This window comes from Citrobacter sp. FDAARGOS_156 (assembly GCF_001559235.2).
In the GTDB taxonomy this organism is placed as follows: Bacteria; Pseudomonadota; Gammaproteobacteria; order Enterobacterales; family Enterobacteriaceae; genus Citrobacter; species Citrobacter youngae.
Genome location: NZ_CP014030.2, coordinates 173,015 through 230,685 on the forward strand (window position 1 = coordinate 173,015; position 57,671 = coordinate 230,685).

At 51.7% G+C, this 57,671-nt stretch carries 50 protein-coding genes, 1 tRNA gene and 3 pseudogenes (2 of these 54 running past the window's edge); 26 read left to right on the top strand and 28 right to left on the bottom strand.

The window, feature by feature from the left end:
- The 5 genes and pseudogenes from AL515_RS00865 to AL515_RS00885 form a co-directional block, all read left to right on the top strand.
- A protein-coding gene (locus AL515_RS00865; protein ID WP_061066848.1) for a TOPRIM and DUF927 domain-containing protein crosses the window boundary here: on the top strand, positions 1-1,431 show its 3' portion. It extends 1,383 nt beyond the left edge of the window; only the last 1,431 of its 2,814 coding nucleotides appear in the window; the start codon falls outside the window, past its left edge; the stop codon is at positions 1,429-1,431.
- A gap of 339 nt (positions 1,432-1,770) precedes the next feature.
- On the top strand, positions 1,771-2,070 hold the full coding sequence (locus AL515_RS00870) for a PerC family transcriptional regulator (protein ID WP_104445827.1): 300 nt from the start codon (positions 1,771-1,773) through the stop codon (positions 2,068-2,070).
- A 156-nt stretch (positions 2,071-2,226) separates the two neighbouring features.
- Positions 2,227-2,292, top strand: a pseudogene (locus AL515_RS23975) (HGGxSTG domain-containing protein); the annotation flags it as partial.
- 440 nt (positions 2,293-2,732) lie between these two features.
- Positions 2,733-2,915 (top strand): hypothetical protein, encoded by a 183-nt coding sequence (locus tag AL515_RS00880; protein ID WP_061066849.1) that lies wholly within the window; start codon positions 2,733-2,735, stop codon positions 2,913-2,915.
- Positions 2,912-4,699 (top strand): lytic transglycosylase domain-containing protein, encoded by a 1,788-nt coding sequence (locus AL515_RS00885; protein WP_061066850.1) that lies wholly within the window; start codon positions 2,912-2,914, stop codon positions 4,697-4,699. The genes AL515_RS00880 and AL515_RS00885 overlap by 4 nt, the downstream gene beginning before the upstream one ends.
- Positions 4,700-4,756: 57 nt before the next feature.
- Here the strand turns inward: AL515_RS00885 and AL515_RS00890 are convergent, their stop codons facing one another.
- Positions 4,757-5,218: a hypothetical protein gene (locus tag AL515_RS00890; RefSeq protein WP_061066851.1), complete on the bottom strand. Its 462-nt coding sequence runs from the start codon at positions 5,216-5,218 to the stop codon at positions 4,757-4,759.
- 809 nt (positions 5,219-6,027) lie between these two features.
- Between AL515_RS00890 and AL515_RS00900 the strand changes: the two genes are divergently transcribed.
- The 3 genes from AL515_RS00900 (at position 6,028) to AL515_RS23725 (ending at position 8,077) form a co-directional block, all read left to right on the top strand.
- Positions 6,028-6,279, top strand: a complete 252-nt coding sequence (locus tag AL515_RS00900; protein ID WP_061066853.1) for an excisionase family protein — start codon at positions 6,028-6,030, stop codon at positions 6,277-6,279.
- Positions 6,280-6,618: 339 nt separating this feature from the next.
- Positions 6,619-7,740 carry a tyrosine-type recombinase/integrase gene (locus AL515_RS00905; protein ID WP_061068782.1) on the top strand — a complete coding sequence of 374 codons (1,122 nt, stop codon included), beginning with the start codon at positions 6,619-6,621 and terminating at the stop codon, positions 7,738-7,740.
- Positions 7,741-7,891: 151 nt separating this feature from the next.
- Positions 7,892-8,077 (top strand): hypothetical protein, encoded by a 186-nt coding sequence (locus AL515_RS23725; RefSeq protein ID WP_061066854.1) that lies wholly within the window; start codon positions 7,892-7,894, stop codon positions 8,075-8,077.
- Between the two features lie 209 nt (positions 8,078-8,286).
- On the opposite strand, the pseudogene AL515_RS23730 reads toward AL515_RS23725, so the two are convergent.
- Positions 8,287-8,595, bottom strand: a pseudogene (locus AL515_RS23730) (hypothetical protein); the annotation flags it as partial.
- A gap of 230 nt (positions 8,596-8,825) precedes the next feature.
- Between AL515_RS23730 and AL515_RS00925 the strand changes: the two are divergent.
- Both AL515_RS00925 and AL515_RS00930 read left to right on the top strand, forming a co-directional pair.
- Positions 8,826-10,814 (top strand): RNA-binding domain-containing protein, encoded by a 1,989-nt coding sequence (locus AL515_RS00925; RefSeq protein ID WP_061066855.1) that lies wholly within the window; start codon positions 8,826-8,828, stop codon positions 10,812-10,814.
- Positions 10,815-11,235: 421 nt separating this feature from the next.
- Positions 11,236-11,853: a trimeric intracellular cation channel family protein gene (locus AL515_RS00930; RefSeq protein WP_003024049.1), complete on the top strand. Its 618-nt coding sequence runs from the start codon at positions 11,236-11,238 to the stop codon at positions 11,851-11,853.
- Here the strand turns inward: AL515_RS00930 and ligB are convergent.
- Positions 11,850-13,529 carry an NAD-dependent DNA ligase LigB gene (gene ligB, locus AL515_RS00935; RefSeq protein WP_061066856.1) on the bottom strand — a complete coding sequence of 560 codons (1,680 nt, stop codon included), beginning with the start codon at positions 13,527-13,529 and terminating at the stop codon, positions 11,850-11,852. The genes AL515_RS00930 and ligB overlap by 4 nt on opposite strands.
- 261 nt (positions 13,530-13,790) lie before the next feature.
- Between ligB and gmk the strand changes: the two genes are divergently transcribed.
- Genes gmk through recG form a run of 5 tightly spaced genes read left to right on the top strand, consistent with a single transcriptional unit; the run spans position 13,791 to position 19,658 of the window.
- Entirely contained in the window at positions 13,791-14,414 is a 624-nt protein-coding gene (gene gmk / locus AL515_RS00940; protein WP_019078035.1) for a guanylate kinase, read from the top strand.
- 54 nt (positions 14,415-14,468) lie between these two features.
- Positions 14,469-14,744 carry a DNA-directed RNA polymerase subunit omega gene (rpoZ, locus tag AL515_RS00945; protein ID WP_000135058.1) on the top strand — a complete coding sequence of 92 codons (276 nt, stop codon included), beginning with the start codon at positions 14,469-14,471 and terminating at the stop codon, positions 14,742-14,744.
- A gap of 18 nt (positions 14,745-14,762) precedes the next feature.
- On the top strand, positions 14,763-16,877 hold the full coding sequence (gene spoT / locus AL515_RS00950) for a bifunctional GTP diphosphokinase/guanosine-3',5'-bis pyrophosphate 3'-pyrophosphohydrolase (protein WP_003024038.1): 2,115 nt from the start codon (positions 14,763-14,765) through the stop codon (positions 16,875-16,877).
- A 4-nt stretch (positions 16,878-16,881) separates the two neighbouring features.
- On the top strand, positions 16,882-17,571 hold the full coding sequence (trmH, locus tag AL515_RS00955; RefSeq protein ID WP_061066857.1) for a tRNA (guanosine(18)-2'-O)-methyltransferase TrmH: 690 nt from the start codon (positions 16,882-16,884) through the stop codon (positions 17,569-17,571).
- Between the two features lie 5 nt (positions 17,572-17,576).
- Positions 17,577-19,658 carry an ATP-dependent DNA helicase RecG gene (gene recG, locus AL515_RS00960; RefSeq protein ID WP_061066858.1) on the top strand — a complete coding sequence of 694 codons (2,082 nt, stop codon included), beginning with the start codon at positions 17,577-17,579 and terminating at the stop codon, positions 19,656-19,658.
- A gap of 42 nt (positions 19,659-19,700) precedes the next feature.
- Here recG and gltS read toward each other — a convergent pair whose 3' ends face one another.
- Positions 19,701-20,906, bottom strand: a complete 1,206-nt coding sequence (gene gltS / locus AL515_RS00965) for a sodium/glutamate symporter (RefSeq protein WP_003024029.1) — start codon at positions 20,904-20,906, stop codon at positions 19,701-19,703.
- Positions 20,907-21,131: 225 nt separating this feature from the next.
- Here gltS and xanP point away from each other — a divergent pair, with 225 nt between their 5' ends.
- Complete coding sequence (gene xanP / locus AL515_RS00970; RefSeq protein WP_061066859.1) at positions 21,132-22,523, top strand: xanthine/proton symporter XanP; 1,392 nt, start codon at positions 21,132-21,134, stop codon at positions 22,521-22,523.
- Between the two features lie 121 nt (positions 22,524-22,644).
- Positions 22,645-24,354 (top strand): AsmA family protein, encoded by a 1,710-nt coding sequence (locus tag AL515_RS00975; RefSeq protein ID WP_061066860.1) that lies wholly within the window; start codon positions 22,645-22,647, stop codon positions 24,352-24,354.
- A 42-nt stretch (positions 24,355-24,396) separates the two neighbouring features.
- Here the strand turns inward: AL515_RS00975 and AL515_RS00980 are convergent, their stop codons facing one another.
- The 9 genes from AL515_RS00980 to AL515_RS01020 form a co-directional block, all read right to left on the bottom strand.
- Positions 24,397-25,074: a D-lyxose/D-mannose family sugar isomerase gene (locus tag AL515_RS00980; RefSeq protein ID WP_061066861.1), complete on the bottom strand. Its 678-nt coding sequence runs from the start codon at positions 25,072-25,074 to the stop codon at positions 24,397-24,399.
- Positions 25,075-25,123: 49 nt separating this feature from the next.
- Positions 25,124-25,984, bottom strand: a complete 861-nt coding sequence (locus tag AL515_RS00985) for a ketose-bisphosphate aldolase (RefSeq protein WP_003827236.1) — start codon at positions 25,982-25,984, stop codon at positions 25,124-25,126.
- A gap of 80 nt (positions 25,985-26,064) precedes the next feature.
- Positions 26,065-26,916 carry a class II fructose-bisphosphate aldolase gene (locus AL515_RS00990; protein ID WP_061066862.1) on the bottom strand — a complete coding sequence of 284 codons (852 nt, stop codon included), beginning with the start codon at positions 26,914-26,916 and terminating at the stop codon, positions 26,065-26,067.
- A gap of 11 nt (positions 26,917-26,927) precedes the next feature.
- Entirely contained in the window at positions 26,928-28,019 is a 1,092-nt protein-coding gene (locus tag AL515_RS00995) for a PTS fructose transporter subunit IIC (RefSeq protein WP_003837581.1), read from the bottom strand.
- 26 nt (positions 28,020-28,045) lie between these two features.
- A complete protein-coding gene (locus AL515_RS01000; RefSeq protein WP_003844521.1) occupies positions 28,046-28,366 on the bottom strand; it encodes a PTS fructose transporter subunit IIB in 321 nt (106 codons plus the stop codon).
- 19 nt (positions 28,367-28,385) lie between these two features.
- Positions 28,386-28,856 (bottom strand): PTS sugar transporter subunit IIA, encoded by a 471-nt coding sequence (locus AL515_RS01005; protein ID WP_003024008.1) that lies wholly within the window; start codon positions 28,854-28,856, stop codon positions 28,386-28,388.
- Positions 28,857-28,882: 26 nt separating this feature from the next.
- Positions 28,883-30,436 carry a BglG family transcription antiterminator gene (locus tag AL515_RS01010; protein ID WP_061066863.1) on the bottom strand — a complete coding sequence of 518 codons (1,554 nt, stop codon included), beginning with the start codon at positions 30,434-30,436 and terminating at the stop codon, positions 28,883-28,885.
- A 446-nt stretch (positions 30,437-30,882) separates the two neighbouring features.
- Complete coding sequence (yicI, locus tag AL515_RS01015; RefSeq protein WP_061066864.1) at positions 30,883-33,201, bottom strand: alpha-xylosidase; 2,319 nt, start codon at positions 33,199-33,201, stop codon at positions 30,883-30,885.
- 10 nt (positions 33,202-33,211) lie between these two features.
- Positions 33,212-34,594, bottom strand: coding sequence for a glycoside-pentoside-hexuronide family transporter (locus AL515_RS01020; RefSeq protein WP_061066865.1), 1,383 nt, complete (start codon positions 34,592-34,594; stop codon positions 33,212-33,214).
- Positions 34,595-34,884: 290 nt separating this feature from the next.
- On the opposite strand from AL515_RS01020, the gene AL515_RS01025 reads away from it, so the two are divergent.
- Positions 34,885-34,979: transfer RNA gene (locus tag AL515_RS01025), tRNA-Sec, on the top strand.
- A gap of 363 nt (positions 34,980-35,342) precedes the next feature.
- Here AL515_RS01025 and AL515_RS23590 read toward each other — a convergent pair.
- Positions 35,343-35,513: a hypothetical protein gene (locus AL515_RS23590; protein ID WP_164725120.1), complete on the bottom strand. Its 171-nt coding sequence runs from the start codon at positions 35,511-35,513 to the stop codon at positions 35,343-35,345.
- A 179-nt stretch (positions 35,514-35,692) separates the two neighbouring features.
- Between AL515_RS23590 and AL515_RS01030 the strand changes: the two genes are divergently transcribed.
- Positions 35,693-36,550 (top strand): WYL domain-containing protein, encoded by an 858-nt coding sequence (locus tag AL515_RS01030; RefSeq protein ID WP_225807930.1) that lies wholly within the window; start codon positions 35,693-35,695, stop codon positions 36,548-36,550.
- A 12-nt stretch (positions 36,551-36,562) separates the two neighbouring features.
- Here the strand turns inward: AL515_RS01030 and AL515_RS01035 are convergent, their stop codons facing one another.
- Entirely contained in the window at positions 36,563-36,754 is a 192-nt protein-coding gene (locus AL515_RS01035; protein WP_061066867.1) for a toxin-antitoxin system HicB family antitoxin, read from the bottom strand.
- Positions 36,755-36,880: 126 nt separating this feature from the next.
- Between AL515_RS01035 and AL515_RS01040 the strand changes: the two genes are divergently transcribed.
- On the top strand, positions 36,881-37,171 hold the full coding sequence (locus tag AL515_RS01040; RefSeq protein ID WP_048213738.1) for a SymE family type I addiction module toxin: 291 nt from the start codon (positions 36,881-36,883) through the stop codon (positions 37,169-37,171).
- A gap of 137 nt (positions 37,172-37,308) precedes the next feature.
- Here AL515_RS01040 and misL read toward each other — a convergent pair whose 3' ends face one another.
- Both misL and AL515_RS01050 read right to left on the bottom strand, forming a co-directional pair.
- Positions 37,309-40,125 carry an intestinal colonization autotransporter adhesin MisL gene (misL, locus tag AL515_RS01045; RefSeq protein ID WP_061066868.1) on the bottom strand — a complete coding sequence of 939 codons (2,817 nt, stop codon included), beginning with the start codon at positions 40,123-40,125 and terminating at the stop codon, positions 37,309-37,311.
- Positions 40,126-40,199: 74 nt separating this feature from the next.
- Positions 40,200-40,817, bottom strand: coding sequence for a transcriptional regulator (locus AL515_RS01050; protein WP_048213740.1), 618 nt, complete (start codon positions 40,815-40,817; stop codon positions 40,200-40,202).
- Between the two features lie 573 nt (positions 40,818-41,390).
- Here AL515_RS01050 and AL515_RS01055 point away from each other — a divergent pair.
- The 3 genes from AL515_RS01055 to AL515_RS01065 all read left to right on the top strand — a co-directional run bounded on the left by AL515_RS01055 (position 41,391) and on the right by AL515_RS01065 (position 44,464).
- Positions 41,391-42,164 carry a winged helix-turn-helix domain-containing protein gene (locus AL515_RS01055; RefSeq protein ID WP_061068783.1) on the top strand — a complete coding sequence of 258 codons (774 nt, stop codon included), beginning with the start codon at positions 41,391-41,393 and terminating at the stop codon, positions 42,162-42,164.
- Positions 42,161-42,625 carry a hypothetical protein gene (locus AL515_RS01060; protein ID WP_061066869.1) on the top strand — a complete coding sequence of 155 codons (465 nt, stop codon included), beginning with the start codon at positions 42,161-42,163 and terminating at the stop codon, positions 42,623-42,625. Before AL515_RS01055 ends, AL515_RS01060 begins: the two co-directional genes overlap by 4 nt.
- A gap of 342 nt (positions 42,626-42,967) precedes the next feature.
- Positions 42,968-44,464, top strand: a complete 1,497-nt coding sequence (locus tag AL515_RS01065; protein WP_061066870.1) for a C69 family dipeptidase — start codon at positions 42,968-42,970, stop codon at positions 44,462-44,464.
- A gap of 36 nt (positions 44,465-44,500) precedes the next feature.
- On the opposite strand, the gene AL515_RS01070 is transcribed toward AL515_RS01065, so the two are convergent.
- Positions 44,501-45,403 carry a LysR family transcriptional regulator gene (locus AL515_RS01070; RefSeq protein ID WP_061066871.1) on the bottom strand — a complete coding sequence of 301 codons (903 nt, stop codon included), beginning with the start codon at positions 45,401-45,403 and terminating at the stop codon, positions 44,501-44,503.
- 110 nt (positions 45,404-45,513) lie between these two features.
- Between AL515_RS01070 and AL515_RS01075 the strand changes: the two are divergent.
- The 3 genes and pseudogenes from AL515_RS01075 (at position 45,514) to AL515_RS01085 (ending at position 47,842) form a co-directional block, all read left to right on the top strand.
- Positions 45,514-46,514, top strand: a pseudogene (locus AL515_RS01075) (zinc-binding alcohol dehydrogenase family protein).
- Position 46,515: 1 nt separating this feature from the next.
- Complete coding sequence (locus tag AL515_RS01080) at positions 46,516-46,821, top strand: putative quinol monooxygenase (protein ID WP_061066872.1); 306 nt, start codon at positions 46,516-46,518, stop codon at positions 46,819-46,821.
- 118 nt (positions 46,822-46,939) lie between these two features.
- The gene (locus tag AL515_RS01085) at positions 46,940-47,842 is read left to right on the top strand and encodes a carboxylate/amino acid/amine transporter (protein WP_061066873.1); all 903 of its coding nucleotides are present in this window, start codon (positions 46,940-46,942) and stop codon (positions 47,840-47,842) included.
- 28 nt (positions 47,843-47,870) lie between these two features.
- Here AL515_RS01085 and nlpA read toward each other — a convergent pair whose 3' ends face one another.
- The 10 genes from nlpA to AL515_RS01135 form a co-directional block, all read right to left on the bottom strand.
- Positions 47,871-48,689: a lipoprotein NlpA gene (nlpA, locus tag AL515_RS01090; protein ID WP_061066874.1), complete on the bottom strand. Its 819-nt coding sequence runs from the start codon at positions 48,687-48,689 to the stop codon at positions 47,871-47,873.
- Between the two features lie 123 nt (positions 48,690-48,812).
- Entirely contained in the window at positions 48,813-49,727 is a 915-nt protein-coding gene (locus AL515_RS01095) for an Rpn family recombination-promoting nuclease/putative transposase (protein ID WP_061066875.1), read from the bottom strand.
- Positions 49,728-49,937: 210 nt separating this feature from the next.
- On the bottom strand, positions 49,938-50,681 hold the full coding sequence (dagF, locus tag AL515_RS01100) for a 2-dehydro-3-deoxy-phosphogluconate aldolase (protein ID WP_061066876.1): 744 nt from the start codon (positions 50,679-50,681) through the stop codon (positions 49,938-49,940).
- Positions 50,668-51,777 carry a D-glucosaminate-6-phosphate ammonia lyase gene (dgaE, locus tag AL515_RS01105; RefSeq protein ID WP_061066877.1) on the bottom strand — a complete coding sequence of 370 codons (1,110 nt, stop codon included), beginning with the start codon at positions 51,775-51,777 and terminating at the stop codon, positions 50,668-50,670. Before dgaE ends, dagF begins: the two co-directional genes overlap by 14 nt.
- Before the next feature lie 3 nt (positions 51,778-51,780).
- Complete coding sequence (locus AL515_RS01110) at positions 51,781-52,641, bottom strand: PTS system mannose/fructose/sorbose family transporter subunit IID (RefSeq protein WP_005121522.1); 861 nt, start codon at positions 52,639-52,641, stop codon at positions 51,781-51,783.
- Positions 52,638-53,387: a PTS mannose/fructose/sorbose/N-acetylgalactosamine transporter subunit IIC gene (locus AL515_RS01115; RefSeq protein ID WP_003023960.1), complete on the bottom strand. Its 750-nt coding sequence runs from the start codon at positions 53,385-53,387 to the stop codon at positions 52,638-52,640. The genes AL515_RS01110 and AL515_RS01115 overlap by 4 nt, the downstream gene beginning before the upstream one ends.
- Before the next feature lie 25 nt (positions 53,388-53,412).
- Positions 53,413-53,898: a PTS system mannose/fructose/N-acetylgalactosamine-transporter subunit IIB gene (locus AL515_RS01120; RefSeq protein ID WP_003023959.1), complete on the bottom strand. Its 486-nt coding sequence runs from the start codon at positions 53,896-53,898 to the stop codon at positions 53,413-53,415.
- 12 nt (positions 53,899-53,910) lie between these two features.
- Positions 53,911-54,336 (bottom strand): PTS sugar transporter subunit IIA, encoded by a 426-nt coding sequence (locus AL515_RS01125; protein ID WP_040231533.1) that lies wholly within the window; start codon positions 54,334-54,336, stop codon positions 53,911-53,913.
- Between the two features lie 120 nt (positions 54,337-54,456).
- Positions 54,457-57,255, bottom strand: coding sequence for a transcriptional regulator DagR (gene dagR, locus AL515_RS01130; protein WP_061066878.1), 2,799 nt, complete (start codon positions 57,253-57,255; stop codon positions 54,457-54,459).
- Between the two features lie 90 nt (positions 57,256-57,345).
- A protein-coding gene (locus AL515_RS01135) for a GNAT family N-acetyltransferase (protein WP_003844473.1) crosses the window boundary here: on the bottom strand, positions 57,346-57,671 show its 3' portion. It continues 91 nt past the right edge of the window; 326 of the gene's 417 nt are visible here — the last part of the coding sequence; its start codon lies beyond the right edge, outside the window; it ends in the stop codon at positions 57,346-57,348.

The window sequence follows — 57,671 nt, forward strand, 5'->3', positions numbered from 1 at the left end:
GTGAACGTCACAACCAAAAGCAGCCTACGGGCGATTCTGGCCGACTGGCTACAGCGCAGTGGTTCCCGTGATTTGTGGCGCGTGACTCACGCTACCGGCTGGCAATGTGGGGCGTACATCATGCCAGACGGGGAAATCATTGGTACGCCAGCGCACCCCGTTTTGTTCAATGGGCGAAGCTCTGCCGCCGCCGGTTATACCGTGCAGGGTACCACTGGTAGTTGGCGGGATGGTGTGGCACATCTGGCCTTCGGCAACTATTCCATGATGACCGGGATCGGCGCAGCTCTCGCAGCTCCGTTAATCGGGCTGGTGGGCGCGGATGGATTCGGGATCCACTTTTATGAACAATCGAGCGCGGGCAAGACCACTACGGCGAACGTGGCAAGCAGCTTATACGGCAATCCAGACTTACTCCGCCTGACGTGGTACGGCACAGCGCTGGGGCTGGCAAACGAAGCAGCCGCCCACAATGACGGGCTGATGCCACTGGATGAAGTTGGACAGGGTTCAGACCCTATAAGCGTGTCACAGTCTGCCTATGCGCTGTTTAACGGCGTGGGTAAATTGCAGGGAGCTAAGGACGGCGGGAACCGGGATCTAAAACGCTGGCGTACTGTTGCCATCAGTACTGGTGAGATGGATTTAGAGACCTTCATCGCCACCGCCGGACGCAAAACCAAAGCAGGCCAACTGGTTCGCCTGCTCAATATTCCGTTGAGTAAGGCGGTGCGCTTTCATGAGCATCAGAACGGCAAGCAGCATGCTGACGCACTGAAAGACGCATATCAACACCACCACGGCGCAGCCGGGAGAGAGTGGATTAAGTGGCTGGCAGACCACCAGCAGCAGGCTATTGATACTGTCCGTGAGTGCGAGGAGCGCTGGCGCAGTCTGATACCTGCCGACTATGGCGAACAGGTACACCGTGTAGGCGCTCGCTTTGCCATTCTGGAGGCCGCTTTATTGCTGGGCGAGGTTGTTACCGGGTGGGACGCTCAGACGTGCCGTGATGCGATACAGCACAGTTATAACGCATGGGTAAGAGAGTTCGGCACAGGTAACAAAGAGCATCAGCAGATAATCGAGCAAACGGAAGCGTTTTTAAATGCGTATGGGTTGAGCCGGTTCGCACCATTCCCATACAGCCCTGCAGACCTGCCTATAAAAGACCTTGCCGGGTATCGACAGAGAGGGGAGCACGAGGAAAGCCCGATGATTTTCTACACTTTCCCCTCGGCTTTTGAGCAGGAAATCGCGAAGGGATTTAATGCTAAACAGTTTGCTGAAGTCCTGAAAAGCTCAGGAATGCTCAACCCGCCCACCAGCGGGCGCGGATACCAAAGGAAATCGCCACGCATTCAGGGACGGCAATTTAACGTGTATGTCTTGAGTTACCAGCCAGAGGAATACAGCCAGCAAGAAGAATAATTTTTCACATACGTAGTTTAGGTGTTGGTTCAGTTAGTTCAGTTGGTTCAATTTGTAATTATCGTTGTTTTATAAGGTTTTTTATTTTCATTTTGAACCAACACTGAACCAACAAATGACCTGATTGAACCAACACTAGCAGGTCGAGACATTCTTCCTGGCTGGGAGTGAACCAACAGATAGCCCCGCTGAACCAACACAAAATCGCCGATGTTGGTTCAGCAAAACCCAGTGTTGGCGCGGGCTGGTGGGCAGTGAACCAACTGAACCAACTGAACCAACACTATTTCTGCTTATTATGCGAAAAAGTTAAGTGTGAACGTTGAGGGAAATATATTGATGGCGGAAGTACGTGATAGCAAAGCCGAGGCTCTGGAGGAAAAAGGACTCTACCGTCGAGCGGCTGCAAGGTGGATGGAAGTTATGCAGCTATGCACTGACGACGACGATCGGGAATGGATAATGCGACACCGTGAAGCGTGTCTCGAAAAGGTAAAGCGACCCCCGGTCAAAGTTGATGACTTTGGCGATCTCCACAAAGCCGCAAAAGAAACACAGCATCGCATGGGGATAGCTCAACCGAACGGAGATGCTTTCAGACTTCCAGCCAGTAAAGGCCGCTCACAAGGGCGTGGGTAGCGTCACATGGAGGGGATTACGTCCCCTACCTCATGAGAGGGTGATAAAACTTCACATTCGGAGATAAAAATGGCTGATGAACATCGTCGTAAGCGCTATCGGGAATGGGCTAAATCGCCATTTGGAACAATGCCATTTCCGGAGGAATGCCGAGGCATGACCTGTGGAGCGAAAACCCGCAAAGGAACGCCGTGCAAGCTGACATCTCTCTACGGATCCGGGCGTTGTAAATTACACGGAGGCATGAGCACTGGAGCAAAAACGCCGGAAGGTAAAGCGAGGCAGTTAGAAGGCTATCGCCGCTGGCAGGAAAAGCGGCGTCAGACCACCAGCAAAACAGAATAACCCTAAGGTTACACTAAGGTTCGCGGTGTCGGTTCGCAGACAGGTTCGCACCTGAACACCTGCAAAATTTGTACTGTTCTTGACGGATTCAGAACCAGAACGACGCAGAAGCCGCGCCAGAAGCAACGCTGGCGCATAAATGTGATTTGAGTCGTCAAAAATTTCAGTCTCTCCATTAAGCACGACTGTTTCCTTATCTGTTAATCAATTCCCCTTCTGGTAATGATCGAATTTACTCTTTCATTAATTGCAATAAATATGGTGATCGTTTCATTTATTGCAACTAAAATAACTGTATAAATATCAGGAGGTGGTAAATGTCTAAACAAAGCGTCAAGCCTGTATTGCTCAGTGATGCGCAGTTGCAGGCCATTCGAAATATTCAGGAGCAACAGCGCAAACAGTCAGGGCTCGGGGTTGCGCCCTCTATTCATGAAATCGCTCGTGGGCTGGTGGATAACGCACTGGCGATGCACGCAAAAATGAAGGTGTCCGCATGATTATTAACGAGTTGGCCTACAAGGTCACAGTAAAAACAGATGAGTTCCTGCATGGAAAGCGAAAGGTACAGGATGAAGTCAGAAAACTAAACCAGGAGTTGTCCCGCTCGGAAAAAGAGCGAGATAAAGAACTAAAAAAACAGCGGGAAGAACTCGAGAAATTCGGTAAATCCGCCGCCTCCGCTACACGCAACGTTATGGCAGCCGCTGCCAGCTTTCTTGGGCTAAGTGCCGGGCTTTACGGCATCAAACAATTATTCACCTCAACATCAAACGAAATTGTCCGAGCCAGCAATCAGGCCAAGTATTTCGGTACTGATGTGAATAAGTTATTCGGTGTCCGCCGTGGATTCCAGCAGGCGGGCCTTAATGCTGACTCGTTCATCGGCGCTTCCGGTAACGCACGTATGGCGCTGGCTAACATCAAAGATCCGACAATCTTTGGTGGGCTCACCGGCGCGGCGCAAAACCTGATGGTGTTGGGTGCGCGTACCGGCCTGAACATCAATAACCTTGGCGACCCTAACAAGGCGCTGGGGGAGTTTACCCGCTACGGCAAATCCCATTCTCAGGAAAACCTGATGCAGGTGATGGCGGCAGCCGGATTCGACCCGACAGACGCAGCCAAGATTAAATCTGGAGAGCTAAAGTCTCTGGTCGATTCTGAAACGAAGAAGTCGAACATCACCGCCCAGCAGGTCAGGGAGCAGGAAAGAGTAGCTGTTACACTTGGGCAACTGGATTCACAGTTCACGCGACTGAAAACAGATTTAGCGATCGCCTTTGCCCCTGATGTCGTTAACGGAATGAAAGCGTTTGGCTCATGGATTGAGAAGAACCACGGCAACATTATCGGTTTCTTTGATGATGCTGGTAAGACCGCTAAGCGATTTACCGAGGCCGTAGGTGGTGCTGAAAATGCTCTCAAGCTTCTGGCTGCTGCTTATGTGGGAAGCAAGGTAACAGGAGCTGGCATTCCTCCTTGGTTGGCTGGTTTGGTTGCGTATGGCACATACCTTTATAACGACCAGGACAACATTAAGGACAGTGCTGAATCATCATTAAGCTATACAAAGCGAAATATCGGTGATGCTGCAAGAGCTATTGGGTTTGATACTGATTATGGTCGTAAGCCCGGCACCGTGATGGGGGATAATATTCAGTGGGATATCCCCGGGGCTACTGAAACACTACTTGATGCCATCAGAAAGGTAGAATCTAGTGATGGAGCGAAACTATATAGTCATAAAGGTGCTGTCGGTGAGTATCAGTTTATGGCTGATACAGGCAGAGAGATGGGCTTGCGTGTTGATGACCAAGTTGACGACCGACTTGATCCTGAAAAATCACGAGCGGCAGCACAAATCTACATGAGTAAGCTATTAAAGAAATATGACGGTAACCTTGATAACGCTTTAATGGCTTATAACTGGGGGATGGGGAATGTTGACAAGTGGATCGCCAACGGAAGCGACCCAGCAAAATTACCAAAAGAAACTAGGGATTATACGGGTAAAATTCGTACAGCAATGGGGCTGAGCGATGCAAATAACTCGATTGGCACAGATAGATATCGTGACTACTATGCTACGCAAGCCAGGCTGGCCAATGGCTCTTCCAACCAATCCTATGCGCAGAGTGTTGTGAACAACTACAACAGCCAAAACATAGGAGAGGTAAAGGTTAGCGCGACCACCGACCAAGCCTCAAAGCTAGCTGAAGGGTTTAAAGAGATGAATCGACGCGCATCAACGAATCAGGCATTTTCAAGCAGCGTCAATTGATAAGCTGGTGGGTTGGGTGGCGTGCTAATAAATCTCATCATTGATAATGAGAGCGAATTATTTTTTATCCAGCGGGACACCCATGCCCCTCTTTGTTACATCAGCTTGCTGTTGTAGATATTTATAGTCACCAGCAGCACGAACCACTTCTGACATAGCTTGCTTGTATTCGTTTAACAGGTTGGTAAAAATGTATCTTTGCGTATCGGTTGTTAATGGGCTGGAGATGTTCTTATTTACCCAGTCTTCATAATGCTTAACTATTTTTTTATACCCATGCGAAGCTAATTTGGGGTCGCCGTTCGCCCCTTCTATCAGCCATTCGCAATCATCCATCACTTTATCGTTGAAAGTGCTTCCCGCGATTCTTTCCACATTTGCGTCAAGCTTATCATGGGCACTTGCTGTAATAGCCGCACAGGCCATCATGATGGTGTCCGCAGTAGGAGCAGAAGCCGCACTTTTACAGAAGCTGAATCCAGCGATTATGGAAACAGCAAAGATTGATAATCTGTTCATTTCATATCCTTGAATGTTTTCCAGAAGCATAACGTTATTGACGCAGAGAAAATAGCCACTCGGATATCAATGTGGCCAATTGCAAAGAAGGCTCATATCGCCTGTCGTGGATCGTGGATACTAGACTGCCTTGACGGATTATAAGCTGGAAAACCTGAGCGTAAAAAGCTGTTATACATCCCCCAGCATTCTGGTTCGCAGTACGCAGTCTGGTACGCAGCAAAAGTACCCATAAGCGGTGCGTACCACTCAGTATTACCTTTGCAAATCTCACCTCCTACACTTCTAGTGATGGCCCACCCTCCACCAGCACAATCGAACAAAATCCTTTAGATGGGGGCAGGCGACAATGCGCTTTAGAGGCGCTGGTGAAACATGTGGCGCTTTCCCGTAAAAAGTGCCACATGTTAGTAGGGACCGTGTCGCACTTTTTTAAGAAAACTGTAACAGGTAACACTTAATGATTTTTCACCGGGTTGAACGAAATGGCGTAGCTGGTGGTAGGTGGAGGTTGCGTGAGAGATTTAGATCCAGTGCTAATTACCAGAGCAGATATTCAGAACATGCTTGGCGGCATTTCCCGCACAACCTTCTATCGCATGCGTCAACGATGGAAACGAGAAGGTACGCCATTCCCGGAACCCGTTAACGACATCATGCCACCAAAGGGCGGAACACTATACCGGCATAAGGAGGTTATGGCGTTTTTCAAAGCTAAGGGGTACCTGTAGCCGGGATTACGCTCACACCACAAAAATAATTTTCTCTATATGCTGTAGTTGGGATAGGTCGATTTTAAAGGCAGATTTATGTCAGATAAAAGCATAATCCAACTAGTTCCCAACAAATGGGTTTCTGAAGAGTTATTGATGGCCATCACCGGCCTGACAAAGAACGCGATCAAATCAGCACGTACACATTCATGGATGGAGGGACGAGAGTATCGGCACTACTCAGGGGACTGCCAACCCAAGGAGAACTCCCCTATTCTTTACAACCGACACGAAGTCGATAATTGGGTTGAACGCCAGCAGCCAGCCAGGCCAAGAGCTAAAAAATAGTAACCCTACACGCTGACCACCAGCGCAGAGAATCAACCTCACGTTTAATGGATGATACATAGGGTCACTTTTCGCCAATAAGTGACCCTATGTTGAAACTGCATAGGGTCACTTTTTTTAAAAGTGGCACTATGAGGCAGAATGCATAGGGTCACTTTTTATAAAAAAGTGGCACTAGATATATGTATAACTATCTTATGAAACCGCACTTGTGGAAAGCGTATTTTTGTTAATTGGCATTAACTAACGATAGGCGCTGGTTAACATTCTTAAGTGGTAAGCATGGGCTTACTGGTCGCCTTAATCCGCCCCATCACCTTTATGACTGTGAGGTTACTTATGCCGATCTTTCGAAGAGGAAATATATGGTATTGCGACTATCAGACTCCTGATGGGAAAAGGAGGAGGAGATCACTAAAAACCTCAGATAAAAAGCTAGCGGAAGAACTCCATGACAAACTGAAATACGAGTCCTGGAGGATTGCTAACTTAGGCGGCTTTCACATAGCCACTTTCGAGGATGCTTGCGCAAGATGGATTAAGGAAAAGGCAGAGAAGAAAACGCTTCGGGACGATAAGAGCCGGATTGCCTTCTGGATGGAGAGCTTTGCAGGTAAAACGCTTGATGAGATTACGGAGGATAAAATCTACAACGCAATTGAAAATATGACTAATCGCCGGCATACAGAAAACATAAAGAACAGTATTGCGGCCATGAAATTGGCAAAGTTACCCACTCCATTGTTTATCCCCCGCAAAGTAGCTACCGCGACTAAAAACACTCATTTGGCATTTCTTAAGGCCATGTTGAGGAAAGCGTTTTTTGAGTGGAAATGGATTACAAATGTACCCTACATCCGCCTGTATCCTGTTAAAAACAACCGCGTTCGTTGGTTGCTACCACATGAAGCACAGAGGTTAATCGAAGTCTGCAATGAGCCCTTAAAATCAGTTGTCGAATTTGCGTTGGCAACTGGGCTAAGGCGTTCGAACATCATCAATATGGAATGGAAGCAAGTCGATCTAGCACGAAGTGTTGCATGGATAACTGCGGAAAACTCCAAAACAGGCAAAGCGATCGGCATAGCTCTAAATAAGACCGCCTGTAGCATTCTTGAGCGTCAAAAAGGCAATCACCCATGCTGGGTCTTTGTACACACGAAAGCAAAGCCAAAACCAAACGGAGAAATGACCCCATCGGTGAGAAGAATGCGTGTTGATGATAACAACGGATGGCGCTTGGCACTGGCCCGGGCGAGAATTGAAGATTTCCGTTTCCACGATCTGAGGCATACATGGGCCAGCTGGTTGGTTCAGGCTGGAGTCCCATTATTTGTTTTGCAGGAAATGGGCGGTTGGGAAAGTCTCGAAATGGTCAAGAGATATGCGCATTTATCACCAACACACTTGGCAGAGTATGCTTGCAGGCTAGATGAGATCTTGCCGCACACTAGGGACTAGCTTGTTAACGCTGGCGCAAACAAAGAGGTATCCACTTAAGCAGTGGTTAATGACAGTAAGCAGCTAGGCCAAAAAAGAGTAACCATGCCAACCGTGAGTTATCTCATGGATGACAATATAATACCGGGCACCACCAGCATGGGGACAATTGATGACGCCACGAGAGATCGGATTGCTGGCTATAGCAAAGCTTGAGCATGACGGCCACCAGCTTACTCCTGCAGATCAGCGGGAAATAGAACGCACTGTTAACGCCGATATAGTCCGGCGCACCAAGTTCCGGGATATGATGAGAGCACCGGCCTACCAGTGGAAGAAGCCCGCGCCACGGCGTTGATTAATCTATTGGGTTTTATGGGATAGCTTCCATTGTTCGTAATCGCTTAGCAACCAGCGCGAGCTTCTGCCGAACTTCATTGGTTGGGGAAGATTGCCTTTTTTGATTTCTGCATACAGAAATGTTTTACCCATTCCAGAGTCTTCCATCATGTAACGCATGTCTATCAAAGATGTTGGTTCTAGTTGTCTGCCCATGCGTGCCTCTACTTAAAGGTTGCTAGCGATGGCCGCTTCTAACTTTTCTGAATTGCTCCCCTGCCGCTTCCACGGGCTGTAGATGTCTTTATCCCGAGCCTTGCCTGCTTTAGTCTGATAACCGGCCTCATTCAGGCGTTCAGCGATGATGAGACCATTATCTAAGCCCTCATGGATAGTATCGGCAACAATAGCGATTACAACCGCTTAATTATATGGGGTGGGCGGGATTCCCTACTTACCTCCAGCCAGCGCTGCTGTTTCCATTCGCTCCACCAGCGCCAGCAAACGCGACTGAAGATTGCTCTCTGGCTGGTTCATAACGGATAACAACTGAATGATAACTGATTAGACGATTGATAACGGATTATTGCGGATCATAACGGATTGTCGCTACCGTAACAGATGCCCCCCACCTATACCAAACAACTGAATAAACATACAGTTACATAACCATTTTGCACCTCAGTGTAATTTCTTGCGCTTTTTTATCAGGTAAACCAGGGTAAGATGTGGCGAGTTTATACCCACAAAACTCCCATGGAGGAGCAGTGTTTCAAATATCTGATCTAACTGACCTACGCACTTTGTCTGAAACCTCAGAACTTGAATTCAAATTAGCTCAAGGGAAAGACGGGCAAGGAAAGTTGCCAGATGATTTCTGGCCAACATACAGCTCAATGGCCAATTGCCGCGGTGGGTATGTTGTTTTGGGTATTCGAGAGAGAAAAGGCGAGTTTACGGTCGCAGGTATACCAGACATCAATACTGTTAAAAAACAGCTTTTCGACCTCGCCGGCAATAGCAAAAAGGTAAGTGTAAATCTCCTAACCAATCATTCTGTCCAGACAGTAACCCTGGATGGGAAAAATGTGCTTGTCATTGAAATTCCGATAGCAAGACGTGAACAAAAGCCTGTGTATCTTAATAACCAACCTATGACTGAAACGTGGTTCAGAATACATGATGGTGATCACCGTTGCTCGGAAGAGCAAGTTCGTAGAATGATGGCTGAACAGGTTGAAGAAAGCCGGGACAACCGAATTGTTCAGCATTTTGATATGAACGATATAAGTTTGGATAGCCTGCATGCCTATCGAAATCTTCTCTCTGCATCAAATCCTAATCACCCAGCGTTGGAACTAGATAATTTTGCATTCCTACGCAGCATTGGGGGATACAGGAAAGATAGACAAACTGGGCTGGAGGGCATGACCCTAGCTGGCATCTTGATGTTTGGGACGTGGGAAGCAATACAAGATGTAGCACCGAACTATTTCGTTGATTACCAAGAGCGACCAGAGGCAAGAACAGAAAGAAGGTGGGTTGATAGGTTGTGCCCGGACGGAACATGGTCAGGCAATGTTTTTGACTTCTACAGACGAACGTACCGAAAGCTAATTGCAGATCTGAAAGTCCCCTTCGAGCTTAAAGAAGGTATTAGACAAGATGACACTCAGATCCATACGGCTTTGCGTGAAGCGCTTGTAAATACTTTAGTGCATGCGGACTATTCCGGACGCATCTCAATCATGATCGTGAAGCGACCGGATTTGTTTGGATTTCGCAACCCTGGCCTAATGCGGGTGCCACCAGAACAAGCAATCAAAGGGTATGAAAGTGACTGCCGCAACCGCCTTATGCATCAAATGTTTTTGATTATCGGCGCTGGCGAACGTTCAGGTTCAGGAATCCCTAAGATTTTTAGCGGCTGGAAATGGGCCAACTGGCGCATCCCACGGCTATATGAAAAAACAGAACCTGAGCAAACGCTGCTTGAGCTATCAATTGGTAATCTTGTGTCAGAGGAAATTGCCAACCTTCTTCATGCAAAATTTGGAGACAAAGTTGATCACCTGAATGAACTTGAACGCAGCATAGTTATCACTGCCGCTGTCGAAAAGTGGATCGATCATGAACGCGCCTGCCAACTTACTAGTCTCCATTCACGTGAAGTAACGCTAGCCCTTCCTCGCCTTGTCAGTAGTGGTCTATTGGTCTCACACGGAGAGAAGAGAAACAAATCATACACACTGCCTGGGCAAGACCTTCCTTCCCCAGAAGAAGTGTTTGGTGTAAATCCGTTATCAACAGATAACTCAATACTAATTGATGGGCAAATCATCACGGATAGAGGTAATTTGATCACGGATAACGATGATTTGATCACGGATAACGAACTGGAAATAGGTAGCGAGCATGAACGAGATGCCTTTGGTCGATTCATAACGTCAAAACTTCCATATCCCTATGTAGACAATCTTGATTGCCTCTCCCCCATCCTTAGACAGCAGTTGGAGGACGCTTCCGCATTAGCAAGAAAGAAAAAAAGGCTTTCAAACGAAGTGATGGATGAAATGATCTTGACGCTTTGCAACGGTCATTACATGCCACTAAGTGTCATTTCGAAGCTGATGGAGAGGACGCCTCAAAACTTGCGAGAAAAGCAACTTGTCCCATTAGTTAAAGCAGGGAAAATCCGTTTAGCTTTTCCCCATGCAAGAAGACACAAGCGGCAGGGGTACATTTCTGGAAAGTAAATTAATACCGAAGGTTCAGAGAACAAAAAACAACCGGTTATGGCAAGCGCCTCACATTATGGTGTACACAAGGGTGTACCCAAAACAAAAATAGATTATATAAAAACCAGTGATAGCAATGGTTACATGACAGTACTCAACAAACAGATTCAATATCGAGTAAGTCACCATCTCACGTAGCCCGTCAATAAACGGCGGCGCTACGTGCCTTTCCCGACGCTTCAGTTCTCATCTATGCGACCAGAATTATATTTTCTCATCATTTATCATCACCACCCATATCACAAAGCGCATGCCATAACGTGTTTACAACAATTTCGCATTAGCTGTAGTTATTAAAATCACTTCACCTTAGAAAATCTCAATCGTGACAGTGCGCACAAATCGTTAACCTTAGCCCCCAGCAAATCAGGGGGAATACATGCTGTTACACGTTTTATATTTAATTGGTATTACTGCCGAAGCCATGACCGGTGCGCTTGCGGCTGGGCGTCGTCGTATGGATACATTTGGCGTCATTATCATTGCCACCGCGACAGCCATTGGCGGTGGTTCAGTACGCGATATTCTTCTCGGCCATTATCCGCTCGGCTGGGTAAAGCACCCTGAATACGTCATTATCGTAGCCACTGCCGCGGTACTGACCACCATTATTGCTCCCGTTATGCCCTATCTGCGTAAAATCTTCCTCGTCCTGGATGCGCTGGGCCTGGTGGTCTTTTCTATTATTGGCGCTCAGGTGGCGCTGGATATGGGCCATGGTCCGATTATCGCCGTGGTCGCTGCGGTCACTACCGGGGTTTTCGGCGGCGTATTACGCGATATGTTCTGCAAACGCATCCCGTTAGTGTTCCAGAAAGAACTGTATGCCGGCGTATCATTTGCCGCTGCCGTGCTGTACATCGTGCTGCAGCATTATGTCTCCAGCCACGATGTAGTAGTTATCTCCACCCTGCTTTTCGGCTTTACCGCCCGACTACTGGCGCTGCGCCTGAAGTTAGGACTGCCGGTGTTTTACTATCGTCATGAAGGGCATTAAGGCATAAAGCCCGTGATCCGCTGAGCAGCTAACCAGTTGCTCAGCGCGGTGATCTCCCGATTCTTCAGCCACTGCATCACCTGCCGAGCCCGCCGCGCCCCCATAAAAGGAAGCTGCCGCCAGCTTTGTTCACTACGCTCGTGTAACTGCAGCCATGAACCATCCTGACTGGCATTCAGCGTAGCCTGTGTTATCGGTATTCCCATAGCAATCAGCCAGCGCGTGAACGGAAGATCGCGTGACAGGTTGAACTGATGCCATAACTTATCCCCTTTACTTACACCAAATGTGGCCTGTAGTTGTTCCTGAGTTAGCCCAAGCCAGGAAAAGATATGCTCAAAGCGATACGCCTGATGGAGCTCCCGCCATCCCGCCTCGCCGATGCCCTCGAGCCCCAAGACCTCTTTGGCCCCCAGCCAGACCAGCCTTGCGACAAACTGCGCATAACACTCCGGGGTAGCATAAAAACAGGTTAATGAATTGAAGCGACCCTCAGGTGGCGTTGGCTTAGTACGTTGAGTACTGCGCCAGACGACTTCGTCTATGCGGGGGATCCCCTGCCCGGCAAGGCTTATCAGAATCTGATCGCCAGGTGCAATATCCCATTCATTCCAGCGTCGGACAGAGCCAATATTGACGCGCTGCACCCGCTTATCATCCAGCATGACGGGCTTCAACATAGCAACAACGGCAATTTTCCCGCTTTTGCCAACAGAGAACTGAATACCCGTCACCTCAGACACTATGGCCACGGGAGGATATTTCCACGCTGCCAGCCAGTCTCCCTGTCCAGGGAGCCAGTATCGCGCCTGCGGCTCTTTTCCCGTTCGCACAACTACGCCATCCGTCACAAAAGGTAATGCTGAACTCCACCAACTGGCGCGTGCTTGCTCGACATCATCTGCACTCTTCACGGTCCTGGTAAAATGTTGCGTAAAGCTAAAACCGGCAGCAGTGAGTTGTTCCAGTCTTTCCGACATGGCAGCCGGTCCATCGGGCCACGCCCAGATAAAAATAGCCAGCGAGCGTAACATTTCCGGATTGCTCTGGCGTATCATCATTCCAGCAACCTTTGAACGGGCGTTCATTCCCCCTCTCTGCTGTTGGATATGCCCTTCCTGCTGCAAAAATATCTCACCCTGCAGAGTACTGTTAGCGAGCTGTCCCTTGGTGATATGGGGTACGGAAGGGATCTGAAGAACCTTTTGCGTCCAGTCTTCACCTTTCAGGCCGTTACCACGGCTAATCGCCCGGACCAAATTGCCATTGCGATAAACCAGCGTCACCGCCACGCCATCCACCTTCGGCTGTACCCAGAGATCGCTGCGGGCTTTCATCCATTGCTGTAGCGCTTGCTTATCGGCAAGTTTTCGAACTCCCGTATGGGGAACAGGGTGCGAGACGGTGCCACTTATTGGGGGCGCAGACAGATCTGTTTTGGCTTCATCGCCAAAACAACGTTGCCATTGGATGAGTTGCGCATTGAGCTGGTCATAAACGCCGTCGTCTACGGCACTTTCACCCTGTTTCCAGTAACTGTCATTCCACTGTGTTATCTGCTGCTGTAGTCGTGAAATTTCCTCATTTGCCCGGGCAGGCGACCAGACGGGGCAAACCGCCCATACAGGTAAATTCCAGACCAGCAAAACCAGCCCTATGCATTTCCATGATCCCATGCTACCTCCGCTGAACACTGCATTTCCCGGCAGATATAGCGCGAAGTGAAAGGGAAGCAGAGCGGCAAATATTCACTCTGCAGGCAGCATTCCTGACATTTGCACGTATTGCTGCAAATCGCGGATAAAACAGGAAACTGGTACGCAAAACGCAATAAACATGCGCAAAAAGTGTGACAAAGGCTACGTAGCAAAGCGGCTACGTGTATAATAAGCCCGTATGTAGGCTCTCTTTCGACAATCACATACATTAAGATACTCATGGCTCAAGGCACGCTTTATATTGTTTCTGCCCCCAGTGGCGCGGGTAAATCCAGCCTGATTCAGGCTTTATTAAAGACCCAACCGTTGTATGACACCCAGGTTTCTGTTTCGCACACCACGCGCGCACCGCGCCCGGGGGAAGTGCACGGTGAACACTATTTCTTTGTGAACCATGATGAATTCAGAACCATGATTGGCAGAGACGCGTTCCTGGAACACGCGGAGGTTTTCGGTAATTACTACGGCACCTCACGTGAAACCATTGAGCAAGTATTGGCATCCGGCGTAGACGTCTTTTTAGATATCGACTGGCAAGGTGCGCAGCAAATTCGTCAAAAAATGCCGCATGCGCGCAGTATTTTTATTTTGCCGCCATCTAAGATTGAGTTGGATCGCCGTCTGCGTGGCCGCGGTCAGGATAGCGAAGACGTGATAGCAAAACGTATGGCGCAAGCTGTTGCAGAAATGAGTCATTACGCCGAATATGATTATCTTATTGTGAACGATGATTTCGATACCGCCCTGGGCGATTTGAAAACCATCATTCGCGCCGAACGTCTGCGCATGAGCCGCCAAAAGCAGCGTCATGACGCTTTAATCAGCAAACTGTTGGCAGACTGAACCCACATTCAGTATCATGCCCAGTCATTTCTTCACCTGTGGAGCATTTTAAGTATGGCACGCGTAACTGTTCAGGACGCTGTAGAGAAAATTGGTAACCGTTTTGACCTGGTACTGGTCGCCGCGCGTCGCGCTCGTCAGATGCAGGTAGGCGGAAAGGATCCGCTCGTACCGGAAGAAAACGATAAAACTACCGTTATCGCGCTGCGCGAAATCGAAGAAGGTCTGATCAACAACCAGATCCTCGACGTGCGTGAGCGCCAGGAACAGCAAGAGCAGGAAGCCGCTGAATTACAAGCCGTTACCGCTATTGCTGAAGGTCGTCGTTAATCACAAAGCGGGTCGCCCTTGTATCTGTTTGAAAGCCTGAATCAACTGATTCAAAACTACCTGCCGGAAGACCAGATTAAGCGTCTTCGGCAGGCGTATCTCGTTGCACGTGACGCTCACGAGGGCCAGACACGTTCAAGCGGTGAACCCTATATCACGCACCCGGTAGCGGTAGCCTGCATTCTGGCCGAGATGAAACTCGACTACGAAACGCTGATGGCTGCGCTGCTGCATGACGTGATTGAAGATACCCCAGCCACCTACCAGGACATGGAGCAGCTTTTTGGTAAAAGCGTTGCAGAGCTGGTAGAGGGGGTATCGAAGCTTGATAAGCTTAAGTTTCGCGATAAGAAAGAGGCGCAAGCTGAAAACTTTCGCAAGATGATTATGGCGATGGTGCAGGATATCCGCGTCATTCTCATCAAACTTGCTGACCGTACCCACAATATGCGCACGCTGGGCTCATTACGCCCGGACAAGCGTCGCCGCATCGCCCGTGAAACCCTCGAAATCTATAGTCCGCTGGCACACCGTTTAGGTATTCATCACATTAAAACCGAGCTGGAAGAGCTGGGTTTTGAAGCACTGTACCCGAACCGCTATCGCGTGATTAAAGAAGTGGTTAAAGCCGCTCGCGGCAACCGTAAAGAGATGATCCAAAAAATCCTCTCGGAAATCGAAGGGCGTTTGCAGGAGGCAGGCATTCCGTGTCGCGTAAGTGGGCGTGAGAAGCACCTGTACTCTATCTACTGCAAAATGGTGCTCAAAGAGCAGCGTTTTCACTCCATCATGGATATCTACGCTTTTCGCGTTATCGTTCATGATTCCGATACCTGCTATCGCGTACTCGGCCAGATGCATAGCCTGTACAAACCACGTCCTGGTCGCGTGAAAGACTATATCGCCATTCCAAAAGCGAACGGATATCAGTCTTTGCACACCTCAATGATCGGCCCTCACGGCGTTCCGGTTGAAGTACAGATTCGTACTGAAGACATGGACCAGATGGCAGAGATGGGTGTCGCAGCGCACTGGGCTTACAAAGAACACGGCGGCGAAAGCAGCACCACCGCACAAATCCGCGCTCAGCGCTGGATGCAAAGCCTGCTGGAACTGCAGCAGAGCGCCGGTAGCTCATTTGAATTTATTGAAAGCGTCAAATCTGATCTCTTCCCGGATGAGATTTATGTTTTCACACCGGAAGGGCGCATTGTTGAACTGCCTGCCGGTGCAACGCCTGTCGACTTCGCCTACGCCGTGCATACCGATATCGGTCACGCCTGCGTCGGCGCGCGCGTCGACAGACAGCCTTACCCGCTTTCACAACCGCTCTTTAGCGGTCAGACAGTTGAGATTATTACCGCCCCGGGTGCGCGCCCGAATGCAGCATGGCTCAACTTCGTCGTCAGTTCGAAAGCGCGCGCCAAAATTCGCCAGTTGCTGAAAAACCTCAAGCGCGATGATTCCGTGAGTCTGGGTCGTCGACTGCTCAACCATGCACTGGGCGGTAGCCGTAAACTGGCTGAGATCCCGCCAGAGAGCATCCAGCGTGAGCTTGAGCGCATGAAGCTCGCCACGCTTGACGATCTGCTCGCAGAAATCGGTCTGGGTAACGCCATGAGCGTGGTGGTTGCGAAAAACCTCCAGCAGGGCGAAGCAACGGCAAACGTGCCAGCGCAATCTGGCCATGGCCATCTGCCGATCAAAGGCGCAGACGGCGTGCTGATCACCTTCGCGAAATGCTGCCGTCCAATTCCAGGCGATCCCATCATTGCCCACGTCAGTCCGGGTAAAGGTCTGGTGATCCACCATGAGTCCTGCCGTAATATTCGTGGCTACCAGAAAGAGCCAGAGAAATTTATGGCGGTGGAATGGGATAAAGAGACGGAGCAGGAATTCATCACCGAGATTAAGGTGGATATGTTTAACCACCAGGGTGCTCTGGCGAACCTGACGGCGGCAATCAACACGACCACCTCCAATATTCAAAGTCTGAATACGGAAGAGAAAGATGGCCGCGTTTATAGCGCCTTTATTCGCCTGACCGCTCGCGATCGCGTGCACCTGGCGAATATCATGCGCAAAATTCGCGTCATGCCGGACGTGATAAAAGTCACCCGTAACCGAAACTAGTCTTATGAATGAACAGCGCTATGCACGTATCCGCGAGATGCTCGCACGTCGTCAGCCCGATCTGACCGTCTGCATGGAGCAGGTTCACAAACCTCATAACGTTTCTGCGATTATTCGTACTGCAGATGCGGTCGGCGTGCATGAAGTCCACGCCGTCTGGCCGGGTAGTCGTATGCGCACCATGGCCTCTTCTGCCGCAGGCAGCAACAGTTGGGTGCAGGTGAAAACTCACCTTACCATTGGCGATGCGGTCACACATTTAAAAAGCCAGGGCATGCAGGTCCTGGCAACCCATCTGTCAGATAAAGCCGTGGATTTTCGCGAGATTGATTACACGCGTCCCACCTGCATCCTGATGGGCCAGGAGAAAACCGGCATCACTCAGGAAGCGTTGGATCTGGCTGATCAGGACATCATCATTCCCATGACTGGCATGGTGCAGTCGCTGAACGTTTCGGTCGCCTCCGCGCTGATTCTGTACGAAGCACAACGCCAGCGGCAAAACGCTGGGATGTACCGACGAGAAAACAGCATGCTGCCACAAGACGAGCAACAGCGCTTACTGTTTGAAGGCGGTTATCCGGTGCTGGCGAATGTCGCTAAGCGCAAAGGTCTTCCCTACCCTCACGTAAACACGCAGGGCGAAATTGAAGCCGATGCAACGTGGTGGGCCACAATGCAATCTGCGAGATAAACGCGATGAAAGGCCGTTTACTGGATGCCATCCCACTCAACTCTCTGACCGGCGTTGGCGCAGCGCAAAGCAGTAAACTGGCGAAAATTGGCCTGCACACCGTACAGGACCTCCTGCTACACCTCCCCCTGCGTTACGAAGACCGTACCCATCTGTACCCGATTGGCGAACTGCTGCCGGGCGTCTATGCCACCGTTGAAGGCGAAGTGCTGAACTGCAATATCACCTTCGGTGGCCGCCGGATGATGACCTGTCAGATCAGCGATGGCTCTGGCATTCTCACTATGCGCTTTTTCAACTTCAGCGCAGCAATGAAAAACAGCCTCGCCACCGGTCGCCGGGTGCTGGCCTACGGTGAAGCCAAACGCGGGAAATACGGCGCAGAGATGATCCACCCGGAATACCGTGTGCAGGGCGATCTCAGCACGCCGGAATTACAGGAAACGCTAACCCCTGTTTATCCGACTACCGAAGGCGTGAAGCAGGCCACGCTGCGCAAGCTGACCGATCAGGCACTGGATTTGCTCGATACCTGCGCCATTGCCGAACTGCTGCCACCAGAGCTGTTACAGGGCATGATGAGCCTGCCCGAAGCACTGCGCACGTTGCACCGCCCCCCACCGTCGCTGCAACTCAGCGATCTGGAAACAGGACAACATCCGGCGCAGCGACGTCTGATTCTCGAAGAACTGCTGGCGCATAATCTCAGCATGCTGGCACTACGCGCCGGGGCACAGCGTTTTCACGCCCAGCCGTTAAGTGCTAACAACGCGCTAAAAGATAAGCTGTTGGCAGCATTGCCGTTCAAACCTACTGGCGCGCAAGCCCGCGTCACCGCGGAGATAGAACGCGACATGGCGCTGGATGTGCCGATGATGCGCCTGGTGCAGGGCGATGTCGGCTCCGGTAAAACGCTGGTTGCGGCGTTAGCCGCCCTGCGCGCTATCGCACATGGTAAGCAGGTAGCGCTAATGGCTCCCACCGAACTGCTGGCTGAACAGCATGCGAATAACTTCCGTAACTGGTTCGCGCCGCTGGGCGTTGAAGTAGGCTGGCTGGCAGGTAAACAGAAAGGCAAAGCGCGCCAGGCGCAGCAGGAAGCTATCGCCAGCGGTCAGGTGCAGATGATTGTCGGTACTCATGCAATTTTCCAGGAACAGGTTCAGTTCAACGGTCTGGCACTGGTTATCATCGACGAACAGCACCGCTTCGGGGTGCATCAACGTCTGGCGCTGTGGGAAAAAGGTCAGCAGCAGGGTTTCCACCCGCACCAGCTCATCATGACCGCCACGCCGATTCCGCGCACCCTGGCGATGACCGCCTATGCCGATCTCGACACCTCAGTAATTGATGAACTCCCACCGGGACGCACCCCGGTCACCACGGTGGCGATTCCGGATACCCGCCGCAGCGACATCATTGATCGCGTGCGCAACGCCTGTACCCACGAGGGGCGTCAGGCATACTGGGTCTGTACGCTGATTGAAGAGTCTGATCTGTTAGAAGTTCAGGCAGCAGAAGCGACGTGGGAAGAGCTTAAAATTGCGCTGCCAGAACTCAATATTGGCCTGGTACACGGCCGTATGAAGCCCGCCGAGAAGCAGTCAGTAATGGCGGCCTTTAAGCAGGGTGAACTGCATCTGTTGGTTGCCACCACGGTGATTGAAGTGGGCGTGGACGTGCCAAACGCCAGCCTGATGATTATTGAAAACCCGGAGCGCCTGGGCCTGGCCCAGCTGCATCAGCTACGTGGCCGCGTAGGTCGTGGCGCGGTGGCCTCCCACTGCGTCCTGCTCTACAAATCACCGCTGTCAAAAACTGCGCAAAAACGCCTGCAGGTTCTGCGCGACAGCAACGACGGATTCGTTATTGCGCAAAAAGATTTAGAGATCCGCGGCCCCGGCGAGCTGTTAGGTACTCGGCAGACCGGAACGGCAGAATTCAAGGTCGCAGATTTACTGCGTGATCAGGCGATTATCCCGGAAGTTCAGCGCATTGCTCGCCATATTCACGAACGCTATCCGCAACAGGCCGTGGCGCTAATAGAGCGCTGGATGCCGGAAACCGAACGCTACTCCAACGCATAGTCGATTCATAGCGGCGGCGGATGTTACCCCGCCGCACAGCCGTTATTGCGCGAAAATCGGCAACAGCAGATACAGCTTAATCACCAGCGCGTTGACGATATCGATAAAGAACGCGCCCACCATCGGCACCACCAGAAACGCCATATGGGATGGTCCAAAACGTTCGGTAATTGCCTGCATGTTGGCAATCGCCGTCGGCGTCGCGCCGAGGCCAAAACCGCAGTGTCCGGCAGCCAGCACAGCGGCATCGTAGTTCTTACCCATCATGCGCCAGGTAACGAATATCGCATACAGCGCCATGAAAATGGTCTGCACAACCAGGATTGCCAGCATCGGCAAGGCCAGAGAAGCCAGTTCCCATAGCTTCAGGCTCATCAGCGCCATCGCCAGGAACAGTGACAGACTAACGTTACCCAGCACAGAAACCGCACGTTCGAACACCCGGTAAAAGCCCAGTAGCGCCAGACCATTGCTGAGGATCACCCCAACAAACAGCACGCAAACGAAGGTCGGCAGTTCCAGCACCGTTCCAACCAGCATTTGCGCAACGATTTTACCCACCGTCAGACAGATAGCGATCAGCGCGATGGTTTCAATCAGCACCAGTGAGGTGATCATGCGCCCAACGTCCGGCTTTTCAAATGCGGTCGGCACAGCCTGATCGTCCGGCATGCCATCTGGCGTGGTGGAGTGTTTGACCAGATAGCGCGCAACAGGACCACCAATCAAGCCGCCCAGCACCAGGCCAAACGTTGCGCAAGCCATCGCCACTTCAGTCGCATTGGTGAAGCCATAACGTTCAATAAACAGCTTGCTCCACGCGGCCCCGGTTCCGTGTCCACCAGAGAGGGTGATCGAGCCAGCGATCAGACCCATCAGCGGGTCCAGGCCCAGCAGGGTCGCCATACCAATACCGATGGCGTTTTGCATAAGCAGCAGGCCAACAACCACAATCAGAAAGATACCCACCACACGGCCACCAGCGCGCAGGCTGGCGATATTGGCGTTCAGGCCGATGGTGGCGAAGAAGGCCAGCATCAACGGATCACGCAGGGTCATGTCGAAGTTCACTTCCCAGCCCATGCTTTTTTTCAGCACCAGCAGCGCAATCGCCACCAGCAGGCCGCCCGCAACGGGTTCAGGGATCGTGTATTTTTTCAGGAAGGAAACAGACTGGACGAGCTTACGTCCCAGCAGCAACACCAGGGTTGCCGCAACCAGTGTTGATAACGTATCGAGATAAAACATTTACAGCTCCATTAGTGCGTTTAGCACAATCACGCACGATGCATTCCAGACCGATTTTTAGCTCTTATTGAGTTTTCGGGGTGGATTTTAAGCAGAAAATGATGAAAAGTTATATAAAAATGTTTGTTTATCCGTTTTAAATATTAAGAATACCTGCTAGCAAACGTTTGCTTTTCTGCCTTGGTCAGATAAAATCACCGCTTTTCCACCATGGGATTGCCTCTGATGTCCGTTAACGCCGTAGAGTCAACAAATGCGCAACCGGTTGCGCAGGCTCACAACAGTGAACTGATTTACCGTCTTGAAGATCGCCCCCCGTTAGCCCAGACCTTGTTTGCCGCTTGTCAGCATCTGCTGGCCATGTTCGTCGCGGTAATTACTCCCGCTCTGTTAATTTGCCAGGCGCTTGGTTTACCGGCTCAGGATACTCAACACATTATCAGTATGTCGCTGTTCGCCTCCGGCGTAGCTTCTATCATTCAGATCAAAGCCTGGGGGCCGGTAGGCTCAGGGCTGCTATCCATTCAGGGCACCAGCTTTAACTTTGTTGCGCCACTGATTATGGGCGGTACGGCGCTAAAAACCGGTGGCGCAGATGTCCCAACCATGATGGCGGCGCTGTTCGGTACGCTGATGCTGGCAAGCTGCACCGAGATGGTTATCTCACGCGTACTGCATCTGGCGCGGCGGATCATTACCCCATTGGTCTCAGGCGTGGTGGTGATGATTATCGGCCTGTCGCTGATTCAGGTGGGTCTGACATCGATTGGTGGTGGCTATGCCGCAATGAGCGACAACACCTTTGGTGCACCGAAGAATTTACTGTTGGCAGGCGTGGTGCTGGCACTAATCATCCTGCTTAACCGCCAGCGCAACCCGTACCTGCGCGTTGCGTCACTGGTGATTGCAATGGCGGCGGGTTATCTGCTGGCCTGGTTTATGGATATGCTGCCGCAAAATACCGCGCCGGTTAGTCAGGATCTGCTGATGGTGCCGACGCCGCTCTATTATGGCCTGGGCATTGACTGGAGCTTACTGCTGCCGCTGATGCTGGTCTTTATGATCACCTCGCTGGAAACCATCGGCGATATTACGGCCACCTCCGATGTCTCCGAGCAGCCGGTTTCTGGTCCGCTGTATATGAAACGCCTGAAAGGCGGCGTGCTGGCGAACGGTCTGAACTCGTTTGTTTCCGCTGTGTTCAACACCTTCCCGAACTCCTGTTTTGGTCAGAACAACGGGGTTATTCAGTTAACGGGCGTTGCCAGCCGCTACGTCGGTTTTGTGGTGGCGCTGATGTTAATCGCGCTGGGCCTGTTCCCGGCGGTCAGCGGTTTTGTACAACATATTCCTGAGCCAGTACTCGGCGGGGCAACGCTGGTAATGTTCGGTACTATCGCCGCATCCGGCGTGCGTATCGTGTCCCGCGAGCCGCTGAACCGTCGCGCAATTCTGATTATCGCGCTGTCGCTGGCTGTTGGTCTCGGCGTCTCCCAGCAACCGCTGATCCTGCAGTTCGCCCCGGACTGGGTGAAAAACCTGCTCTCTTCCGGCATTGCTGCTGGCGGTATTACCGCTATTGTTCTGAACCTGATTTTCCCGCCTGAGAAGCAATAAGCAAAATGCGGCGTTGGTTCTGAATCAACGCCGCTGTAACGCTCTTTCACCATTCCCGCCTTGAGCATTGCGCCTAAATCGTGCATAACTTGACTATGTGCACTTCGCGGGATGGAAGACCATGAAATTTATTGGAAAGCTGCTTCTTTACGTGCTGATCGCCCTTGCAGTGGCGATCCTCGGCCTTTATTTTCTACTGCAAACCCGTTGGGGCGCAGAGCACGTCAGCGCCTGGGTTTCACAGAACAGCAGCTACCATCTGGCCTTTAATGCCATCGATCACCGGTTTTCTTCCCCTTCCCATATTCTGCTGGAAAACGTCACCTTTGGCCGGGATGGTCAGCCCGCCACGCTGGTCGCCAAAACGGTCGATATTGGACTCAGTAGCCGACAAATCACAGACCCGCTGCACGTAGACACCATTTTGTTGCAAAACGGCACGCTAAATCTGTCCCAGCAAACCGCGCCATTGCCATTCCAGGCCGATCGCCTGCAGTTGCAGGATATGGCGCTTAACAGCCCCGGTAGCGAATGGACCCTGAGCGCACAGCGCGTTAACGGTGGCATCATTCCCTGGAGCCCTGAGGCAGGTAAAATTCTCGGCAGCAAAGCGCAAATTCAGCTCAGCGCCAGTTCGTTGACGCTCAACGATGTCCCGACCACCAACGTCTTGATTGAAGGCAGCATTGACCATGACCGGGTGACGCTTAGCAATATTGGCGCAGACGTGGCGCGTGGAGCATTAACCGGCGTAGCGCAACGCAATGCCGACGGGAGCTGGGTAGTGGAGAATCTGCGCCTGAACGATATCCGGCTGCAAAGCGACAAATCGCTGGCCGACTTTTTTGCCCCGTTAAGCACCATTCCTTCCCTGCAAATTGGTCGTCTGGAAGTAACGGATGCCCGTCTGCAAGGCCCCGATTGGGCGGTGACGGATCTCGATCTGAGCTTGCGCAACATGACCTTCAGCAAGGACGACTGGCAAACTCAGGAAGGAAAATTGTCGATGAACGCCAGCGAGTTTATCTACGGCTCTCTGCACTTCTTCGATCCGATTCTGAACGCCGAGTTCTCACCACAGGGCATTGCGCTGCGCCAGTTCACCACCCGCTGGGAAGGCGGTATGGTCAGAACATCCGGAAACTGGCTACGCAGCAACAAAGCGCTGGTCCTCGATGATGCCGCTATTGCCGGTCTGGAATATACGCTGCCGGAAAACTGGAAGCAGCAGTGGATGAAACCTCTGCCAACATGGCTAAACAGCCTGACGCTGAAGAAATTCAGCGCCAGCCGCAATCTGGTAATTGATATCGACCCGAGTTTCCCGTGGCAGCTCACCGCGCTTGACGGTTACGGCGCTAACCTCGGGCTGGTACAGAACAATCAGTGGGGGATATGGAGCGGGAGCACCACCCTCAACGCCGCTGCTGCTACCTTTAACCGTACGGATGTACGTCGTCCTTCGCTGGCGCTGACGGCGAACAACAGCACCATCAATATCAGCGAACTGAGCGCCTATACGGAAAAAGGGCTGCTGGAGGCCACCGCCAGCATTTCGCAGTTACCTCAGCGCCAGGCTCAGATCAGCCTGAACGGACGCGGCGTGCCAATGACGATCCTGCAGCAGTGGGGCTGGCCCGCATTGCCGCTTTCCGGCGATGGTAATATTCAGCTTACCGCCAGCGGCAATATTCAGGCCGATGCGCCGCTCAAGCCAACGGTCAGCGGCCAACTGCATGCGGTGAACGCGGAGACACAGCAGGTCACGCAGACCATGCAGGCGGGCGTGGTTTCAGGGAGTGAAGTCACAGCACCACCACCTGCGCAATAATTTATTGCCCGGTGGCGCTTCGTTTACCGGGCCTACTCACGCTCATAAACGAATATATTCACTGCACAACAGCCACTTCACCGGCTCATCCTCTTCAATCGCCGGGAAGCGACCGCCTGGTTCCAGAAAGTGGTTGTCATGCAGGTCGTCATTGACCATCGAGATTTCCCAGCCCAGCACGAACGCCTTCTCCGCCCAAAAGCGATGATACAAGCGCGGCGGCAGGCACACCCCCTGTCCCGGTTTCAATACCAGCGTCTCGCCAGCGTCAACGGTACGCCGCTGACCATCGACGCTAACTTCAACAATACGCCGTGCGTCATACCCGTCATCAGGCGTGGCCCATGCCAGCTGCATACATAAGTCACCCCCGCCGCGATTCACGATATCTTCCATTTTATGGCGATGAAAATGCCATGGCGTTTGCTGATCCTGCTGAATTTGCAGCATCTTTTCGGCGTACGGTTTGGGGTAATTAGCTGAGCCTGGCAGACCATTGCGCAACGTCAGTAACGTCAGTCCCGTTTGCGCAAAATCTCCACGCCCAAAGTCGGTAATATCCCAGCCCAGCTGGAGATCGCACACTTCACGCCACAGAGATTGATCCTGTTGTCGCCAGACGTCAGCCGTAAAATACGCAAAGTCAGGCAGACAAACCCTAAAAGTCTCGGCAATTGCATGCGCCTTATCAACGGCATAATTAATATGTGAACGCTTCATTCCACTTTTCCTTGTTGCGAAAGAGGCGGGTCGCCCCGCCTGCATGCCGTTAGTAAAGTGATGCTTTGCCGGTTGAGCCGAACAGTTTCATTTTGTGGCGGATCACGTCCCGCGCGGCGCTAATGGCTTCTGGGTAGATTACGTTCGGGTCCCACCAGGTTTCTTTCGCCAGGATTTCGCGGACTTTCTGGAAGTAGGCGTATTTCATATCGCTGGAAATGTTGATTTTGCCAACACCCAGCGTCACGGATTCGGCAATTTCCGCATCCGGGTTCGCGGAACCACCGTGCAGCACCAGCGGAATATCCACACGCCCGGCGATGTCGCGCAGGATGTTCATTTGCAGCTCTGGCTGCATCCCTTTCGGGTAGATCCCGTGCGCGGTTCCAATCGCCACCGCCAGCGTGTCTGCACCGGTTCGGGCGATAAAATCCTCTGCCTGAGCAGGATCGGTATAAGTAACCTTCGACACGCCGCCTTCCACTGACGTCCCGGTCTGACCAATCGTACCCAACTCCCCTTCCACAGAAACACCTACCGCATGCGCCAGCTTGACCACTTCGCGGGTCAGCGCCACGTTCTCTTCATACGGCAGCAGCGAGCCATCAATCATCACCGAGGTAAACCCACACTGAATCGCCCGCAGAACATGCTCAACCGAAGCGCCGTGGTCCAGATGCAGAGTAAACGGCACTGGGCTACGCATCGTGATATCACGGACGTAGCTAAAAAACGCATCGCCGACAAAATCATGTTCGCTGGGGTGAATGGAGATAATCGCCGGGGTGTTGGTCGCTTCCGCTTCTTCCACAACTGCACGTACAAAGCAGCTGTCTGCCACGTTGAATGCGCCGATGGCAAAACCGTGCTGACGGGTAGGTTGCAGTAATTCTTTCATCGAAACTAACATGTTAATTCTCCAGTTTCAGGGTGTAGAAAGCCCTGCCAGTGCGTCATCGCAGAGGCATAGAAGGCGTTACAGAAAATGAATCAGGCTTTGCCGATAGCGCCGCTGGCCTGCAGGTACGGAATAATGGCTTCCTCGCAGGCCTGCTCCATCAGGGTCAGGGCATCAACAAGTTCACCGGATGTGTCACGACACAGGGTATGCAGCAGCGCAGCCTTTCCGGCTTCGAAAACCGCTGCGCCAACGTTTATCTTGGCGACGCCAAACATCGGACAGCGCTGTAGCTGATCAAACGGCGTCCCGCTGCCGCCATGCAGCGCCAGAGGTACCGTTGATAACCGGGCAATTTCCTCCAGCCGCTGGAAATCAATGGCTGGCGTAACGCCCTGCGCGTACATGCCGTGCGCCGTACCCACCGACACCGCCAGCAAATCGATCCCGGTCTGTTGGATAAAGGGTTCCACATCGGCGGCCTGAGTCATCAAATCAGCGTTAGCGGCATGGTCATAGCGCGGAGCATCGGCCAGATGGCCCAGCTCGCCTTCCACGCACAGAGAAACGCTGGCTGCGAGCTCAACCACTGCACGGGTCTGGCGAATATTCTCCTCCAGCGCAAAGGCGGAGGCATCGATCATTAGCCCGCTGAATCCGGCGCGAAAAGCCTGACGAATGCGTACAGGATCCTTTCCATGATCCAGCGCCAGCGCGACCGGTACTGAGGCTTCCTCTGCCAGCGTTTTGACGACCGCAGCGGCTATCGGGGCCGGAAAATGCTCCAGATGCCCCTGATACAGATTCAGAATGATGGGCGCACGGTGTTTCTCTGCCACCCGAACCGCCGCGCGGGCGCTTTCCAGGTTCATACAGTTGATGGCCAGCAGCGCGTACTGCTCGCGCCAGGCTTTCGCCACCATGCTTTTCATATCGGCAAACATACGGCCTCCGGTTATTCCAGGGTGAAGGTGATCTCTTCGTCTTTCAGTTTTTGATCGCTGAGTTCATCAAACTCTTCGTCACGCTCGGTCACCGGTTTCTTCCACAGCGACAACATGACACCGCAAATCACCGTGCCGATCCCCAGCGCCAGGCAAAACAGCAGTGGATGCGTAAAGAGCGGAACCACAAACATGCCGCCGTGCGGTACCGGGCTTTCGACACCCCACACCATAATCAGGCCGCCCGCAATCGCCGAGGCCACCACGCAGGAGCCCACCACGCGCAACAGGTCGCGCGCTGCAATCGGAATGACCCCTTCGGTAATCATGCAGATCCCCATCGGGAATGCCGCTTTCAGCGCCTCGCGCTCCGCACGGGTGTATTTGTGACGCGTCAGCAGGAAAGAGAGCGTAATGCCGAACGGAGGGATCATCGAGCCAACAAACTTCACCGCTTCCGGACCGTACACACCGCTGACCAGCATGCCGTCAGCAAACAGCGACATGGTTTTATTCACCGGTCCGCCGAAGTCGAATGTCGCCATCGCACCGAGGATAGCGCCCATCAGGAAGCGTGACCCGCCCTGCATGGACTCCAGCAGATGAATTAACGCGTCCTGCAGCCAGGCTATCGGCTTGCCAATCAGCGTCATCATCAACAGGCCGCCAATGACGGTACTCAGTACCGGCAACACCATGATGGGCATCAGCCCCTGCATCGACTGTGGCAAACGGATATAGCGCTTAAGAAGCAGTACGGTATAACCGACCAGGAACCCGCCCAGCATCCCGCCGATAAAACCGGTATGAATTTCGCCGCAAACAAAGCCGACAATCAGGCCCGGCGCAAATCCGGGACGATCGGCAATGGAGTACGCAATCGCCGCACTAATCAGCGGTACGATTAACCCCATCCCCCAGCCGCCAATCTGGTTGAGCATCCAGGGTATGGTTCCTGTTTTTTCACCCACGTTAGTGCCGCCAAGTATTTGCCCGAGAGCAATACAGATCCCGGCGGCGACAATTAACGGGATCATCCACGAAATTCCCGTTAATAAATGTCTTTTTATTTCCTGAGATAGCGGAATTTTATTTTCACTCATGTGAAATCCCTCCAGAATGAGGATCGCTACTGGTTATTATTAACTAATGATTTTTCGACCTTTTCAAGAAACTGAATGGGCGATTTTATGACGATTTCGGTTTTCACTCGCACAATGCGTTTATTTGAAAATCGTTCCTCCCCTTTTATTTTGACATCGACAGCAAGAATTACGACATCAGCTGCAGAAATATCCTCTGTCAGCAGTTCGTTTTCCGTGCCGATAGTTCCCTGGGTTTCAACTCTTATATTATGACCAAGCGCTTTAGCACCTTTAATTAGCTTCTCACGAGCAATATAGGTGTGCGCAATACCCGCCGTACAGGCGGCAACACAAACAATATTCATAACATGCTCCACTTTTTATTTAGCAGACATTGGATTCAGCATATTGGCTAAAAAGCTCAATAATTTTCTGTGGACTGCTTTCGACTAACAGTTGTTCAATAATGTCGTCATCCGCCAACGCGCCGGCAACCTGCGAAAGCAGACGAATATGTGTAGTGTTTTGATCTTCAAGACGTACGGCAAACAGAATAATGCAGCGCACGTTGCTGCCATCCAGGGTTTCCCAGGGAATGTCCTGCCGGGTACGCCCAATTGCCAGCGTGGTATTGACCACCGCCGAGGATTTCCCGTGCGGGATCGCAATATGATTTTCGAAGCCGGTCGAGCCTTCTGATTCACGCTGCCAGACATCCTGAATAAACGTTTCCCGACAGCTAATTGCCCCATCTTTTTGCAGAATATCCGTCAGTTCCTCAATAGCCTCCGTTTTGTTTGTGGCCTTCATATCCAAAATAACGCGATTTGTATTGAGTATTTTCGTGATGTCCATCAATCATACCTCATGGAGTTCAGACATTAATTTTCGACGACCAGCGACGTCGCCCGATGTAATTTTTCCGTAATAACCGTTTCTGTTACCCGCTTAATATCTGCATCATTGAAAAAGGCGGTGACATACACGACCGGCATAGCAACGGCAGGTAAATTTATCGTCGATACCACCAGTTCAATATCGTCCGTCAGTACGGAGGGCAGGCTGCCTGCCGATACCACGCCGACGATAGTCCAGTCCGGAAAGGCGCGCAGAATACGGCTTTTGAGTAAGTGAGAGGTGCCAATACCGGTTGAGCAGACCAGCAGCACGCGCTTACGCGCTATCTGCCGCTCCATTGCGGCCTGAAAATGCACGGTTAAATATCCCACCTCATCTTCCGACACGGACTGCTCGCCCCAACCGCTAAACACCCGATTCACCGCGCACTGGGTCAGACGCCACACGTCCTGCAACTCGCCTTTAATATCCTCCAGCAGCGGATTACGAATGCGGATCTGGTAGTTCAGGCGGTTAATCAGCGGCTTAATGTGGATCAGCAATCCGTCATACAGTGCAGTATCCTGGCTAAGATCGCTGTCGACCATCTCGGCAAAGGAGGCAATCAACCGATGGGTAATCAAACGCGCTTCGTCGCTGGAATGCATATGGCCAATCACGCTCACGTCGTTATGCTCTTCAATTACCACGCCGGAGGAGATAATGTATTGATATATAAACCAGACTTCGTCTTCCGGTAGCGGGTGGGCAATGCGTTTTTCAATATGTTGAATCATCCGGCTGGCAATGGAAAAAATATTCTCGTCACATGAGGTGATATTTTCATCTTTTCTCGGCAGCGCATTGCCCCGCGTGATGCGGTACATCATGATCAAAATATGGGTAAAGATATTGACGTAATAAGGCTCGCCCAAAGACCAGCACAGGTCGTTCTCCATTTCCTGCAATAACGTCTGGACAAATAAAACATCTTCTTCGCCAAAGTAATGCACTAAGGCTTTATAACTGCCCGGGTCAAGGCGTGAATAAACCACGTTACCAGGTTCATTATGGTTAATCACGCCGTTAATCAGCGACGCCATCGCCTGGCGTACACCGCTCTCGCTGCCTTCGATATGCGTGCCGCTCTGACTGCGAATCAACGACAGGCCCAGAGGGGTAATCCAGGATTCAATTACTTTCAGATCGTTAACAATCGATGCGCTACTAATGAAATAACGTTCGGATAATTTACTGATCGACGTTTCATGCGGCGTTTCGCTTAATAATTGTGAGGCTATCTTGACTCGCCGTGAATTATTCATCATGCCGTCAGTATCATCACCCTCCGATCCTAATAACTGGTCCATATATAAAAGGTCGGTAATATTATCGGAACTTAATATCACCCCAGCACCAGCACGTTTATCGATGGTTATTTTCCATTCTGATAACCATGGTTCCAGTAAGCGCAGATCGCGCTGCACAGTTTTCTCTGAAACAGATAAATACTCGGCAATTTTCAGCAGCGTGATATATTCCTTCTTAGACAGAAGAAACTTTAATAATCTGTTTTGTCGCGAGGTAATCATTTGCATTATTTACCCTTATTACATACCAGATTAAATATCTATACCCGTCATACTTCAAGCTGCATGTGCGTTGACTTTCCTCGCTCACCCCAGTCACGTACTTATGTACGCTCAGGGGATTCGCTGCGTCGCCGCCTTCCTGCAACTCGAATTATTTAGGTTATAAAGAAGCATTTATGCTCCACGTGTAATCCGTGATGATAAATATAAGAGGACTACGATGCGCCAACAATACTAAATCGTGTCCAGTAATCCGGACAGAAATAAGACAAAAAGAGGAAATAGTGAGATATTTACGGCGCAGATCACATTTTTCGCGGGAATCAGAGTGATACCGCTCGCAAATATGCAGAGATAAAAATTTAATTCAGGATGTTTTGGATTTTCAGATCAGGAATGCTGCTCGCAGCGTGGGCCGGATAAAACGCATCCGGCACCACGTCGACACATGCTTACAAGGTAATCGTCAGCTCACTGCCCTGTGGAGTAATAACTACACCCAGCTCGCTGCCCATATGCGACCCGCATTTAATGCCGCCAATTTTCTGAATATTTCGCAGGCACAGCGTCCAGTTACGTGCCTCACCGTTCCCTTTCACAGTGATGGTATTACCTACACGCGTCGCCTTCAGCGTGAAGATAACCGAGCCGTCCATCGCAGGCACTTCACACACCGCTTCCCGGCCCTCCTGCAGATGGAACAGCTGGAACGCGGTGCCTTCGTGCCAGGCGTAGTCCGGCTTCTGGTTATTGCTGCCCAGCGCCAGCAGGGTGTTCTCACGCACGTAGACTGGCAGGCTCAGGAAGTCATGCTGCTGCTTATGCCAGCGGCTGCCAGACACCTCGTCGTTACGCCACAGATGCGTCCAGCGTCCTTCCGGCAGGTAGAACTGCACATCACCCGCCTCGCTAAACACCGGCGCAACCATCACGCTATCGCCCAGCATGTACTGGCGGTCGAGGTAATCACATGCCGGATCGTCCGGGAACTCCAGCATCATTGCGCGCATCATCGGCGTGCCTTGCTCATTGGCGCGCGCCGCTTCGCGATACAGATACGGCATCATGCGGCATTTCTGCTCGGTGAAATAGCGCACCACATCGCAGGATTCGTCATCGTACGCCCACGGCACACGGTAGGATTTGCTCCCGTGCAGACGACTATGGCTGGAGAGCAGCCCGAACGCACACCAGCGCTTGTAGACGTGCGCCGGGGCGGTATTCTCAAAGCCGCCAATATCGTGACTCCAGAAGCCAAATCCGGACAGACCAATGGACAACCCGCCGCGCAGGCTTTCGGCCATCGATTCATAGTTGGCATAGCAGTCGCCGCCCCAGTGCACCGGAAACTGCTGCGCGCCGACCGAAGCTGAACGCGCAAACAGGACCGCCTCTTCTTCACCGACAGTCTTTTTCAGCACGTTCCATACCAGTTCGTTGTAGATGTACGCATAATGGTTGTGCATTTTCTGCGGATCGGCACCGTCAAACCACTGAACGTCAGTAGGAATGCGTTCACCAAAGTCGGTTTTGAAGCAGTCAACGCCGATATCCACCAGACCTTTCAACTTGTTGGCATACCACTCACAGGCTTGCGGATTAGTGAAGTCATAAATCGCCAGGCCCGGCTGCCATTTATCCCATTGCCACAGGGAACCATCCGGCCGCTTGAGCAGATATCCCTTCTCTTTCAGCTCGTTGAAAATCGGTGATTTTTGCCCGATATACGGGTTGATCCACACGCAAACCTTCAGCCCTTTCTCTTTCAGGCGACGGATCATGCCTTCCGGGTCCGGGAAGGTCACCGGATCCCACTCAAAGTCGCACCACTGGAAGGCTTTCATCCAGAAGCAGTCAAAGTGAAAAACGTGCAGCGGCAGATTGCGCTCGGCCATCCCGTCGATAAAGCTGTTGACCGTCGCTTCGTCGTAATTGGTGGTGAACGACGTGGTCAGCCACAGGCCGAACGACCAGGCAGGCGGCAGCGCGGGACGGCCAGTGAATTGGGTATAACGGTTCAACACGTCCTTCGGCGTTGGGCCGTCGATGACGAAATATTCCAGATACTCGCTTTCCACGCTGAACTGCACTTTCGACACTTTCTCAGAGCCGATTTCAAACGACACGCACTGCGGATGGTTCACCAGTACGCCGTAGCCGCGGTTAGTGATATAGAACGGGATGTTCTTGTAAGATTGCTCGGTACTGGTGCCGCCGTCGCGGTTCCAGGTTTCTACCGTTTGCCCGTTACGCACCAGTGCGGTAAAGCGTTCGCCCAGACCATATACCGTTTCCCCGACACCGAGATCCAGGCGCTCAAACATATAGTTACGCCCGCTGTGAGTATCCTGCACGTAGCCGTTGTTTTTCAGCTGACTGCCGGTAATACGTTCGCCGTTACGCAGGAAGTCCAGCGACCAGAACTCACCTTTGGTAACGCGCACGCTCAAGTTACCGCTCTTCAGTTCGGCAAATTCAGCGGTGTTGCGCATCTCGACCTTCACATCCTGCAGCACATTTAGCGGGTAATGCGGACCGGTATCCAACGCCCCCTGGAAGTGCTCCATACGCACCCCCACCACGCCCTCCTGCGGCGAGAAGAAGCGCAGGGTAAACAATGGGGTATCCAGTTGCCAGGTACGTTCGCGCACATCGCGCGGCGCAACGTAGACAATCATCTCGTTACCCTGCTGTTCGACCTCGAATACCTGAATCGGGTTAATCACGTTCAGACCGGGCTGAATCAGCCAGTTTCCATCGCTAATTTTCATTGTCGGTTCCTTAGTTCTGTAATTCTTTCGTCGTAAAATCCTGCTGATTGCGGCGCGCCCCCTGAGCCAGTTGGCTCATGATTTCAGTCAGATACGGGGTTTTCAGGGTATAGAAGCGTTTGGCAATCACGGCACTCAGCAGGTAGCAAATAGCCGGAACAATGGTGAACAGCCCGATGATGATGCTAATGGTGGCGCTGTTTTGGGTTTTCGCTGCGGCGTCGTATCCCCCGCCCGCCAGCATCCAGCCGATCATCGCCCCGCCAAGCGCCAGACCCAGCTTGAGTACGAACAGCGTGCCCGCAAAGCTGATCCCCGTCAGACGCTTTCCGTTGCACCACTCGCCGTAATCAACGGTGTCGGACATCATGACCCACTGAATTGGCGTCACGAGCTGATGCAGTACGCCAATCACAAAGATAAAGCCGAACATGGTGATGCTGGCGTGCATTGGCACAAAGAACATCGCCAGACTGACGACCGCCAGCGCGGCGTTGGTCCACCAGAAGACGCTGACTTTGCATTTCCAGTCGGTGAGCGGCTTCGCCAGCGCAGAGCCGATAAGATTGCCGACGCAATAGGTGGTGAGGAAGGCGACAAACACTTCCGGGGTACCCAAAATCCAGGTGACGTAATACATCATCGCCCCGCCGCGAACGCAGACGGCCAGGATGTTGAGGATGGTCAGCATGCCGACGATGCGCCATTGGTCGTTCTGCCAGATGTCGCGCAGGTCTTCACGCATCGAGGTGGTGCTCGGCGGCGCTTCCACGCGTTCTTTGGTGGTGAAAAAGCAAAATGCCAGCATCAGGAAGGCCACAACCGAGAGCACGGCAATCCCGCCCTGAAAGCCGAACGCTTTATCCTCGCCGCCAATCAGATTCACCAGCGGCATCATCAACACGGTGGAGAGCATGCCGCCCGCCGTCGCCAGCACAAAGCGCCATGATTGCAGGGAGATACGCTGCGTGGGGTCATTGGTGATGACACCGCCCAGTGCGCAGTAGGGAATATTCACCACGGTATAAAGCAGGGTCAGCAGCGTGTAGGTGATGGCGGCATAAATCATTTTGCCATGCAGGCTGAGATCCGGCGTGCTGTAGGCGAGCACACAGACCAGACCAAACGGCAGCGCGCCAAACAGCACCCACGGGCGGAATTTCCCCCAGCGCGAGCGGGTGCGGTCGGCAAGCAGCCCCATACAAGGGTCTGAGATGGCATCCAGCGCACGCGCCAGTAAGAACATGGTGCCGACAAATCCGGCTGGAATACCAAAAATATCGGTATAAAAGAACATCATATATAACATAACGTTATCGAAGATAATGTGGCTGGCAGCATCGCCCATTCCGTAGCCAATCTTCTCTTTAACAGACAGAATCTCACTTTTCATTACGCATCCTTGTTAGCACTTTCACACGCACTGATACCGGTTACAGTTCTTGTAAACCATCCCTGTGAGCGCGGGTATTCCGATATCTCGTTATCAAATTACGATTCTTGTTTTCTGTGATCGGGGTAGCGTCGAAAAATGTGATGAAATGTAACTACCGGATTTATTGAGGATTTATATGAAACCGATCATGGCAAGACAAAAGGGAAGTTAAAAAAGTGAGTGGGGGGGTGTGGAAACGTCTGGAAGTAGCTATAATGCGCCCCGCCTCCATGTAGCAATCGAGGCGCGGAAGATCGTCATCTCCGGTGAGGTGGCTGGACTTCAAATCCAGTTGGGGACGCCAGCGTTCCCGGGCAGGTTCGACTCCTGTGATCTTCCGCCAAAATGCCTCACTCTTTTTAGAAATCTTTTTTACCTTGCTGATAAAAAAAGGAAGAGATTTCTCTCCTCCCTTTCTCATTACTTTAATGTGGCAATGAACGCCAATGCGCACACACATGTTCAAAACGACCTAAACGAAAACGGACGTAAGCGCAAACACGAACAATCTTTGAACGATTCATCAAAATCTCCCAAGTATGTTAGGGAGGGATCTCTGGATAAAATGGTACTAAAAGAGTATAATTTTTTAGCTTTAGAATTATGCTCCGGGATGGAGACCTCCCGTATAGCATCCTCACTAAGGTGTTCCACCACCTTTAGTGACTAGCACCACAAGTAGCTGTTATCGTTCCACCGGTAACGGCTATTTTTCTTTTCGGACTCCTTTAAACGGGGTTTTGTCTGCCTTCACATCCATAAAACGCCCAGTTTCTGTATCACGCTTGACCCAATGACCGCTTGGAGTTTGACACTGGCTACGCTCACGTACAGCTCCGATTCGCTTGCCATCACCGTATGGTTTGTTAACTGCCATTTTCATTTCCTCAAAATACTGACTATTTGCCAGCTTTTAGGATTATACCTTGGATCGTCGAAGGATCAAGTAGAAGCAAGATCATTTTGATCGCACCTATAGCCTCAATCTGATCTTTGCTCTATCATAGACACCATATGTAGTAGATTGCTAGCATAACACGTTCTACGGAGGGTAACATGAATCCGATATCAACTTTCACACCGCACGATAGTGACCGACTGAGATACATTGAATTTTCCTTAATATATAAAGGAGAGGTGTCTCGCTCTTCATTAATGGAGGCCTTTAATATAAAAGAAGCATCAGCCACAAGAGATATTAATAAATATAATGAGATTACTGAAGGTAAAAATAGTTACTTCGATTCAAAAACAAAAAAACATATTATAAATGATGAGATTTTTTCTCCATATTATAATTTAAGCGATATTGATGTCCTTTGCTGGATAAAATCTGAAAAAATAGAAAAAACAGATATTAACTATGTTTATAGATGTCAGCGTCTTAATATACCTAGTAAAGAAGCATTTTCTCCAATAACTAGAGCTATTACACAAAAAAAGAAAGTAGAAATTGAGTATCTTTCTGTTACGAGTGGAAAATCAAAAAGGATTATTACTCCCCATAGTCTATTCGATGATGGCTTAAAAATATATGTGCGCGCTTATGATAGTAAATATAAGAAGTTCATTAGTCTCTCCCCATCTCGAATAACTAAAGCTAACTTATTGAATGTTATAGCTGAAAAAGGAGAGAGTATAAGTGATGATATTGAGTGGAATAATATTCTTGAATTAGAAATAGTTCCACACCCAAGAATAAAGTTCAAAGATACTATCGAATATGAATACAGAATGATTAGGGGCTCTTTAATTGTGAAAGTACGCGAAGCGACGGCAGGTTTCTATCTAAGAGCATGGAACGTTGACTGTTCTTTTGATGCAATATTAAATTCTGAGATCTACCAATTACATCTAAAAAATCATGCTCAATATGCTAAAAAAGATTTCATGTTTCTGGCTCCTACAGAATGAATTAGATTTTTACTAGCCTAAAGGTTTTATGCCTTTCGCACGCAAAGCCTCCCTCGCCAGTTCTTTCAACCAACTGGCGAGACTTACCCCTTCTTCAGCAGCTACTGCATCCAACTGCTCCTTCAATGCCGGATCAATACGCATTTTGAACTGCGGTGACTGACCACCGCCTTTTGGTTTTTTTTCGCGCGATATGATTGACATGGGGCCACCTATCCAATTACTCTTACCATATAGGAGGCCACCTAAAAGCCTTCTACACTAGCAACGCCCCGTTGTGCGGGAACACAGCCGGAGCGTCTAACCTCACCAACTATCAAGGAGTTGATTATGGCTGATTCGCATTCTACCCCAGACACCGACCAATCTGGAACCGAGCGTTCGGTAATTGTGGGATATCGCCCGAATGTTTTCGACAAATCCACACCCAAAATTATTCTTTCCGGCAAGTGGCTACGCGAAGCGGGGTTTGATACCGGGCAACAGATTAGCGTAAAAGTGATGAACGGTTGTATCGTCCTGATGGTCTACGGCGAGCAGGAACAACGGCTGCAGGATGAGCTGAAAGAGGCAAATCAGAAGCTGAACAGAATTGAGAACACGCTGGCAACTCTCCAGTGAAGTGCGGCTGAACCTGTAAGCGTTAATTACAGATTTACCAGATGCCGGATGGCGCTAACGCTTATCCGGCCTACAATTCCCCCAAAAAATAAAGCCGCCGATCGGTTAATCAGCGGCTTTTACATTACTGCATTACATCAGAAGTTATATTTCACGCCGAGCATACCGCGGGTATCGCTGTAGCCTTTGTCGCCGATCTGTTGGGCCACGTTGCTCCACACGTTGAGGCGCGGGGTGATTTGCCCTTCTACGCCGACTTTCAGCTCGCCGATGTTCTTCGTGCCGCGCATGTCGTTGCTCACATCATCCATCTTCACGCTGGTCGTCTGCGTGTTGTGGATCCAGTTGGCTTCGACAAACGGCTGGAACTCGCGTGATTTACCGTCGTCGATGGCGTTGTGACCGTTGATAAAGGCCTTCATACCCAGACGGGTCATCAGGTTGCCATCGGTGTTATCTTTCACGCGGGTACCGTTCGCTTCGCGGTGGCTGTCGGCCTGCACGTCCATCCATACCACCTGCGCTTTCGGTTGCAGCCAGTAGCTGTTGCGCTCGTTTTCACCCAGTTTGAAGCTATAACCCGCTTCGACCGAAGCGGTTATCCCGCTGGATTTATATTTCTCTGTCGCCTGCTCCTGGCCCATCACCTTGTTATCAAACCAGTTGTACAGCATCCAGGTGTCTACGTAGGTGCCGGTCTTGTCGGCGTCATTGGCATACCATGTGCCATACAGCCCCACGCTGTAACCGGTGACCTGACCACGTGAATGGTAGCCAGTCAGGCTGGACTGCGTGCGGTTCTGGCTGTTGGCGTAACCTGCCATTGCGCCGATGTGCCAACGGTCGAGACCGTCGCTACTCCACTGCGCCAGGTCGCCACCTAACTGCAATACATAGCTGTTGCTTTGGGTTTTTAACTGCCCGCTACCGTCTTTGAAGCGGGTATGCGCCCCAACGTTACGCATCCACATGCTGGTAACTTTCTTCTCGCCTGTCAGCATATCGACGTACTGCGTTTCACCCAGACGATCGTGCAGTCGGGTCATAAACAGCGTGTTAGCGGCGTAGTTGTTCGCCAGATAACTGCCTGCTTCCGGGCGGTATTGCTGCTCGGTGACCGGAGGTGCGACAGGTATTTCCGGCTCAGGGATTATCGGATCGACCGGGTCTGGATCGACAGGACCTGGGTCAATAGGGTCAACCGGATCCGGGTCAACAGGGTCTGGGTCGATGGGATCTACCGGGTCCGGGTCTTCCGGATCCGGCGGAGCAGGAATAAAGCTGGTCAGATACCAGTTACTACCTTTCTGCACCACGTTATAGTCGTACGCACCGGCAACAATACGACCCGCTTTCTCAAACGTACCGTCAGAATTACCGGCCACTTCGATAATCTCAATACCTTCAATGGTCTGCGCCCCGCTTCCGCCAATGTTGTTCACCGCCACAAACGCGTTACCGGCGGTATTGCCGAGCACCTTCAGCTTGTCGGTTTCGGAGGCATCGTCATTCAGGACGGTATTGAAAACCAGTTTGCCGCCGTTGCCGGTGAAATCTTCATTAATGGTAAGCGTCTGCCACGGTTCGCCGTCAGCATGGCCAAAGTTCACCACGGACCCGCCGTTCAGCGTCAGGTCAGTAAGCGTTGAGCTGTTGGTCATGTTCCAGGTCGCATCGCTCATTTGCAGCGAGATAACACCCGTTCCGGCCGTGACGCTGGTGATGTATGACGCCCCACTCCACAACGAGTTGTCGGTCATATTGAGCGTAATGGTACTGTTTTGCTGTGGCAGGCTGCTGTTCGCGGCAGTCGCGCCGGCGGCGTGAAGATCGCCGTCGATAAGGAAGCGCCCACCTGCGGAGCCGTCTACGGAGCCACCCGTTTCGGTGCTGATGGCATAACTTTCATTGCTGTGATTGCCCGCCATGGTAATGGCAGCGCCGCCCGCCAGGTTTATCGCACCGCGTGAAGCCGCATACAGGCCGCGTGGCGCTTTGCTGTATGACGCCGCTTTGGCCGAATTGTTTACGTTGATCGTCGCGTTTTCGCCGAGATTCACGGTCGCATTGGTGGAATAAACCGCATGCGCGCTAACGCCGTTGACCGTAATCGTGGCATTGTTGCCCAGTTCCGTTTTGGAAGATGAGGCGGCATAGATCCCTGTTGAGGAAGCACCCGACGTCTCGATAGTGGCACCATCACCAAGGCGGATCGAGGAGCCGCTCTGCCCGGTGCGAAGACCTTCTGAACTGTCACCTATCGTCACAATGTGTGCCCGGTCGCCGACGACAATCGTATTTTTGGCCTGCGTTTCGTCTCTCATCGCGTTTGCAGTGATACCGCGCCCCTGATAACCGGTGGTTTGAATATACAGATCGTCGCCAACGTAAATGTTGGCCGAACCTTTCCAACCCTGCCCCTGATTATAGGCACTGTAACCGGCGTTTATACCGTCGCCATCCTGACCGTCCACATAAATGCTGGTGCGATCTCCGGTGATGATAAAGACCGGGTTATCCGGTGAATTGACCCCGTGTGTGCGGATACCATCAACATCCTTACCATTATTAGCGGCATTCTTCGACTGTGTGCGGATCGTCAGGTCGTCACCGAAAATAACGCCCGGGCTACCCGTCGCGCTGTTCTGAATAACGGTAATGGTGTGTTCGAAGGCTTCTGCTCCTGGCCCATTCAGCGTTAATCCATGGCCAAAAACAGGAATGGTGCCGGCACTCCACTGATAAACATAATTTGGCGTAGCGCTGGTTTTAGCGAAACTGGCATTCGCCTGTGCAGGAAATAAAGCCTGCAACTCTGGCGAAAGACTGTTCACCAGTCCACTGGAAGGCAAACTGTCAATATCAATCCAGGCCGCGTGGGTTGAAAATACCATTGACGTTAGCGCGGTTGATACCGCTATAGCAATGCGTGAGTAATGCTTAGGTTTTTTCATAATAGCCTCCTGCTTTCGGGCGTAGGGCGTCCACCACATCGCGATGATGTGGAAATAATAAAAATGAGAATCAGCTATAAAATGTTAGAGAGTATTTTATGAATACTTAGGCCTAACTTATCTTCAAGTCGAAGTTTGTAGACATATATTCTCTTAACATCAATATTATCTATTCGGGTAATTTGCTGAATACTTATCCCTGAAATAAATCGCTTGAGTAATATCATTTCCGTATAATTCAATGAACGCCCACGTTTGCTGTTGGCGAGATGCCCCCGGAATAAGCGACGTATTTTCTGATGCTGAACTTCATCACTATCACTGGAATAAATAATCCCTTGAATTTTATTGCTTTTCGATAACCAGTAATTGGCTAACGGCGTCAGGATCCGATCCGCTATCAATACAATATGCATACCACTCTGCGTCAGGCGATCCACCCATTGCGGATCGGTGAACAGACGCAAATTCGGGAATGAAAAATCGATAAAAATAAATCCATGGGATAAATGATTGTGATTATTAAGTAAAAGCTTTTCAATAATGCCTTTTTTCAAATAATCATTACCCTCTGGCCAGACAGCAAAAGCGGCACGGTGGCAGTATTGTGCGCGTACGGCAGCATCCGGAAATAATTCACAGGATAATTCACAGCTTATGCAACGAACACTCTGTAGCGGCTTTCTCTTCATCTACTATGCCCCTGTTATTTTCCATAAATATTTCATCGGTAAATAAATGTGTCAATCCGACAGGTGGTGAAATCCGTTTTCGCTAATAACAGTCGAGTGGTAAAAATGTTATAAAATCCTATAGAAAAATAATCTCCAACTGTAAATGTCGTTATGTTGATAAGTATTACGGAGCTTTATCTCAGATTAAAAGCCCATATATTAGGAGTTTTATACACAAATCCAGACATCACGGTAAACGTAAATACAGCACTATTTGCTAAAACAAAACCTTGCGAAATGATTTTAGTAAATCACAAAATTCCTAAAAACCAGAAACCTTTGTGATGTTGTGGGATAAATATAATAGCTAATCAGATAAACCTGTAATTAATTCTCATTATTTAACCTTAGTTAATTATCACCTAAGATATAGCCACTATAACTCATTGTATTAAAAGGATTTAATTGTTAAGAGTAAAACTCTTATCTTTGATCAAGTACAAAGGTAGAGGCGTCTTATCCATTTCGATGTAATATTAAATGGGTATGTTGATGCAACATATGAGACGTTTCGTTACTGAGGGCCGGGCATTGTACCTTATCAACCAGTTGGTCGAATTTAATCCTGATAACAAAAGCCTGGTCAATCGACAGACAGGGCGAGCAATTCAACTGCAGATCCCAGCCTCGCTCTGTTTTCTCTATTTAATTACTCACGCAAGTGACATTGTTTCTCAGAACACGCTGCTCAAAGTCGGTTGGGGAGAAAGAAACAATGTGACCACGACCAATACTTTTTACCAGGCAATTTTGACGTTGCGCAATGCACTGGCGGATGTCGGGTTGCCCCGTGATACAGTCAAAACTATTTCCCGGCGAGGACTCAGATTAAATGAGAGTACGCATGTGGAGACGATCACACATTCCCAAACTGAGCCCCCTTTAGCACCATTTATTAAGGAAAACAACGATCCCGAGGTAATGCCCTCTCCACCACAAGTAGCAACGTCGATTCCCTGGTGGAACATTTTCTTAACCACCGGAGTGATTATTACTACTCTGATTATCTGGCTGGTTTGGTATCAGACTCGCCCTGTCATGCCGTTTAGTAAATTCGTGTCGGTTTCTATGCAAATTCCCTCACAGGAAAACTGTAAAATTTATTACTCACCGAATGAACACAATCTGGAAAGCTATTTCAGCCTGATGCAATCGCATCCCGATCTTTGTGAATATAACAAACATGTGTTTCTTTCAGGTTACCGTAAGGCACAGAGGATGGTGGCCTTTGTATGCGATAAGGATGCGCGGATAGATGTTCACGCATTTTGTTCTACTCATTACTACTGGATGCGCGGGAAATGAACAAAATACACAATCTTATCCTGCTGGCGATTGGCGTGGTATTGATGCTGGGTTCGGGCGCCTGGCTATGGTATTCACGCTACGCCGACAGACCGTTGAACTGCGTCGGTAACGTGGAGTGGAATATTGGCAGCAACCGCTTTACCGGCACGGTGTCATATCGGCTGTACGACCATCAGGGGCTGGCAACCTTAACCGGCAAACTGTACGGACGTCACGTCACAGGTATCAGTAGAAACATCTATTTTACCTATACCCAGCACCACGACGCGCGCGTGCTGCAGTCGACGCAACTGGTAAAAACCTTCTCAGACTCCGCCGATAAAGACGATATCAACGGGACGTTGCCCAGTTTTTATCGCGAAACCGGGCAGCGCCTGAGTCTGGTCATGGAGGAGTATAAAGGGGCGTGGATAGTGGCGAGTTCCACTGTTCCTTCGCTGTACTGCCGTAAAAGGTAACGTCATATCCGGATACAAAAAGAGTGCCCCCACGCAGGAATTCATATTTGTCATCATCGACTTACGCGACATGGGTCACTGAATCCATTCATATCCCATTGCTATTCTTTTCCCCGAATCAGGAAACATCCTGAATACCACAATATCCATTGCGTAACAATTAAGCGAAATGGGCGTTTTATTTTGCCCAGAAGACTTCAACCTATGGATGGATATTTGGAGAAGACGTGGGCAGGGGCGTTTATCTCTCTCGCGAGCAATGTCTGAAGGTTCAGGCGTTATCGCATTTCAGGAAACGGTGTGTTTCCGGTGTATTTTTGGCGTACATATGAGGGATACGTAATGTTTACTTTTAAAAAGTGCCTGATTGCACTTTCTATAAATTTGGCCGTTGTTTCATCAGGTTTTGCTTGTACGACCCTGCTGGTCGGTAACGAAGCATCAGCGGACGGCTCCATGCTGGTTGCCCGTAGCGCTGACAGCGATGCTCTGAAAGCGCAACATTTTGTCATTCACCCGGCAAAACAGAATCAGACCGGGGTATACAGCACCAAAGCACATAACGGCGCGAATGACTTTACCTGGCCGCTCCCCAAAAACTCGCTGCGTTATACCACGGTTCCTAACTGGAAAACCCAGTTGCACGGCGCAACCGGGTTTAACGAGCTGAGCGTCGGCGTGAGCGGGACAGAATCTATTTTTGCCTCACCAAAAGCGCTGGCCGCCGACCCGTACGTTGAGGATAAAGGGATCACCGAAGACGATATTCCGGATATTCTGCTGTCGCAGAGTAAAACCGCGCGTGAAGCCGTGGCGCTACTGGGCCATATCGTTGAGACCGTCGGCGCAGGCGAAGGCTTTGGCGTTGCCGTTGTCGACGATAACGAGATCTGGTATCTGGAAACCGGCAGCGGCCATCAGTGGATGGCGCAGCGTCTGCCAAATAACCAGTATTTTGCCACCGGTAACCAGGGCCGCTTACAGGATTACGATCCGAAAAACCCGGACATGATGGCGTCAAAAAACCTGATTCAATTTGCGACCGAAAAGGGTCTGTACGAACCGGCGAAAGATGGCAAATTCAACTTCTCCAAAGCCTATACCCGTGATGACGAGCGTGACCGCACGTATAACGACCCTCGCGTATGGACCATCCAGAAAGAGTTCAATCCTTCCGTAAACCAGGATATGGCCAAAGGACGTGAATTCCCGGTCTTCATGACGCCAGAGAAGAAAATGACGCTGGACGATGTGAAGGCCGTACTGCGTAACCATTACGAAGGCACCAGCCATGACCCCTACACCAACGGTCTGAACGGTAAAGAGCCATGGCGTCCGGTCAGCGTCTTCCGTACTTATGAAGCGCACGTTATGCAGGTCCGTCCGTGGTTGCCAAAAGAGATCGGTGAAACGACCTACATTGGTTTGGGCATGGCTGATCTCACCGCCTTTGTTCCGTACTACAGCGGCCTGAAAGCGTATCCGGCTAACTATACGATGGGTACCGATAAAGCGGACGATCAGTCTATCTACTGGAAATATCGTAAATTACAAACGCTGACGATGACCGATTATCCGAAGCTCGCGCCAATCGTCAAAAAAGCCTACAAAGCATGGGAAGACAAAGTGGCCAAGGAGCAAAAAGAGGTTGAAGCAGAGTATCTGAAGATGGCGAAAACCGATAAACCAGCCGCCGATAAGATGCTGAATGACTTCAACCTGCGCATCATGGCCGACGCCGAGAAGCTGACGGAAGATCTGACTAATCAGCTATTTACCATCCGCACCAAAGACATTCAGTCTGATATTTTCTTTGCCAACGCTGCGAAAAAAGACTGAGTAACGACGTGATAGTATTCTGGCGTAAAGCGCTTATTAGCTTTGCGCCAGCATTTCACACCGCGCCTTCACTGCGTCGTGCAGCAGACGGACCGCCGTTGAAAGCTGCTTCCGATGCGGGCAAATCATATTCAGCGGGACTTTCTCCCCCTGATAATCCGGCATCAGCAGTTGTAATCGACCGTCACGCACATCCTCACTGACATCCAGCCACGACTTGTACGCCACGCCCTCGCCGGCAATCGCCAGCCGTCGGATCACTTCCGCATCGTCGCTCATTATGGTGCCGTTAACCTGCACGCTGCTGACCTCGCCGTCACGCGTAAACGTCCAGCGATCGTGCAGGCGTCCGCGTAAGACGAAGGTCATGGCGTTGAGCTGCGCTAAGTCACCCGGGCTTTGCGGCGCACCGTTTTGTGCAACCCATTCCGGTGATGCCACCAGCACACGTCGGTTCCCCGGCGCCACGGGCAGGGCAATGTAAGACGCGTCTTCGGTATTGCCATAGCGAAACGCAACATCGACGGGGTCTTTAAAGACATCCGTCACCTGATCAGAGAAAAAAATCCGCAGGCGCAGCGCGGGATATCGGCGTCGAAACGACTGAAAGACCGGCAGCAGCAGGTTACGGCCAAGATCGGAAGGCACAGCGATTTGCAGCGTGCCAGACACTTCATCTTCTGGGGTCTGAATTTTTTGCAGCCCGGCATGCATCACGTCCAGCATCTGGCGGGCATAGGGTAGCCAGACCTCGCCCTCCGGCGTCAGGCGCAGGCTGCGCGTGGAGCGGGCGAACAAGCGGATAGCCAACGTAGACTCCAGACGCTTGATGGCGGAGCTGACCTGAGCAGGCTGAACGCCGACTTCGCGAGCGGCATCGCTAAAACTGTTCAGCGCCGCGGCGCGGACAAACAACGTGAGATCTTCAAGCCGGAACATTTTCACTCCCCGAGTATAAGTCCTGTCGCCGTAGGGCTATTTTTCCCGTTCTGCTGCCGGTTTACCATCGAATTATTCAACAGAGATAAGGTTTCTGAACCGGAGAGATTATGAAAGCCATCGCTATTACCCGCGCCGCGACCGACGGCAATAACATTGAATTTTTACAAGAGATTGACCTGCCTGTGCCGGTTGCCGCCGGGCACGATCTGCTGGTTGAAGTGAAGGCCATTTCCGTCAACCCCGTTGATACCAAGGTTCGCGAAGGTTTTAACGCTGATGTGCCGCGCGTGCTGGGCTGGGATGCCGTGGGCGTGGTGAAATCCGTGGGTGAAGCCGTCACCCTGTTCTCACCGGGCGATGAAGTCTGGTACGCCGGTGCGCTGGGTCGCGCTGGCAGTAACAGTGAATTTCAGCTGGTTGATGAACGTATTACCGCGCTGAAGCCACAATCACTCGATAACGCCTCTGCGGCGGCGCTGCCGCTGACCGCGATCACCGCCTGGGAAATGCTGTTTGACCGTCTGGGCGTTGAGGAAAACGGCAATGAAGATGATGTGTTATTGATTGTTGGCGCGGCTGGCGGCGTCGGTTCTATTCTGACGCAACTGGCCAGTAAGCTGACCAAAATGACCGTCATCGGTACGGCATCACGTCCGCAGAGCCGGTTCGTGAAGCGGGCGCTCATCATGTGATTGACCACAACAAGCCGTTGACGGAAGAGCTGGCACGGATAGGCATTAAAGAGGTGACGCACGTTGCCAGCCTGAACAATACCGAGCAGCACTATTCGCAAATCATTGCCGCCCTGGCGCCGCAGGGAAAACTGGCGCTGATTGACGATCCGCACACTCTCGATGCGCGTCCGCTGAAGGCCAAAAGCATTTCGCTGCACTGGGAGTTTATGTTTACCCGTTCGATGTTTACAACCCACGACATCATTGCGCAGCATCAGTTACTGACCCGCGTGGCACAGCTGATCGACGACAACACCCTCCGCACCACGCTGGGCGAGCATTTTGGTGCTATCACTGCGGCGAATCTGCAAAAAGCCCACGCGCAAATTGAAACCGGTCGTTCGGTCGGCAAGATTGTGCTGGAGGGGTTTTAACATGTCTGATTCAGAAGTGATTTCAATTATTGCGGTATTGAAAGCCCAACCCGGGAAGATCGACGCACTGAAACAGGCGCTGCAGGCTCTGCTGTTACCCACTCGCCGGGAGCCGGGCAATATTGAGTATGAGCTGTACCAGTTACGCGACACGCCGGATGTATTCTACGTACGCGAATCCTGGCACGGTCAGGCCAGTCTGGATGAACATATCACTCTGCCACATTTCCAGGCGTTTATTCTGCAAATGAACGATCTACTCGCCGAACCGCTACGGCTGGATTATCTGACGCCGATTGCGCCATAAAATGACTGCCGAAGCCCCCTGCCGCGCGGGGGGCTGCACCAGTCATGTCTCACTCGCTTCGCTATCTCTGCTATGATGCCTGCACACAAATAAAACAAAACAACATGCAGAGGAAAAGATGAGTTCCACCAGAAGAGGGATGATGAACGTCCTGATCGCCGCCGTATTGTGGGGAAGTTCGGGCGTGTGTGCGCAGTACATCATGGAGCAAAGTCAGATGTCGTCGCAGTTTCTGACCATGACGCGCCTGATTTTCGCCGGGCTGATTCTGCTGATGCTCTCTTTCGTTCACGGCGACAAAATATTCTCTATTATCAAAAACCGCAAAGACGCGATCAGCTTGCTCATTTTTTCCGTGGTCGGGGCGCTCACCGTACAGCTCACCTTCCTGCTGACCATCGAAAAATCCAACGCCGCCACCGCGACAGTACTGCAATTTTTGTCACCGACCATTATCGTGGCGTGGTTTTCCGTGGTTCGCAAAGCACGACCGGGAATATTAGTGCTGACCGCGATTTTCACCTCGCTCATTGGCACCTTCTTACTGGTCACCCACGGTAATCCGACGTCGCTGTCTATTTCACCTGCCGCGCTGTTCTGGGGAATTGCTTCGGCGTTTGCCGCCGCGTTTTATACCACCTACCCCTCAACGCTTATCGCGCGTTACGGCACGCTGCCGATTGTCGGCTGGAGCATGTTGATAGGCGGCCTGATCCTGCTCCCGTTCTATGCCGGAGAGGGAACAAACTTCGTGGTTAATGGCAGTTTGATTCTGGCGTTTTTCTATCTGGTGGTCATCGGTACGTCGCTCACGTTTAGCCTGTACCTGAAAGGCGCGCAGATGATTGGTGGGCCGAAGGCGAGCATTTTAAGCTGCGCAGAACCGTTGAGCAGCGCGTTGCTGTCCCTGCTGTTATTAGGCATTACATTTACCCTGCCTGACTGGCTGGGCACGCTTTTGATCCTCTCATCGGTAGTGCTGATCTCAATGGACTCACGTCGCCGCGCCAGAGCGGTTTAACCCCAACCGGCGCGGCAACGGGTCACGATTACCAGCCCGGAACCGCGCCGCCGTTAAAGATAGTTTCTGCCGCCTTTGCCACTTCCGGTGACTGATAAGATTGCAGGAATTCTTTCACATTCCCGGCATCTTTGTTGTCTTCTCGCGCCACCAGGATGTTCACGTAGGGTGAGTTTTTGTCTTCAATAAATACGCTGTCATGTACCGGAGAAAGCCCGGTTTGCTGGATGTAGGTGGTACTGATAATCGCCACATCCACTTTCTGATCGTCCAGCACGCGCGGCAGCTGCGCGCCTTCCAGTTCCATAATATTCAGGTGTCGCGGATTATCAGTAATATCCAGCGCCGTGGGCAGCAGGCCTGTATTTGCTTTCAGCGTGATTAACTTTTCTTTTTGCAGCAGCAGTAGCGCCCGCCCGAGGTTGGTTGGATCGTTAGGTATCGCAATCGTCGCACCGTCTTTAAGCTCCGCAACGGTTTTGATTTTCTTCGAATAACCGGCCATCGGGAACACAAAGGTATTACCCACGGCTACCAGCTTATAGCCGTGCGCTTTATTATCTTGTTCAAGAAATGGGCGATGCTGGAAGACGTTGGCATCCAGTTCACCGTGATTGGTGGCATCGTTAGGCAACAGGGAACCGCTAAACCCTACCAGTTCGACATCCAGCCCATATTTTTCTTTAGCCACTTTCTTCGCGACTTCCGCCACATCCTGCTCTGCGCCGTTAATCACGCCGACTTTGATATGCTTTGCATCGCTGCTCTGCTGATCGCATCCTGCCAGCAATAATCCCGCCAGTAATACCGCCGCCCCGGCCCCGAAATGAGGTATCTTCAGTTTCACGTTTTATCCTTTTGTAATAACCGCCTGATGAGTAATGAAATGACTATAGCGGCAAGGCCGCTGCGGTTTAAAAAACGAAAAAGCATCAGCAAGAAGAAAAAAGCATAACGGGAAAAAGATACATTAGTCGGAAGATGCCGTTAGTTCATCACTTGAAAGCCCGGTGATAATTAGCACCAGTTCACGATCGATCCCCTTCTCCAGCATGGCATGGGCTATCCGCAACGCTTCGTCTTGTTTGCCTTCAATCTTGCCCTCTAGCAAACCCGTTCTTCGCCCTGATTCACGTAAACATTCTGCAATCGTCATTAATCTCTCCTTGTGTTGGGGAACGCGTAAAGCCACCTCGCGAATAAACGCTTCGAAACGCGGGGCGCTGCCAGACTGCATCAGATAATTAAATAGCGTTTCTACCTGGCTGTCATTAGCGTATCCCTTAACCAGCAGAGCAACCAGGTTATCCACCAGCACCATCAGGTCACGTTCACGTATATGCTTCTGGACAAGCTCCAGTAGCGCCATCCGCCGATGCTGCATAACCTCATCATCAGACACCACCGTGACGTCTACCAGCGGGAAGGTCGCGCCATAAAGCTGCCGCGCAGTTTGTGGATCGTCAAATTCATCCAGCCAACACAGCGAGTATGGATACGGGCTGTCAACGCCATGATAAAAAAGTATCGGCACCACCAGCGGCAGCGTTTTGTGTCCTGCATCAAGATGCTTCTGCATCGCAGCAATGGCATAACGCATCATCCTGAATGCCATATGAGCATCTGGCGAGCTTTGGTGCTCAATCAACGCATAGATATAGCCTTTACCCGATGTCGTTTTCAGCGACCACAGCACATCGGAATAACACGCTCGCAAATCTTCTTCAATAAAACTCCCGGGTTCCAGCTTCAGTGTGTCCAGATCGCAAAGCTCATGTAATGACGCCGGAAGATAGGTATCAAGAAAATCCCGTGCCGTATCTGGATGGCCCAGGAACTTTTTAAATACCGCATCATGCGGCGTAGAGGTTGTTGGTTTTTGCATGGCGATCCGTCACCAGAAGAACAAGATGACGAGACATTACTCGCCAGTGCTACAGACGACACCAGGGAAATGACCCCTTTGCGAGGCGTTTTCGAGAATAAATAGATGCTGCTGCAATGCATTCATTTTCCATGAATGATGTTCGCAAAAATGCCCGGTAGGCGTGAGCACCTCCGGGCATTCTCTTTTCGCTCTCCAACGATGGCGGCATCACACCAGGGTTTTGACTATCTCTATCAACCTGGCGACATCTTCTGGTCGGGTATTGCCGGTTTGCGAGTCGATAATCGAGCTATAAACATGCGGCATGACGCGCGGTACTCCTGCTTCCAGACAGGATTGTAGGATAATGCCGAAGTTATCGAGATCGATACCGCCGGTCGGCTCAATCAACGTCATGCCGTTGCGCGCCGCGGTCGTCGCCAGCGCGTACAGCTCAGGCAACGATTTCTCACCGCCCATCGGGAAGAACTTCGCGGCATGCGCGCCAGAGTCCAGCATCATGCGCACTGCGGCATCGCAGGAAACGCGGGCTGGCGTGCCCTGGCTGCTGCTGACGCCGGTGGAGATCAACACCTCTCCAGGCATTCCAGTCGGACTGACTAACGCGTTGATATGGGTCTGCTCACCGCCCGTTGCGGCCAGCGCGCCTGTCGCAAAACCACAACCGGTAAAGGTCTGGTTGACGTGTGCCGGATGGACCCGTGAGGCAATCATCGCCGCTTTATAATACTGCGCCGGGTCACCGGCCCCCAACCCCACGGAAATCGACGGCACGTCGGCCATCCAGCGTTTTACTTCCTTAACCCCTTCCTCAACCGAGGAGAACTGCGCCGAAAGAATGCCGATCACCGCGTGACCTTCGGCAGCGTCATAGATTTCCCGGGCGTTGGCGATATCCTTCGCCAGCACGTTAATAGCCACTTTATTGCGATAAAAATTAATGCGCTGCATGGTCTGCAATCTCCTTTAGTCGGGCCACGATCAGTGCCATTTCCCCTTCTGCGACCGTACGCGGATCGAGACTAAAGACGCCCTGATGAAGGTTATAACGACGCGCGTAAATCGCGATATCACCCTCTCGCAGCTGCGCTTCTACGGCGTAAGCATCCATCCCCAGCTCTTGTGCATTCACCCGAATACGAATCCGCCAGATGGCGCGCCCGGCTTCGTCCTGCTCAATATCCGCCTTCAGTCCGCGAATCGCTGAAATCGCCTGCGCCACGGGGCGAAGCTCTTCGGCGGTGACCACGGTTTGCCCCTGATGATAGTTTTCCAGGGCATACACCAGCCCGACCATATTCTCTTTGCCGATCTTCATCGCCCGGGCAATTCCGTGGTGCTGCGCTTTACACGCGGCAATCCACTTTTTCTTTCCGGTGATAAACCCGGAGGTCGGCGCGTTAAAGGCTTTTGCCCCGCTGTAGACCACCATATCCGCCCCGCTCGCCACCCAGGCGTGTAAATCCTCCTCGGCGGCGGCATCGACAATCAGCGGCAGGTTATGAACCTGCGCAACCTGTACGAATTCTGCAATGCTCAACATGCCTTTCTGCACGCAGTGGTGCGATTTCACATACAGCAGCGCGGCAGTGTTGTCGGTAATCGCGCTCTCCAGCTGCCAGCAGGCCGCCAGATTACTTGAGCCAACCTCCACCACGCGTCCACCCCCTAAGCGGATCGCGCTGGTGATGGGCGCACCGTAGTCAACGTTATGCCCGCGCAGCATGACCACTTCATTAGCCATACCCGCGCTATCCGGCATCAACGTGACTCGCGCCTGGTCACCGCGGGTAATGGCCGCGGCAACGGCAATCGCAATACCCGCCGAGGCGCACGAAGTAACATAGCTGTCCTCCGCGCCGGTGTAGCGGGAAACCAATTCACCGGTACGGTCCACCAGCCGGTCAATTTCAACAAAGGCCGAAGCTGCCCGCGCGGTGGCCTGCATCACTTCCGGCGCGACGCTGGAAACGCCCAGAATCGTCATTTTGCCGCAGGCGTTAATCACCTGTTTTAGCCCCAGTTGTTGATAGATATTCTGTGTCATGGCTTACAACACTCCCAGCAGCGAACAGACCACGCTGAGCGCGACAATCGACAGCAAAATCGTGGTGTAACGCGGTCCTTTCTTCACCAGATAGAAGTAGATGGCGAACACCGCCGCCAGCGGCAGCAGGCCGGGGGCAATAGAGTCGAGGATTTGCTGGACCACCACTTCAGAGCCTTTCAGGGCGCTGAGTTTTAACGGCGTGGTGATCTTGACGTAGCTTGCCGACAGCGCGCCCATCATGATCAGGCCCAACACGTTCGCGCCGTAGATCAGTTCCTTAATTCGCCCTCCCTGTAGCAGACCGATAATCGAGTCACGCCCCAGCGTATAGCCTTTGTGCACCATGCCATAGCTGATTGCCAGCGTAATGGCCGGGTAGAGGATTAACGGTACAATTCCGCCCATCGCGCTGCCATTGGCGGCGAATGGGATGAAAATAGCAATTAACAGCGGCATCACGGCGGCCCAGATGATGGAGTCTCCCATCCCCGCCAGCGGTCCCATTAGCCCGGTTTTAATCCCGGTAATTGAGGCATCGCTGATCGGCTCGCCGCGGGTTTTCTGTTCCTCCATCGCAATGGAGATCCCCTGAATCACCGCCCCGAACGTCTGCTCTGAGTTGAAGAAGTTCAGATGGCGTTTCAGCGCTTCTACCTGTTCCTCTTTTTGCGGATAGAGCTTTTTGATGATCGGCGTCATCGAGGCGCAGAAAATCAGGCTCTGCAAACGCTCATAGGAGCTGGAAACTTCCGCGCCCAGCCAGTAGATAAACCAGGCTTTGGTGATGTCTGCTTTGGTCAGCGTGCCGCTTTCACGTGCACGCTCCACCAGTTCATGTTGCATTACGTCGCTGCTCATCATGCTGCTCCTTCATTTTTCGCCAGACCTTTAATCAGGAAGGCCACGCAGGTACCAAAGATTGCCATCGCCATGATGTCCACCTTCAGGTACAGCACTGCGAAGAATCCGCCGATAAACCACGGCAGCAGGCTCTTTTTACCGATCACCATAATGGTGATAGCGAAGCCCAGCGCTGGCAGAATGCCGCCCATAATTTCAAAGGAGTGCGTCAGCCAGTGCGGCATCAGCTTGAGGAAGCTTTCCACCACGTCCTGACCAAAATAGTTGGCGGCGAAAACCACCGGGAAACGCAGTACAAGGCCAAGCAACGCCGGGTAGAGGAATGCACAGCGCATAATGCCCGCCATGTTGGCCGTTTCTGCATGCTTGTCGGCCATATGCACCCACGCTGCGTTTAACGTGCGGCGCAACTGGTCGAGGAACACGCCGATGACGCCAAACGGGATTGCCAGTGCGATAGCCAGGTTCGGGTCCATTCCGGCCTTCACGGCGATAGGAATTGAAATGCAGGCAGCCAGCGCAGGATCCGACGGGACGTTACCGCCTGGCGTAGAGGTCACGCCGAGATAAACCAGCTGCATGCCTGCACCGATGATCATCGCCGTTTCCATGTTGCCTAACAGCAGGCCAACGAATACGGCAATCACGACGGGCTGTAGCAGCATGGCGGAGAAGGTGTAGCCAAGGCGTAATCGGGCAAACCAGTAATACAACCCCATCAGGCTTGCAAAGACTAAAGTATCCATAGTTAAGTACCCTGTTATCAAAGAATTAGAATTTTTTCAGGATATCGTCCAGCGACTGAGGCTTATCTTCCGGGATAGTCTGGAAGAACACCTGAATCCCACGATTTTTCAGGTCGCTCAGAATGCCGACGTCTTTTTCATCCAGCGTAATGTTCTGGAATACCGCTTTGCGGTTTGGCCCGCCGCCCAGTCCACCGACCTGAATGGTAGTGACGTCAAACCCCAACTGGACCGCTTCCTGAACCGCCGCCAGAGAAGGGAACAGCACCAGCACTTTGCCGTCACCAAGCTGGTTTTCTTTCCAGGCTGCCGCAAAACTTTGGTTACCGAAACAATCCACTTTGATGTTTGGCGGCGCGGCCATCAGGTAGATGTTTTTCATAAACGGATCGGCATCCAGCTCATCGCTGACCACCGCAATCCGGTTGGCCTGAGATTGTCCAACCCATTTGGTCACCACTTGTCCATGAATCAGACGGCTATCGATACGACATAAGACGATGTTTGCCATGATGTTTATTCCTTATTGTGATTGTTGTAATTGACGCACGTGGGCGACAACGTCCAGGCAACTGCTACGCCCGGCTTCGACCAGTTCAGCCACGCAGGTGGTCAACTGGCCATGCTCGCGTTTGTCGAGCGCCTCCAGTAGCAAAGAGGCATTGAGCCCGGAAATCACTGCCACCGGGTAATCGGCACTCAGCCGCGCCGCCACGTTAGAGGTGGTGCCGCCAATAAAATCAGTCAGGATCAGTGAACCTTCCGGCATGGTTTTCACCACAGCTTCAACGCGCTGGTAAAACTCGCCGAGCGTATCAACGGGCATCAGCGCAATTTCCGTCACGCCTTTGATTTCACCCATCACCATGCGCAGGCTGTTGCAAAGCTGTTGCCCCCAGCCGCCATGGGTCAGCAGCAGGATCTGGGGCAAGGATTCAGTGGTAGTCAAAATGGCCTCCTGGCTCGATTACATAGACATAAGTAAACAGAGCAAAGGCTGTGCCAGAATTTGTGTCACGCAGGGAAGAGAGGAGTGCTGACGGGGCAGAAAGCCGCGCCAGCAAAGGGATTAGCTATACAGCAGTTCGTAGATATAAAAATATTCCGCGTCCGATAAGCGAATGGCATAGGCCTCTTCGATCGGCAGGAAAGCGGATTTAATGACACTAAACGCGCGATTATCCAGATCCGGCTTGTTCTCCAGCGCCATCTGTAACGGTTTGCGGTTAATCACGATACGCTCGACCATACAGCAGCAGTGGATCAGGAAGCGCAGTGTCACCTGACGGCTCGGTTTGAGCGAAAGCGCGGTGGTCAGATGGTTCAGCACGCCTTCCATCTCTTTGAGAATACGCTGCGGGTTGAGCACCGAAATATGGTTAATGATGCTCTCCATGGTCAACGCGCTGATAAAGCGCATCGCGCTGCGCTCCATCTCCAGACGGCGTTCGCTGCTGGAGAGATCTGGCGTCAGCAGGCTGAGTACCAGCTCGGGGCCTTGCTCAGAGAACAGCTCCTCGAGCGAGATAAACGGGATATCCGGCAGTCCTGGCTGGAAAGTACCGACTATTCCTGCCAGACGTTCACTGGCGTTAATCGCCTGCTGAACACGCTCCAGGCTGCGAACTTCGTTGTAATCGAGGATCACCATCCGTGTATCCTGCGACATCAACTCACCGAAGCTCTCTTCCAGCACCTTTTTGATTTTTTCTGCCGTTCCCATCCCGGTAATGCAGGAGATAACCAGCACTTTACCGCTGTTTTCCTGCTGCGGCGTACAGAGCTGACAGGGAATATTTTTGCTCTGCATCAACGCCGCCAGCTGCGGCAAGTCGCTGGTTTCGTAGCTTAAATCCAGCCCGATTTCCAGCAGGCTGGTGAGCGTGATATTGGGCATTAGCAGTACGTCTATCTGGAATAACTTACTGATCGTGCTGCCAAAATGGACCAGCGAGCCAATATCCACCATCAGGATCAATCGGCGATATTGCCGGGTCTGGATCATCTGTGTCAAAGCTTCCAGCGTGTCATGCACCGACTGCTCGAAAGGCATATCGATAGCGCTGAACACCTCGCGCTCCAGCACGCGATTCACGTACTGCGCCTGACTTGTGGCGGTCGTCGCACCGTGGGCAATCAAAATCACCCCGCAGTCCGGACTGGCGTCAATCCGTTGGCGGTAATGGCGACACTCTTTGAGGAACAGGCACAGCCAGACCACCTCCGTCGCCGGGCACTGAATATGCAGCAGTTCATTGATTTTCCGGCATAGCAACGTGGCGTTATCATATTCATCTTTGCAGCGATCGAGGATCAGGCTGGAAGAATAGAGCTGAGGAATAAGGCCGCGCTGCACATAGCCAATCAGCGCCAGGAAGTGTTTGCGCAGCGGGTTAATCAGATTTTCCGGCAGCGTAAAACCAAGCACCTGTTCAACGCAGCCGATCAGCAGCGTGACGCGCTCTTCAATCTGATCGCCATAGCGCGGAGGATGCGCCACGCTGTCGCGGCTATAGAGACCATATTCAAATATCGAACTGAGCTTGTTTTTGAGGATTGCCAGCGTTTCGGCTGGCGGCACGTTGCTGTTACGCAGGTTGATATATTCGCGGGTCAGGAAGCTGTAGAAGAGATCGCTCTCTTCAATTTCGGCTCCGGTGGCCAGCGAATTTTTCAGCGCCGGCAGCGTGCGGGCATCGATGCTCAGGTGTTCTTTGCCTTCGAACAGCGCGCCAACCAACAGACGTTGTTCCGGCGTGGCGTTAAAGGGGAGCTCGGTCAGACGTTTATCCAGCTGTAGCGTGTCGCTGTGCTCGGTCATCCCCGAGGCCCAGGCCTGGGCGCAGAGAAACTGGATGTCGCTCTTGAGCTGACCAATATTGCCTTCCAGCGGCTTGTTCAACAGCCAGAGCAGCAAGGTACGGTCGATGCTTATCGTACGCTCGATTTTGCGGCTCTCACGCTGTAAGAAGCCAACGATCAGTTCAACCTGCTCTTCCACCGAACGCTGGCGGATGCCGGGCAAATCGATACATACCTGAATACGTCGCTGGAAAGTGCGCAGCAACGCCGAACTTACCGGTTCGGTGGTCGCACATATCAGGCGAACCGAGATTGACCGCGCCACGGCGCTTGAGCCCAGCGGGCGATACTCACCTTTGTCGAGAATAGAGAACAGCTTTTCCTGACCTTCATACGGCAGACGATGCACTTCGTCGAGCAGCAGATAACCGCCGTCGGCCTGCTCGACCAGGCCGGGTTTATTTTCATTTGCGCCGGTAAATGCCCCCTGTCGATGACCAAACAGGTGCGAAGAAAGCAGTTCCGGGTTATGGGCGTATTCCGCGCAGTTAAAGTAAACCAGCGGTGGAGGCGTTCCCACAGCGCGTTCGCAGGCGAAACGGTGCATCAGTTCGGCAAAAAAGGTTTTGCCAACGCCGGAGGGACCGGTCAGCAGAACGTGCAGTCCGTGGGGATACAGCACCGCCGCGCGGCCTTTTTCCACCGCGTCGCGCAGGCTGCGATCGTAACCAATCAGGCCAGAAAAGGGATCCTCTGTCGCCTGGTTTTCCTGAACAGGTAACAGGTCGGCAACGGTTTGCACTTCGCGCTCGGACTCATCGAGTTTGCGCCCCAGCAGCGTTTCAATCGCCTGACGATGCAGAAAGAATACCGGGCGTCCGCGGCTTTTAATCGCCAGGCCGTCGTTCCAGAGCTGATTGAGATCTTTACTGACCGAGTTGCGCGCCAGTCCGAGGTTAAAGCCGATAGCTTCCGCTGTGAACGCCGTTTCCTGCGCCAGATGGGCAAGATTCAGTCCTCGCGTCAGCCGTTCCAGCTCCCCCAGTATTATCTCAATCCGTCTCATCTCTTTACCGCTTAAGAAATAAATGATTGTTCAGAACATACACTATTCTGCTACGCAAGACAGTGAGGCGGCGTCCAGACCTTCCGGTCATCAAAACGTTTTCGACAAATAATGCCGCGCTGAGCCGGTTTCCGGAAAGTTATCGAGGGTCATTTGCAGCTGATAGCCGTTTTTCTGATAAAACGGCAGCGCCTGGAAACTCATCGTGTCCACCAGCGCATGCAGGCATCCTCTCTCACGCGCTGTCTGCTCGGCAGCCTGCATCAATTTTGTGCCGTAACCGCCTTTACGCAGCGAATCATGCATCCACAGGAAATCAATGCACAGCCATTCGCCTTTGATTTTGCCAATCAACCCGCCCAGAATTTCATTGCGTTCATCGCGCCAGTACACCGCCAGGTCGCCAAAGTTGGTGG

What these genes read in the sequence shown, in the direction of transcription:
- AL515_RS00905 (WP_061068782.1), top strand. Translation starts at nt 6,619, where the DNA reads ATGCCGATCTTTCGAAGAGGAAATATATGGTATTGCGACTATCAGACT.
- AL515_RS01070 (WP_061066871.1), bottom strand. Translation starts at nt 45,403, where the DNA reads ATGTTCCGGCTTGAAGATCTCACGTTGTTTGTCCGCGCCGCGGCGCTG.
- rpoZ (WP_000135058.1), top strand. Translation starts at nt 14,469, where the DNA reads ATGGCACGCGTAACTGTTCAGGACGCTGTAGAGAAAATTGGTAACCGT.
- AL515_RS00870 (WP_104445827.1), top strand. Translation starts at nt 1,771, where the DNA reads ATGGCGGAAGTACGTGATAGCAAAGCCGAGGCTCTGGAGGAAAAAGGA.
- AL515_RS23725 (WP_061066854.1), top strand. Translation starts at nt 7,892, where the DNA reads ATGACGCCACGAGAGATCGGATTGCTGGCTATAGCAAAGCTTGAGCAT.
- dagR (WP_061066878.1), bottom strand. Translation starts at nt 57,255, where the DNA reads ATGAGACGGATTGAGATAATACTGGGGGAGCTGGAACGGCTGACGCGA.
- AL515_RS01120 (WP_003023959.1), bottom strand. Translation starts at nt 53,898, where the DNA reads ATGGCAAACATCGTCTTATGTCGTATCGATAGCCGTCTGATTCATGGA.
- AL515_RS01000 (WP_003844521.1), bottom strand. Translation starts at nt 28,366, where the DNA reads ATGAATATTGTTTGTGTTGCCGCCTGTACGGCGGGTATTGCGCACACC.
- dagF (WP_061066876.1), bottom strand. Translation starts at nt 50,681, where the DNA reads ATGCAGCGCATTAATTTTTATCGCAATAAAGTGGCTATTAACGTGCTG.
- gltS (WP_003024029.1), bottom strand. Translation starts at nt 20,906, where the DNA reads ATGTTTTATCTCGATACGTTATCAACACTGGTTGCGGCAACCCTGGTG.
- AL515_RS01060 (WP_061066869.1), top strand. Translation starts at nt 42,161, where the DNA reads ATGAACAAAATACACAATCTTATCCTGCTGGCGATTGGCGTGGTATTG.
- AL515_RS00975 (WP_061066860.1), top strand. Translation starts at nt 22,645, where the DNA reads ATGAAATTTATTGGAAAGCTGCTTCTTTACGTGCTGATCGCCCTTGCA.
- misL (WP_061066868.1), bottom strand. Translation starts at nt 40,125, where the DNA reads ATGAAAAAACCTAAGCATTACTCACGCATTGCTATAGCGGTATCAACC.
- AL515_RS00880 (WP_061066849.1), top strand. Translation starts at nt 2,733, where the DNA reads ATGTCTAAACAAAGCGTCAAGCCTGTATTGCTCAGTGATGCGCAGTTG.
- AL515_RS01065 (WP_061066870.1), top strand. Translation starts at nt 42,968, where the DNA reads ATGTTTACTTTTAAAAAGTGCCTGATTGCACTTTCTATAAATTTGGCC.
- yicI (WP_061066864.1), bottom strand. Translation starts at nt 33,201, where the DNA reads ATGAAAATTAGCGATGGAAACTGGCTGATTCAGCCCGGTCTGAACGTG.
- trmH (WP_061066857.1), top strand. Translation starts at nt 16,882, where the DNA reads ATGAATGAACAGCGCTATGCACGTATCCGCGAGATGCTCGCACGTCGT.
- AL515_RS01035 (WP_061066867.1), bottom strand. Translation starts at nt 36,754, where the DNA reads ATGTCAATCATATCGCGCGAAAAAAAACCAAAAGGCGGTGGTCAGTCA.
- AL515_RS01010 (WP_061066863.1), bottom strand. Translation starts at nt 30,436, where the DNA reads ATGCAAATGATTACCTCGCGACAAAACAGATTATTAAAGTTTCTTCTG.
- gmk (WP_019078035.1), top strand. Translation starts at nt 13,791, where the DNA reads ATGGCTCAAGGCACGCTTTATATTGTTTCTGCCCCCAGTGGCGCGGGT.
- AL515_RS01115 (WP_003023960.1), bottom strand. Translation starts at nt 53,387, where the DNA reads ATGGATACTTTAGTCTTTGCAAGCCTGATGGGGTTGTATTACTGGTTT.
- AL515_RS00980 (WP_061066861.1), bottom strand. Translation starts at nt 25,074, where the DNA reads ATGAAGCGTTCACATATTAATTATGCCGTTGATAAGGCGCATGCAATT.
- AL515_RS00990 (WP_061066862.1), bottom strand. Translation starts at nt 26,916, where the DNA reads ATGTTTGCCGATATGAAAAGCATGGTGGCGAAAGCCTGGCGCGAGCAG.
- xanP (WP_061066859.1), top strand. Translation starts at nt 21,132, where the DNA reads ATGTCCGTTAACGCCGTAGAGTCAACAAATGCGCAACCGGTTGCGCAG.
- AL515_RS01050 (WP_048213740.1), bottom strand. Translation starts at nt 40,817, where the DNA reads ATGAAGAGAAAGCCGCTACAGAGTGTTCGTTGCATAAGCTGTGAATTA.
- dgaE (WP_061066877.1), bottom strand. Translation starts at nt 51,777, where the DNA reads ATGACACAGAATATCTATCAACAACTGGGGCTAAAACAGGTGATTAAC.
- AL515_RS00890 (WP_061066851.1), bottom strand. Translation starts at nt 5,218, where the DNA reads ATGAACAGATTATCAATCTTTGCTGTTTCCATAATCGCTGGATTCAGC.
- AL515_RS01020 (WP_061066865.1), bottom strand. Translation starts at nt 34,594, where the DNA reads ATGAAAAGTGAGATTCTGTCTGTTAAAGAGAAGATTGGCTACGGAATG.
- AL515_RS01110 (WP_005121522.1), bottom strand. Translation starts at nt 52,641, where the DNA reads ATGATGAGCAGCGACGTAATGCAACATGAACTGGTGGAGCGTGCACGT.
- recG (WP_061066858.1), top strand. Translation starts at nt 17,577, where the DNA reads ATGAAAGGCCGTTTACTGGATGCCATCCCACTCAACTCTCTGACCGGC.
- AL515_RS23590 (WP_164725120.1), bottom strand. Translation starts at nt 35,513, where the DNA reads ATGGCAGTTAACAAACCATACGGTGATGGCAAGCGAATCGGAGCTGTA.
- AL515_RS00995 (WP_003837581.1), bottom strand. Translation starts at nt 28,019, where the DNA reads ATGAGTGAAAATAAAATTCCGCTATCTCAGGAAATAAAAAGACATTTA.
- AL515_RS01005 (WP_003024008.1), bottom strand. Translation starts at nt 28,856, where the DNA reads ATGGACATCACGAAAATACTCAATACAAATCGCGTTATTTTGGATATG.
- AL515_RS01095 (WP_061066875.1), bottom strand. Translation starts at nt 49,727, where the DNA reads ATGCAAAAACCAACAACCTCTACGCCGCATGATGCGGTATTTAAAAAG.
- ligB (WP_061066856.1), bottom strand. Translation starts at nt 13,529, where the DNA reads ATGGGATCATGGAAATGCATAGGGCTGGTTTTGCTGGTCTGGAATTTA.
- AL515_RS00985 (WP_003827236.1), bottom strand. Translation starts at nt 25,984, where the DNA reads ATGTTAGTTTCGATGAAAGAATTACTGCAACCTACCCGTCAGCACGGT.
- AL515_RS00900 (WP_061066853.1), top strand. Translation starts at nt 6,028, where the DNA reads ATGTCAGATAAAAGCATAATCCAACTAGTTCCCAACAAATGGGTTTCT.
- AL515_RS00930 (WP_003024049.1), top strand. Translation starts at nt 11,236, where the DNA reads ATGCTGTTACACGTTTTATATTTAATTGGTATTACTGCCGAAGCCATG.
- AL515_RS01080 (WP_061066872.1), top strand. Translation starts at nt 46,516, where the DNA reads ATGTCTGATTCAGAAGTGATTTCAATTATTGCGGTATTGAAAGCCCAA.
- AL515_RS01030 (WP_225807930.1), top strand. Translation starts at nt 35,693, where the DNA reads ATGAATCCGATATCAACTTTCACACCGCACGATAGTGACCGACTGAGA.
- AL515_RS01085 (WP_061066873.1), top strand. Translation starts at nt 46,940, where the DNA reads ATGAGTTCCACCAGAAGAGGGATGATGAACGTCCTGATCGCCGCCGTA.
- AL515_RS00885 (WP_061066850.1), top strand. Translation starts at nt 2,912, where the DNA reads ATGATTATTAACGAGTTGGCCTACAAGGTCACAGTAAAAACAGATGAG.
- AL515_RS01040 (WP_048213738.1), top strand. Translation starts at nt 36,881, where the DNA reads ATGGCTGATTCGCATTCTACCCCAGACACCGACCAATCTGGAACCGAG.